Source organism: Providencia rettgeri (assembly GCF_013702265.1).
Classification (GTDB): domain Bacteria; phylum Pseudomonadota; class Gammaproteobacteria; order Enterobacterales; family Enterobacteriaceae; genus Providencia; species Providencia zhijiangensis.
Genome location: NZ_CP059348.1, coordinates 2,881,272 through 2,938,942 on the forward strand (window position 1 = coordinate 2,881,272; position 57,671 = coordinate 2,938,942).

The following is a 57,671-nucleotide window of genomic DNA, read 5'->3' on the forward strand; positions in this document are numbered from 1 at the left end:
CAAGGCCTTTTAGCCAAATGTAATTCAGGAAAAGAAGATATACCGAGCAATATAAAAGGAAAATATCTAAAACAGATTGATGCGAAAGCAGGCGTCATTACCTTTGTTGGTGACAAAACATTAACAGGTCTTACGGGTATTTTGACACCCACTAACTCAACAGCCACATCACCATTTTCATGGAGTATCAGTTGCCAAGCTGATACTAATGCAGATCTAAAAAAACTTTGTGAAAAAACACTGAACTTCTAATTAAGGGATTAACATGCGGACATCTAGGGAAAGCCATTATATTTTCAAAGAACTCAAAGTGCTTTGTGATAAAAACTATATCGTGATTATCGATTACAACGAAAAAAGGTTATCCATCGCCACGATAGAAAAACCCAATGACAATTTATTATCCACATTACGTTTTATTGCCAGCGTTCCTGTTTGTTATGAAATATGGCCTAAAGAAAAAATTGATCATTATTTCAATCGCCATGTTTTAGAAATCAATGAAGATGAAAATAATTATCAGGCTAACACTATTGAACCTATCAACGTGGCATCGCCTGCCGTTGATTTTGTCGATGATTTATTAAAGATGGCAGTAAGAAAGCGTGCATCTGATATTCACCTTGAACCAACCAAACATAACCTAAAAATTCGCCTTAGAGTGGATGGAAAACTCTACGTTATCCCTTCACCACCCCATGAAATAAACAGTGAGGTTATTGCCCGAATAAAAATATTATCAAAAATGAATATTGCGGAAAAAAGAATACCACAGGATGGACAAATGAATTGGAGCTTTGAGCGAAAGAACTTTAGCATCCGTCTTTCCAGCATGCCCACACTTCATGGCGAGAAATTAGTTCTGAGATTATTAAATACTCAGCTAAAATACTCTCTTGAACAAATTGGGATGTGCCCGACTTTATTACCCCTATTAAAAAACACATTACAAAAACCGCAAGGATTGATTCTCGTGACGGGCCCCACTGGTAGCGGGAAAACTGTCACACTATATAGTGCACTGGAATACCTTAATCAAACATCAAGAAATATATCCACCATTGAAGACCCTATTGAGATCCCCCTTGGGGGGATCAACCAAACACAAGTACACGAAAAATATTCACTTACTTTTGCGTTTATTCTTCGTGCACTACTTCGGCAAGATCCTGATGTTATTATGATTGGTGAAATTAGAGACGAAGAAACTGCTCAAATAGCAGCTCGAGCAGCACAAACAGGGCACCTTGTTCTATCAACACTTCATACTAATTGTACTGTCAGTGCTATTACACGCATGGAGCAACTAGGCGTTGACAGAAATCAACTTCAATCTTGTTTAAAAATGGTTATCGCTCAGCGCTTAGTGAGAAAACTTTGCACATACTGTAAACAAAAAACGGCACGCATTACTCCGATAAACCCAATGCTGAATATCAATGAATATCACTCTACAGGGTGCGAACACTGTTTTTCTGGATTTATGGGGCGCACTGCAATTTATGAATACCTAGACCAAGCACAGCTCGATTTAATATTAAAAGACAATGGTAAATTAGCTGATAATTTCAAAAATCTATTTCAAGCAAGTCTTGAGCGAGTCGAAGCTGGAGAAACAACATTACAAGAAATTTATTCTGTCATCGGACAAGGAGAGTAAATTAATGTTTATCTATAATTACACCTCACTTGAAAATAATTCGTATATAACTGATAGCTTAGTATCAAAAAATAAACAACAAGCTTTTTTAGATATAATTAAACGAGGACAAACGCCAATATCCATAAAGTTTAAATCTATATTTATATTGGACAAGGAAAATTTAAACTACAGAATTCATTTCTTCCATCAGCTAAATATACTATCTTCATCAGGAATCAGTTTATTAAAATGTTTTCAATTACTTCAACTTAATTGTCATTTACCCTTTTGGAAGAACCTCATTAATCAAGCAATCAATGATTTAGAAAAGGGTATTAGTTTTATTAAGAACTTAGAAAGTCACCCGCGTATTTTTAATAGTACAATAATTAGCTTAATCGCAATCGCCGAAAAAACGGGAAAATATGATGAAAGCTTTTTGATCATCAAGAATATGCTTGAACATAATCAAAAAACATCAATCTTAATAAAAAAAGCCTTGCGTTACCCAGTTACCCTCGTAGGGTTCTCTGGCCTATTACTTATCATTATGCTGGTTTTTGTCATTCCGCAGTTTATTGATATTTACGAAAGTTTTCAACAGGAATTACCATCCATAACTAAGGTAGTTATTATCATATCGGATACTCTGATTGAGAATTTTCAATGGCTACTATTAACACTGTCCACCACTATATTCTTATTTATTAAATATAGGTCATATGTATCCAGAAAACTGAGCCATTTAATGCAGTATCTTCCTTATATCAATAACATCATCAGAGCCAAAAATTTGAACATCTACTTTTTAACATTATCTTCCACATTAAAATCAGGATTACCCCTCATGGAATGCCTTGATTGCTCAACTAAAACGATAGTGCATCATAAATACAAGGAAGAATGTCATGAAATTTATCACTCCGTTCTTAGAGGAGCTTCATTATCCGATGCAATGAAAAATACTCAGCTCTTTCCAAAATTAGTAGTTCAGTTAATTTCCTTGGCGGAAGAATCTGGCAAGCTAGAATATTTTGCAGTATATTTATTTAAGTATTATTCAAGGCAATATAAGACTATTACGGAGCATCACCTTAAGAGCCTTGAACCTATATTACTCTTATTTATAGCTATCATTATCTGCCTAATAATGTTTGCTATGTATTTACCAATATTTAAATTAGGCTCAGTCATTTCTGGAATGTAGCTTATTACATAAAGAAAACAGTTCAATTTAGAGAGTAAAAATAGATTGAAATCACACATATATCCATAACATGATAACTTGACTCAATTGTATACAGACAAATTAAAACTTTCAGTGTAACCTGACTTATTTCCCGTAAACTAATGAATCATTTATGTCTTATATCGTTGCCCTCACTGGGGGGATAGGAAGTGGTAAAACAACCGTTGCCAACGAATTTGCTAAACTAGGGGTGCCACTTGTTGATGCTGATGTCATCGCCCGCCAAGTTGTTGAACCTAATACCCCTGCATTGATCAGCATTCAACAGCACTTTGGTCAAGATGTGTTAAACCATGATGGCACTTTAAATAGAGGTTTCTTACGGACAGTTGTTTTTTCCGAGCCTAAGGAAAAAGCGTGGCTAAATGCGCTGCTTCATCCTTTGATACAACAAGAAACGCAGACACAACTTCAGCAGGCTAACTATCCTTATGTTTTATGGGTAATCCCCCTGCTTATTGAAAATAAAATTTCGCATTTAGCAGATCGTGTTCTTGTCGTTGATGTAACAAGAGAAGAACAAATAGAAAGAACGATTAGACGCGATGACACCAGCCTAGAGCATGTTATTAATATATTAAATGCTCAAGCATCTCGAGAAGAAAGGTTGTCATATGCTGACGATATCATCACTAATCATACAGATGATACTGAGCTGCCAAATAGAGTTGCAGAACTACACAAGCAATACCTAGCACTTGCAGCACAAAAAGAATAGGAATGAGCATGAGCGAAAAAATCGAAACAACTTTGGTTACTTATGAATATCCAATGAATGAAAAAATTCGTTCTTGGCTGCGGCTTGAAACATTATTAATGCAAATCTATGAACAGAGCCATATAACATCCTACTCCTCTGGAATCGCCTTTTTCCGCTCTGTTTCTGAACTGATTGAAATATTGGATAGAGGTGAGGTTCGCTCAGACCTTATCAAAGAACTCGAAAGACAAAAAAGTAGGCTACTCAGTTGGGCTGATGCTCCAAATGTTGATAAAACATTAATCACCTCTCTTTTAAATGACCTAACACCGAAAATAAGCAGTTTAATGTCTGCGCCTCGATTTGGCCATCAACTACGCAATGATAAAATTATTAGCATGGTTCGCCAACGTCTCAGCATTCCCGGTGGATGCTGTAACTTTGATTTACCCACCCTTCAACTGTGGTTAAACATCCCTCAATCAGATAGGGATAATGAAATAAAAAGCTGGCTAAATAGTTTAGACCCTCTGCAAGATGCTTTAAAAACCGCGTTATTACTAATCCGCCAGAATGGCAGTTTTGAACCTGCCGAATCTCACAATGGTTTTTTCCAAGGTAATGTCGAAGGAAAAGAGCTTTTACGTATTAAATTATCACCAGAGCATTTGATATACCCTCAAATTTCAGGGCATAAAACGCGTTTTGCCTTACGTTTTCTTCATATCGATAGTGAGAATGGTATACTCCCAGACGTAATTCATTTTCAGTTAGCCTGTTGTTAGTTTGAGAGTCGATGTATGAATGAAATTATTGAAGTCAATTGTCCGACTTGCCAAAAAGTCGTGACTTGGAATGAATCCAGTCCTTTTCGTCCATTTTGCAGTAAGAGATGTCAATTGATTGATCTAGGCGAGTGGGCCGCCGAAGAAAAACGCATAGAAAGCCAAGGTGATATTTCCGATAGCGATAATTGGAGTGAAGCACCCGAGCATTAATTTCACTTTATCTGTGTTGATAATGAAAATAGCCAAATCTCTACATTAGGCTATTTTCATTCTTCATTACTGACGACTGGTTGTTACGCGTCCTTAATCAGCATATCAACAATCACGCGATTAGCAGGTGGAAACTCTTCAGCAATTAAGCTTTGCTGCTCAATCCAACGTGATTTTTGCCCTTCTTTTCCATAAGGGTCATTTTTCCAGCCTGAAACCATAAAGAAATAGAGCGTAATAAATCTATCGTCAAATTCATGATCAACTTGATGGAATAGATCACAGTCAGTCACCGCAATACCCACTTCTTCTTCCAATTCACGGATCAGTGCGTCCTTCGGGTCTTCCCCCTTTTCTAGCTTCCCACCAGGAAATTCCCAAAACCCAGCCATGTGAGTACCTTCTGGTCGCTGAGTAATAAAAATATGTTGCTGAGCATTACGAATGATCCCAGCGGCAATATGCAGATGTTTTTTTTCCATAATTTCTTCATTAAAAAGGCGGGTTTCCCCGCCTTTATTGATTATTTACTGAATTCTAAATTAATTTAAGCGGCCATGGCACTGCTTGTATTTTTTACCAGAACCGCAAGGGCATGGATCATTACGACCAATTTTATTACCTTGGGTTGCAATCTTCGCTTCTGCTTCTGTCATTAGCGATTCAGCTTCAGCCTCATGGCTTAAATGCTGTTTCTTCGCCAAACGTTCAGCTTCTTCACGACGTTGCTGCTCTAATGCTTCAACTTCTTCCGGTAAACGTACTTGTACTTTTGACAAGGTACTGATCACTTCATATTTCAATGCTTCCAACATATTGGCAAACATACTGAAGGACTCACGTTTGTATTCTTGTTTTGGATCTTTTTGCGCATAGCCACGTAAATGGATACCTTGACGTAAATAGTCCATGGAAGCTAAATGCTCTTTCCATAATGTATCCAGCGTTTGCAACATAACGCCTTTTTCGAAATTACGCATTGCTTCAGAGCTAACGATCTCTTCTTTACGCTGGTAAATTTCAATCGCTTTTTCCATGATACGTTCGCGTAAAGTTTCTTCGTGAAGTTCAGGCTCTTTGTCTAACCACTCTTGAATTGGTAAATCGAGGTCAAAATCGTTCACTAAACGTTTTTGCAGACCATCAATATCCCACATTTCTTCCAGTGATTGAGGCGGAATATATGCATCAATAATAGTGGTAAAGACATCTTCACGAATGCTGTCTACGGTTTCTTTAATATCGCCGCCATCCAGCAGTTCATTACGCTGAGTATAGATAGCACGACGTTGGTCACTTGCCACATCATCATATTCAAGTAATTGTTTACGAATATCAAAGTTACGGCTTTCAACTTTACGCTGTGCGTTAGCAATTGCTTTTGTTACCCAAGGGTGTTCAATAGCTTCGCCCGGTTTCATACCCAGTTTTTTCATCATGCCCGTAACACGGTCTGATGCGAAGATACGCATTAAAGCATCTTCCATAGACAGATAGAAACGTGATGAACCAGCATCACCTTGACGTCCCGCACGACCACGTAACTGGTTATCGATACGGCGAGATTCATGGCGCTCTGTACCAATGATATGTAAACCGCCAGCCGCTAACACTTCATCGTGACGAATTTTCCAGTTCGCTTTGATTTCATCAATTTGTTCTTGCGTTGGGTTCTCTAGCGCGGCCACTTCTGACTGCCAGCTTCCCCCTAACATGATATCGGTACCACGACCCGCCATGTTAGTTGCGATGGTTACGGCGCTTTTTTGCCCCGCATTAGCGATAATATCAGCTTCCATTGCGTGGAATTTCGCATTCAATACGTTATGAGCAATTTTTGCTTTAGTCAGCGCATGCGAAATTAATTCAGATTTTTCAATTGAAATGGTACCGACCAGAACTGGCTGACCTTTGGCGGTTTTATCACGGATATCTTCAATAATTGCTTCAAATTTGTCTGCTTCAGTCATATAGACTAAATCAGGCATATCCTTACGAACCATTGGACGGTTAGTTGGGATAACAATCGTATCCAGTTTATAGATTGAGCTAAATTCGAATGCTTCGGTGTCCGCAGTACCGGTCATACCCGCTAATTTTTCGTATAAGCGGAAATAGTTCTGGAAAGTAATCGATGCCAATGTTTGGTTTTCATTATGGATCTCAACACCTTCTTTTGCTTCAACAGCTTGGTGCAGACCATCAGACCAACGGCGCCCTTCCATTGTACGACCAGTATGTTCGTCGACAATAATAACTTGGTTATCTTTAACAATATAGTCAACATCACGAGTAAACAGTGCGTGTGCACGTAAACCTGCCATGACGTGGTGCATCAGCATAATGTTTGATGGTGAATAAAGCGACTCGCCTTCATCCATTAAACCAGCTTTTGCCAGTAATTCTTCAACCAGAACCAGACCGCGCTCTGTGATTGTTACCTGACGAGATTTTTCATCAACCGAGAAGTGACCTTCACCTTGGAAAGTGTCTGAGTCTTCTTTTTCTTGGCGAACGAGTTTCGGGATCAGTTTGTCCACTTTGATGTACAGATCCGAGCTATCTTCCGCTGGGCCTGAAATGATCAGTGGCGTACGCGCTTCATCGATAAGGATAGAGTCCACCTCATCCACTAATGCGTAATGCAGTTTACGTTGAACGCGATCTTCTGGGCTAAATGCCATGTTGTCACGTAAATAGTCGAAACCAAATTCGTTGTTAGTACCGTAAGTAATGTCTTCCGCATAAGCTTGACGCTTTGCAGGTGGAGCCATACCCGATAAGTTAATACCCACGGTTAAGCCTAAAAACTCGAATAATGGGCGGTTATTTTCCGCATCTCGTTTTGCTAGGTAGTCGTTCACGGTAACAACGTGAACCCCTTTGCCTGATAATGCGTTAATGTATGCTGGCAGCGTTGCAGTCAGTGTTTTACCTTCACCTGTACGCATTTCTGCGATGCAGCGCTCGTTCAGTACCATACCACCGATTAACTGAACGTCGAAGTGACGCATACCGAAGACACGTTTACTTGCTTCACGCACTGTCGCAAACGCTTCAGGGATCATATTTTCAATGCTTTCGCCTTGTTTTAAACGCTCACGAAATTCTACGGTTTTGGCCTTCAGCTCGTCATCCGATAATTTCTCAAACTCAGGCTCTAACTTGTTAATTTTTTCCACTTCTTTACGCAGACGGCGCAGAGTACGGTCATTACGGCTACCAAATACTTTGGTTAATAGTTTAGTTAACATATTTTTTCTCAGGTAAATCAATTAATTATTTGAATTAGTGTTTTTTGACACGACGAGAAGCGACCTAATGGCAGGCTTTACATCGTTAAATGGATTTAGGCGAAAAAGGGGCCAGCCCGAATGCCATGTACCTGAGCAACCCAAATCGCGGGCTGATAAACAGTAAAGAGAGGGTAGATATGTTCGCTAGCTTGAGTCGTTGCCACATCCCATTGTAAAGATCGCTGCGCCAACATCGCGTACAGCGTATCTAACATTAATTGAGGGGCAAATAGCGTCTCTTTTTGTAGCTTACTTTTGTCGGTATCTTCATCTTCAGTTGCTGAAAAGGCAAAAGTCAGTTGGCGGATAACATTACGTACCGCATGTTGCTGCCAGTAATTGACCAAGTAAGAAGACGAGGATGAAGAGCGTTGGGAGTTCTGCTGTGCAAATAAGTTATCGAAAGCATTTACAGCTTGGCTTTGTCGATTCGCTGGCGCAGAATTAACTTGAGTTTGCTGAGATTCTGATAAGGCATTTAAAATTGTAGGCAAGCCAACACCCGTAGCCACAACACCTAATAACAGGTGGGACCAAAAGTATCGTCTACCTAAATGTCGCCAAAAATTTAAAATGCCCATCAAACTCTTATATAATTTATAGATTAAAGTATGATTCCCAATTATGTTCTGACATCTTTAGCAATCGCGTAAAATGAGAGTTCACAATGAGAGATAGTCATCCACAAGCACTTTTCGATGTTCTCGAAGAGTCTCTGGCGAAAACATCAAACACTTTACAAACTATTCAGCGAAATGCAAAAGCTATTCTAAAATTGAATCGTGTTGTAAAAAGTTTGCTGCCAGCAGAAATTAAACCCATGTGTAGAGTGGCAAACTACCGTAATAACATTATGGTTATCGAAGTGGCTAATGCCAGTTGGATGACCCGCCTTAATTACGAGAAAATGAATCTTACTTCTGCATTAAGGTCATCTATTCTACCATCTTTATCTTCCATCGACATCAGAATCAACCCCGATCTTATACGAAAATCTAAGCAAAATAGCTCATTGAATAAGCAATCAGTGAATCAAAAAGAAAATCGTAATCAAAGACAGATTAGTACGCAGACCGCAGAGCAGTTATTAAGATTAGCGAAAAAGAGCCCGAAGGGATTAAAAGAGAAATTTGAGCGGCTGGCTGCATTAGCCGGAGAGAGTACTAATGCAACCAACAGAAAAGGCTAACCCTGGCTGGCAGAGATAGCCGCATAATAGAAACTATTATGCGAATACAGTCGAAGGCGCTTTGAATGCCAGAGGTAATTCAGCTTCGTCTTCAAAGGTCACTAGATCCCAAGCAGATTCTTTAGCCAGAACCGCTTGCAACAATTTGTTATTCAGTGCGTGACCAGATTTGAATGCAGTGAATGCACCAATAATGTTATGTCCACACATGAATAAGTCACCAATTGCATCGAGCATTTTGTGACGAACGAATTCATCTTCAAAGCGTAAACCATCTTCGTTGAGCACTTTATAGTCATCAACGACGATAGCACAGTCAAAACTACCGCCTAAGCATAGGCCTTTCGATTGTAGATATTCAATGTCACGCATGAAACCGAAAGTACGCGCGCGGCTAATTTGGTTTACAAAAGATTCTGCAGAGAAATCCATTGCATAGCGTTGCGTGCTGCTATCAATCGCAGGGTGTTGGAAATCGATAGTGAAATCTAGGCTAAAACCATTGTATGGGGACATTTCTGCCCACTTATCACCATCTTCAACACGTACAGTTTCTTTAATGCGTAAGAATTTCTTCGCACAATTTAATTCTTCAATACCGCCATCTAGCAGTAAGAAAACAAACGGTGCAGCACTGCCATCCATAATCGGGATTTCAGGCGCATTGACTTCAATAACAATGTTATCGATGCCTAATCCTGCTAAAGCAGCATTCAAATGTTCAACCGTCGAAATACGCACGTTATCTTCGTTGACTAAGCAAGTACATAACATAGTATCGCGAACTGATTTCGCATCTGCCGGAAAATCTACCGGTGGATTAAGGTCAGTACGACGGTAGATGACCCCGGTATTGGCCGGTGCCGGACGTAAAGTAAGCGTAACTTTCTTGCCGGTATGTAAACCAACACCAGTCGCTTTAATAATACGTTTAAGTGTCCGTTGTTTGATCATCGTATTTTCTCGCAATGTTATAAGTCCTACTGGCTATCTTAATTGATAACCAGTAGAAAATTTTAGCACAAAAAGCGGAAAAACCAATCTAATTAAAAATTAATCGGCCTGTTTACGCAAGAAAGCTGGGATATCTAAGTAATCCGGCTCTTTATTTACTTGTGTATTTTGGTCGTTAACGGCTTTTGCAGCTGGTTTTTCATCATTTAATGAAGACATGCTATTTTGCATTTGCTGATAGCGTTGCTCCATAGAAGCTTGCTGAGACATTTTATTGCTAACTAAAGTAATTTCTGGACGTTTGTCCATACCAATACCTGTAGCAACAACAGTCACGCGCAATTCTTCATGCATTTCTGGGTCTAAAGAGGTACCGATTACGACAGTCGCATTATCTGATGCGAATGCACGAATGGTATTACCCACTGTTTCAAACTCATCCAAGCGCAGGTCAAAACCAGCAGTGATGTTGACCAGAACACCACGCGCGCCAGACAGGTCGATATCTTCCAGAAGTGGGCTAGAAATTGCCATTTCAGCAGCTTCTTCCGCTCTATCTTCGCCACGAGCCACACCAGAACCCATCATCGCGTAGCCCATTTCTGACATCACGGTACGTACGTCAGCAAAGTCCACGTTCATTAAACCTGGGCGAGTGATTAGCTCAGCGATACCTTGAACTGCACCTTTTAATACGTCGTTAGCCGCACCAAAAGCATCCAGTAAAGAGATACCACGACCAAGTACTTTCAGTAACTTGTCGTTAGGGATAGTGATCAGCGAGTCAACGTGCTTGGATAGCTCAGTGATACCCGCTTCCGCGAATGCCATACGTTTTTTGCCTTCGAAATTGAATGGCTTAGTCACGACAGCAACGGTTAGGATACCTAATTCTTTAGCAACTTCAGCAACGACTGGCGCAGCACCAGTACCCGTACCACCGCCCATACCTGCAGCGATGAACACCATATCTGCGCCATCAAGAGCATTGCGCAGTGCTTCACGGTCTTCTTCCGCCGCGTTACGGCCAACTTCTGGGTTTGCACCCGCACCCAGACCTTTAGTAATACCTGTACCGATCTGAATGGTTTGTCCGACTGCGGTTTTACGCAGGGCTTGTGCGTCGGTGTTGACTGCAAAGAACTCAACACCTTCAATGCGCTCGCGTACCATGTGTTCAACGGCATTTCCGCCGCCGCCGCCAACGCCGATGACTTTAATCACCGCATCGTTGGTTAGCTCCATTGGTTCAAACATAATGTCTCTCCGTTTTGTGCTTACTATTGAAGCTAATAATATGCTTCTAAATAAAAATTAAAATTCTTTTCTCAGCCAGCTAGTGAGCTTACTAAACCACCCGCTAACTGAAGCACGTTTTTCCGTCTCGGTATCATCGCCAAGGTGGCTTTCTTTACCGTAATGCAGAAGCCCTACCGCTGTGGAGTAGTACGGCTCCTGAGCATAATCCGTTAATCCTGTTATATTAAGTGGGGTACCGATTCTGACCTGTGTATGGAACACTTTTTGAGCGCATTCAACTAACCCGTCAATTTGTGCTGCCCCACCGGTCAAAACTATCCCTGCCGCTAAGTGGTGTTTGACACCTTGCTGGCGTAACTGTTCCTGTAAATTTAAAATTTCTTCATTTACTAAATTTAACAGCTCAGTATACCGTGGCTCAATCACTTCCGCTAAGGTTTGACGCTGTAAACTTCTCGGTGGACGACCGCCAACACTCGGTACTTCCACCGTTTCATCTTTACTCACAATCGAACCGACTGCACAACCGTGACGCACTTTAATCGCTTCTGCGTCTGTTGGCGGCGTACCAAATGCGTAAGCAATATCACTTGTTACCACATTACCTGCGTATGGGATCACTTTGGTATGACGCAAAGCACCACCCGTATAAACTGCCATGTCCATTGTGCCGCCACCGACATCAACAACACAGACACCTAATTCGCGCTCATCTTCAGTCAACACACTGTAGCTTGCAGCAAGACCGGCAAAAATAAGCTGGTCAACTTTTAACCCGCAACGCTCAACGGCTTTCACAATGTTCTTTGCCATATCGTTATGGCAAGTGATCAGATGAACTTTAGCTTGCATACGAACACCAGAAAGACCGACTGGATTTTTAATGCCTTCTTGGTAGTCAATCGCGAATTCTTGCGGGATAACATGCAAAATTCGGTGTTCGTCTTTAACTCGGACAGATTTCGCCGTATGAACGACGCTGTCCACGTCTTCTTGTGTCACTTCTTCTTCTGAGATTGGCACCATACCAATTTCATTTTGGCAGCTCACATGTTTACCCGATAAAGCAAGGTAAACAGAAGAAATTTGGCAATCTGCCATTAATTCAGCTTGGTCAATCGCTCTTTGGACGCATTTAACAACCGACTCAAGATCGTTAACGCCACCTTTGTCCATTCCGCGAGATGGACAGCTTCCCACCCCAATAATATTAACCATACCATCGGGCAGAATTTCTCCTACAAGGGCTGACACCTTGGAAGTTCCAATTTCAAGGCCTACCACTAATTTTCTGTCCGTCGCTTTAATCATTTGCTTCTGCCTATCTGCCTAATTTGAGTTATTAGCAATTTGTCTTATTGGAAGCCTTGCGGTGCGTCAACTAATAGAGGAGCCCACCCCACCGCTGCCCCACTGGTATAACGCAAATCAACATAGTCGACGCGTTTATCAGTCGTTTGCTGTAAAAGCGGATAAAGCTCGAGAAAACGGTTTAACCGCTCTAACACATCTTTTTTCCCAAGTTCGACTCTTACATCATTATCTAAAATAATCTGCCATGCATGGCGCGCTGTCATAGAAACGGATTTTAGTTTCAAGTTATTTTTCGCCAAAATACCACTTAGCACAGCAAATTCTTTCAAAACCTCTGTTTGGCTTCCTTGCGGACCATACAGCAACACATAATCGCCTTTACCATTTTGACTTGGTGGAAGGGTAAATACGCGCCCTTCTTGGTCGACCATGTTTTGGTCATTCCATCTTGCGTAGGGTTTGTACTCCGCAATATGGATTTTTAATTCATCCGGCCACTGTTTACGCACTGTAACTTGGCGTATCCATGGCATCATACTGATTTGGTTTTGAATCGCATTCACATCCACCGTCATAAAGGTTCCCGGCTGACCTAATGACAAAATTGCCTTTCGTACATCGTCATTGGTGGTGTAGTTGCGCTCTCCCGTTAATATCAGTTTGGACATTGGCAGCCTATCGGCATCCTTCATCCAGTTCATCACAGTCCAGCCGCTCCACACAATGGTGCCGACGACCATCAGGAAGAAAATCAATCCGCCCAGAAAAGCCCCATTACTTGGTCTTGAGCGCGGATCTTCATCTTGACCGCTATTCTGATTATGATGCCTTACGTTTAACGCTGCCTGTGACATATCAACTAGCCAATTTCAAAATACGTACCACTAACTGCGAAAAATCCAAACCGGCTTGACGCGCAGCCATTGGAACTAAACTGTGACTGGTCATTCCCGGCGAAGTATTCACTTCGAGCAAATAGAATTCCCCATCACTATCTTGCATCACATCAACCCGTCCCCAGCCACGACAGCCTACCGCTTGATAAGCTTGCATTGCGATATCTGCCAGTTTCGCTTCGAGATCGCTTGTTAAACCACTTGGGCAGAAATATTGAGTCTCATCGGACAAATACTTCGCTTCATAGTCATAAAAAATACCCGGTGGCTGAATGCGAATCGAAGGTAGAACCTCGTCACCCAATACCGCTACCGTATACTCAGGACCACTTAACCACTTTTCAATCAATAACGTATCGTCAAACTGGAAAGCAAGCTCAATGGCTTCTGGCAGTGCATCCAGAGAGTCAACTTTGCTCATTCCAACACTGGAACCTTCCAAACTCGGTTTAACGATAAGTGGCAGTCCTAAGTGCTTAACTTGCTGAGCTAACTGCTCTTTTTTAATATTAGTATATTTCTGCTTGTTAAGTGAAATATATGGAGAAACACTTAGTCCAGCACCTTGCCAAAGTTGTTTGGTGCGTAGTTTATCCATACTCAGTGCAGATGCCATTACGCCACTGCCTGTGTATGGAAGCCCCAGAAACTCAAGCATACCTTGGATCGTGCCGTCTTCCCCGCCACGACCATGTAAGGCGATAAACGCTTTATCAAAACCAGCTTCTTTCAATGTCACAACAGGGAAATCTTGAGTATCAATTGGATGCGCATCAACGCCCGCTTGGCGTAATCCCGCCAATACAGCATTGCCAGACTGAAGTGACACTTCACGTTCAGCAGATGTGCCGCCAAATAGAACCGCGATTTTTTCTGTCATGCTTATTCCTCAACCATCGGTGGCTGTAATTTCGTTTCTGCTAGGTTTTTGGCTATTTTACCAATATTTCCTGCGCCTTGAACTAAAATTAAGTCGTTATCATCAAGAACTTGTGCCAGCATATGTGAAACTTGTTCAGGTTCTGCCACAAAAATAGGATCAACCTGCCCACGACTGCGGATTGTACGGCATAATGATCGGCTATCAGCCCCCGGAACCGGCTTCTCTCCCGCAGAATAAACTTCTAGCATTAGCAAGACATCTACCTGCCCCAGCACGTTTGCAAAATCATCGTATAAGTCACGAGTACGTGTATAACGATGAGGCTGGAAAACCATCACGATACGTTTATCTGGCCAGCCTGCGCGAGCAGCTTTAATGGTGGCATCCACTTCTGTTGGATGGTGACCATAGTCATCCACCAGCATCACTTCGCCTTCTTTGCCATTCACATTACGCAGCGCGTAGTTACCTAGGAAATCGAAACGACGACCTGTCCCTTGGAATTCCACGAGTGCAGACAGAATGTGTAAATCGTCTATACCTTCTTCGGTTGCCACCGCAACAGCTGCCGTGGCATTGAGCGCATTGTGGCGACCAGGTGCATTCAGCACGACAGTCAACTCTGGCATGCCTTCACGAGCAATCGTGAAAAAGCCTTGGTTCCCTTTTTGCTCGTACTTAGTGATACGAACATCCGCATCGTCACTAAAGCCGTAAGTGGTAATGTAACGACCGATTTTTGGTAATAATGAACGGATCACCGGGTCATCGATACACATCACTGCACGGCCATAGAATGGCAAGTTATGCAGGAAGTTGATGAAGGTATCTGTCAGGTTTTCAAAATTACCCTGATAGGTATCCATGTGGTCCGCTTCAATGTTCGTCACAACCGCAACCAGTGGCTGTAAATGCAAGAATGACGCATCGCTTTCATCCGCTTCAGCGATCAAGTAACGGCTGCTACCTAATCGTGCATGAGTTCCCGCTGATTTCACTAATCCGCCATTCACAAATGTTGGGTCTAATCCCGCTTGCGCGTAGATCCCAGAAATCATTGCCGTTGTCGTTGTTTTACCGTGAGTTCCCGCCACTGCGATACCATGACGATAGCGCATTAATTCAGCCAGCATTTCGGCACGGCGAATAACAGGGATACGCAGCTCTTTCGCAGCTTGAATTTCAGGGTTCTCTGCAGAAATAGCCGTAGAAACTACCACCACACTCGCATTTTCAACGTTTTCAGGGCGATGATTAAAATAGATAGTGGCGCCCAACTCAGTTAGCTGCTGAGTCACCGCATTAGGTGCTAAATCTGAACCACTAATTTCATAACCTTCGTTAGCCAACACTTCAGCGATACCACCCATGCCAGCACCACCGATGCCGACAAAATGAATGTGCCGTACTCTACGCATTTCTGGCACCGATGTTCTTAATTTCGCTAACTGTTGTGTATTCACTGTATTTCCGCTTCTCTATAAATTCTGTCTACATTCTATTTTGTATGGCCAAGCTATTTGCGAGACTTACGCTATTTCGCAACATCGCAAATAACCGCCGCAACACGTTCGGTTGCATCCGTGATGGCACAGCTATAGGCTTTTTCTGCCATCGACAATAATTCGGCTCTATCCCACTTGTTGAGCAACTCAACAACGGCTTCAGGTGTAAACTGCGGTTGCTCAATAATCTTCGCAGCCCCTGCTTGTTCTAAAGGCAGTGCATTCCAATACTGTTGGCGGTCTTTATGCTGGAAAGGAACAAAAATCGCGGGTAAACCTGCCGCGGCTATCTCACTGACAGTTAATGCACCTGAACGACAAACCACAATATCAGCCCATGCGTAAGCTTGCGCCATATCATCAATAAATTCAGTCACTTTAAACTCAGAATTGCCTGAATTTTGCAAACAATCATTATACAGTGCTTCTGTCGATTCCTTACTGCCTTTTCCAGCCTGATGCCAGATATTTAACTGTTTGCTCACATTTCCAGCAACTGCAGGCATAACTTGATTTAAAATTCGCGCCCCTTGGCTACCACCTACAACTAATACGCGTATTGCACCTTCACGCCCAGCTAAGCGCTCTTGCGGTGCTGGCAATGCCAATACATCTTCACGCACTGGGTTACCTACAACTGGTGCATTAGGGAATGCGCCGGGAAAAGCTTGTAAAACACGTTTTGCAATTTTTGATAACCATTTATTGGTTAATCCCGCGATCCCATTTTGTTCATGGAGAACAACAGGAACGCCACATTGCCAAGCTGCTATCCCGCCGGGACCAGACACATAACCGCCCATACCAAGCACAGCATCGGGTTGATAGCGCTGAATAATAGTTTTCGCTTGGCGAATGGCTTTATAGATACGCCAAGGCGCACCAATTAATGCACCAATACCTTTACCTCTTAAACCCGAGATCTGAATAAACTCAATATCAATACCGTGTTTCGGTACTAAAGTAGCTTCCATGCGATCTGCGGTGCCTAACCAGCGAATTTCCCAACCTTGAGCCTGCAAATAATGCGCCACAGCTAAGCCGGGAAAAACGTGTCCCCCAGTTCCGCCAGCCATAACGAGTAATTTTTTTGCCTGACTCATTTGGAACTCCTTACAAACGCCTGAGCTTTCTCAAGTCGTGTTTCATAATCAATTCTAAGTAACACAGCGATCGCCGCTGACATCACTAATAAACTCGATCCCCCGTAACTGATTAACGGGAGTGTTAAACCTTTGGTTGGCAACATACCTGCCGCAGCGCCTACGTTAACCAATGCTTGGAAGGTAAACCAAATACCGATGGCACATGCAAGATACCCACCAAATAATTGGTTGGTCAGTAGTGCTCTACGCCCTACCATCATCGCTCTAAACGCCAGCATGAATACCATCAGCAGCACCAGAACCACACCCACGTAACCCAGCTCTTCAGCTAGTACAGAGAAAATAAAGTCAGTATGCGCTTCCGGTAAATATTCTAATTTCTGTACCGAGTTACCCAGACCTTGTCCGAGAAGCTCTCCTCGACCAAATGCCATCAAAGATTGCGTTAACTGATAACCGCTACCAAACGGGTCATCCCACGGATTTAAGAAGGATGTCACGCGGCGCAAACGATAAGGTTCAAAGATAATCAAAGCCAGTACGCCTACACCACAAACCGCGATACCGATAATAAACGGTGCTAAGCGCGCACCAGCTAAAAACAGCAACCCTAACGTAGTTACAACCAGTACAACTACCGTTCCCAAGTCTGGCTGCAACAGCAGCAATAACGCCATCATAATCAAAATACACATCGGTTTTACGAAGCCGAAAAACTTGGTGCGTACTTCATCTGACTTACGAACTAAATAGCTGGAAACGTAACAAAACAGCGCGAACTTCGAAATTTCTGCGGGCTGAATTTTTACAATACCGATATCAATCCAGCGCGATGCCCCATTGACGGAACTTCCGGCAACCAACACAACCGCCAGCATACCCAATGCGCCCATCAGCAAAATAAAACTGTATTTTTCCCATGTGGCCATCGAGACGCGCATGACACCTAAAACCAGTAGAAATGCAACGACCAAATAGACCACGTCACGTTTAGCAAAATAGAATGGGTCATCCGTTAATCGCTGTCCGACTGGCATCGATGCGGAGGTCACCATAATGAAACCGATTGCCGCCAGACCGAATGCTAACCAAACCAATGTACGGTCGTAGAGCGTCGTGCCTGAAATCACGCCATTCTTTTCACCGATGATCCAGTTTTTTAAACGCAAGGCACCCGGTATGGTCATTAACCTAACTCCTTAGCGAGTTGAGCAAAAACATCACCCCGCTGCTCAAAACTTTTGAACTGATCTAAGCTGGCACATGCTGGAGATAACAGCACCATGTCGCCAGATTTTAACAACGGCGCAATTTGGCGCATACTCTGTTCCATCGTATCTGTCAGTACGGATTTTTCTGGTGCGAGTTCCGCTAATTGCTGACCATCACGACCAAAGCAGTACAAACGGTAGTTATCCGCCGAAATATATTCTTTGAGCGGAGAAAAATCAGCTGACTTGCCGTCACCACCCAGCAATAAGTAAATATAGCCATCCACATGCAAACCATTAAGTGCAGCTTCTGTACTGCCCACATTGGTTGCTTTTGAGTCATTGATCCAACGCACACCGCGATTGAAAAAGACCAACTGGAAGCGATGTACTAAACCGGCATACTCTTTTAAGACTTTAAGGCTAGCTTCACGAGGGATTGCCACAGTATCAGCTAAGGCTAGTGCAGCCAGTGCATTCATATAGTTATGCTGCCCAGTCAGATGCATTTGTGCCACATCCAACACCACTTCACCTTGAGCAACTAAGACACGTTTTTGCGTATCAAAGTAGTAATCACCGTTATTTAAACCAAAACTAGTGTATTGGCTAACGCTCTGGTCATGTGGAAGTGTTAGCGGATCTTGCGCGTTCACAATGCAGTGTTGTGCATTATCATAAATACGTAATTTTGCTGCGCGATATTGCTCAAGCCCCAATGGGTAGCGATCCATATGATCTTCAGTCACATTCAACACGGTTGCAGCCGCTGCACGTAGGCTAGACGTGGTTTCTAATTGGAAACTAGACAGTTCCAGCACAAACAGGCTATGCCCTTGATTGAGCAAAGAAAGTGCAGGAATACCGATATTCCCGCCCACACCAACGGAAATGCCCGCTGCTTTCGCCATTTCCCCCACGAGGGACGTTACCGTACTTTTACCATTAGAACCTGTGATTGCGACGATTGGCGCATCCGCCTCACGGCAGAACAGCTCAATATCACCCACAATCTCAATACCGTTACTTGCTGCTTCCTGTAACTGCGGTGTTGCCAACGCAACGCCTGGGCTGGCAACAATCAGATCGGCTTGTTGCAGCCATTCATTATTTAAGCTGCCACTATGGCAAGCAACATTCTCTGGCAGTTTATCAACACCAGGTGGCACAGCGCGGGTATCCATCACGCGAGGAACAACCCCACGAGCAAGGAAAAAGTCAACGCAGGAAAGCCCAGTTAAACCTAAGCCGATAATCACTACGTTTTTACCCTGATACTGCTGAGCCTGTGAACCAATCATCTTAACGCACCTTCAATGTTGCTAGTCCAATCAGAACTAACATGAGAGAGATAATCCAGAAACGCACGATAACGCGTGGTTCTGGCCAACCTTTCAATTCATAGTGATGGTGAATTGGTGCCATACGGAAAATTCGTTGGCCACGTAATTTGAAGGAGCCAACTTGTAAAATTACCGACAGTGTTTCAACCACAAACACACCGCCCATGATGACTAATAAGAATTCTTGACGCAGTAAAACAGCGATAGTTCCTAATGCTCCACCTAATGCTAAAGAGCCTACATCACCCATAAACACTTGTGCTGGGTAAGTGTTGAACCATAAGAAGCCTAAACCGGCCCCAACAATCGCCGTACACACAATCACTAACTCCCCCGCGTGAGGTAAGAACGGAATGTGTAAATAGTTAGCAAAGTTAACGTTACCCGTTGCCCATGCTACTAACGCAAAACCTGCGGCAACAAATACAGTTGGCATAATCGCTAAGCCATCTAAGCCGTCCGTTAAGTTAACAGCGTTACTGGTTCCAACGATAACGAAGTAAGCCAGTAAAATGTACAGCACGCCTAATTGCGGCATCACATCTTTAAAGAAGGGAACAACCAGCTGAGTCGCTGGTGTGTCTTTACCAATAGCGTACATAGAAAATGCAACGATCAGCGCCAGTGCGGACTGCCAAAAATATTTCCAACGTGCGATAAGGCCACGGGAGTCTTTTCGAACGACTTTGAGGTAATCATCCGCAAAGCCCACAAGACCGTAGCCGACTAAAACGAGAAGCACACACCACACATAGGGGTTATCCAAACGCGCCCACAATAAAACGGATACGCTAATAGAGAACAGGATTAAAATTCCACCCATTGTTGGGGTGCCACGTTTACTAAAGTGTGATTCAGGGCCTGCATCACGGACAACTTGGCCAATTTGCATTTTTTGCAGGTAAGCAATCAGACGTGGTCCCATCCACAAAGCAATACCCAATGCTGTCAGCAAACCGACAATGGCTCTGAACGTCAAATAGGAGAAGACGTTAAAAGCAGAAAATTTATGAACCAATAATTCGGCTAACCAGACTAACATTCGAAGCACTCCTTCAATGCATTCACGACATCTTCCATCGCGGAGCTGCGTGAACCTTTAACTAAAATAGAAACAACATCATTCTGCTGTGCTAGCGGAATTAGTCGGGTTAATAAATCTTGTTTCGCTGTAAAATGCTCGCCACGTTCGCTAGATTGGCTAATAATTTCGCTTAACTGTCCAACACTGAGAACTTTATCTAACCCCGCTTGTTTCGCGGCTAAACCAACTCGCTCATGACACTCGTGGGCATAATCACCAAGCTCACCCATGTCACCGACAACGAAAATGCGATAGCCCGGCATTTTCGCCAGCACATTAATCGCCGCAATCATCGAACCATCATTGGCATTATAGGTATCGTCCAGTACGACTTTCGTCTCACTTAAACTCACTGGAAATAAACGCCCAGGTACTGCTTTCGTGGTGGCAATACCTTGTTTGATATCGTCTAAGGTTGCCCCCACAGAGATGGCTAATGCACTTGCCGCTAAAACGTTGGCAATGTTATGCACACCCGGTAATGGCAATGTGATTTCAACCTGCCCTACCGGCGTATGTAGTGTGAAATCCGTTGTCAGCTGTTTGATTTGAATATCTGAAGGATAGAAATCCGCTTTTTCAGTCAGTGAGTAATACCAAACGGTTTGACGAGGGTTAAATTTCCACTTATCAGAGTAGCTATCTAAATTCACAATCGCCGTGCCTTCTTCTGGCAGACCTTGGTAAATTTCACCTTTGGCTTTAGCCACACCTTCAGGGGAACCAAAACCAGCAAGATGCGCACCAAATAAGTTATTCACGAGTGCAGTTTCTGGCTTAACGATGTTGGTCGTGTATTCAATTTCATGTGGGTGATTAGCCCCCATTTCGATCACAGCAAATTGGTATTCATCCGTTAAACGGAACAGTGTCAGTGGAACACCAATATCATTATTCAAGTTACCTGCGGTATATAACGTTTTACCGCGTTGCGCCAGAATCGAGGCTGTCATCTCTTTCACGGATGTTTTGCCGGAAGAGCCGGTCAACCCGACCACTCTCGCTTTAGATTGTTGGCGAACCCAAGCTGCGATTCGCCCCATCGCAATACGCGTATCTTCGACAATCACCTGAGGGCAGTTCACATCCAATTGATGGTCAACTAACAGTGCTGCTGCGCCAGCATCAACGACTTGATCGGCAAAGTCATGGGCATCAAAACGCTCGCCTTTTAAGGCAATAAACAGACAGCTAGCGTCTATTTTACGGCTATCCGTACTCACGCTTAATAACGCTAATTCGTTATTGCTCGCTTTTTCAATGCGACCGTGAGTGATTTTCGCCAGTTGGGTTAAGGTCATCGGGATCATGCCATCACCCCCAACAATCTTGCGACGGTCAAGCGGTCTGAATAATCTAAACGGCGAGAACCAATGATTTGATAATCTTCATGACCTTTACCTGCCACTAAAATCACATCATCAGGTTGTGCTTGTAAGATAGTGTTGGTAACAGCTTCTGGACGTCCTGGGATCGCGAATACACGGCTAGAATCCAAAATACCCGCCATGATGTCGTTGATAATATCCAGCGGATCTTCGCTGCGAGGGTTATCATCGGTGATCACCACTTTATCAGCGTATTGTTCAGCAGAAGCTCCCATCAGTGGGCGCTTGCCTTTGTCTCTATCACCACCACAACCAAAGACACACCACAGCTTGCCTTTACAATGTAAACGCGCTGCCGCTAACGCTTTTTCTAATGCGTCAGGGGTATGAGCATAATCCACAACCACAGTTGGCTTGCCTGCAACGCTAAACACTTCCATACGGCCACAGACTGGCATTAATGCGCCTGTTGTCGCTAAAAGCTGCTCTAATGGGTAATCCATCATTAATAGCGTCGCCATCGCCAGCAATAAGTTGCTTACGTTAAACGCCCCCATTAATGGGCTTTCAAATGAACCTTCACCCCAGCTTGACGTGAAATGAATGGTTGCGCCTTTATCGTGATAGTCCACATCAGTGGCTTTTAACCATGGGCCTTGCCAGTTAGCCGGAATACGATTTTCCATTGTCACGGCACAAGCTTGCGGCAAGCGCTGCAACCACTTCAGCCCGACCTCATCATCAGCATTAATAATTTGAGTTTTGGTTTGATGAGTAGAGAACAGTAACCATTTTGCAGCTTCGTAATTTGCCATATCACCATGGTAATCAAGGTGGTCACGGCTTAAGTTAGTGAATACTGCCGCGTCAAATTGTAGCGCAGCAACACGACCTTGCACCAAGCCATGGGAAGAAACTTCCATCGCCGTCAACGTCGCTTTTTTATTCAGTAATTGAGTCAGTTCTAATTGGATATCAACAGCGGAGCCCGTGGTGTTCTCACTTGGAGAAACTTGCCCCAGTAGCCCATTACCTACCGTACCCATCACTGCTGATGTTTCGCCTAATCCTTTTGCCCATTGGGCAATTAATTGCGTGGTGGTGGTCTTACCGTTGGTCCCCGTCACACCCACTAACTTCATTTGGGATGAAGGTTGATGGTAGAACTCACCCGCTAATGCAGATAAACGGTTGTTTAGGTCGTTAAGATAAATGACAGGCACACCATGAATAAAGCGGATTTCGCCTTCTTCTGCTTCGCCTTGTGCTTCTGCGATAACTGCAGAAACCCCTTGCGCGATAGCTTGAGGAATATAGTGTCTACCATCTGACTGATGGCCTTTTACAGCAATAAACAGATCGCCCGCGGCAGCCTTTCGACTGTCTAGCGTCATCTCTCGTAAAGAGACATTTGTTGTACTCACACCAAATGGGGCGAGGAGTTCACAAAGATTACGATCTGCCACTTTTAACCTCTTTTTGACTGTTCACGATTTCACTTTTATCGTCTGTTTGCAATGCATCTGGCTCAACGTTCATGAGACGTAAAACCCCGCCCATGATAGAACCAAAGATAGGTGCAGATACTGCACCTCCGTAGTACTTACCGGCTTTTGGATCGTTGATTAACACAACGAGGGCATAGCGCGGGTTGCTTGCGGGAGCAACCCCTGCGGTATAAGCGATATATTCGTTGATATAGCGCCCTTCAGGCCCGACTTTTTTCGCGGTACCTGTTTTAATTGCAATACGATAGCCTTTAATTGCGGCACGTGTTCCCCCGCCACCTGGCAGAGCAACACTTTCCATCATGTGCACAACGGTGCGCATTATTGGCTCAGGAAACACTCGCGTCCCCGGAACAGGCGGGTCCACTTTAGTAATCGATAACGGGCGATATACCCCGAAACTACCGATCGTTGCATAGGCACGCGCAAGTTGTAATGGAGTCACCATCTGCCCGTACCCGAAAGAAAAGGTGGCCCTTTCTAAATCAGACCACCGTGTTTTTTTACTTGGAAAGATGCCACTACTTTCCCCGACTAACCCCAGATTAGTCGGCTTGCCAAACCCAAAGCGGCTATACACGTCCACCAGCTCTGTAGCAGGCATCGCTAACGCTAATTTTGAAACACCAACGTTACTCGACTTCTGTAAAATACCGGTAATTGATAACTCTGCGTAACGCGCAACGTCTTTGATTTCATGACCATTAACACGGTACGGATAGGTATTTAATACGGTATTTTCTTTTATAATTTTATTTTGTAGCGCACTCATTACGACAAGTGGCTTCACGGTTGAACCCGGTTCAAAAATATCCGTGATAGCGCGGTTGCGCATGAAATCCATCGGCGTACCCGCGAGATTATTTGGGTTATAGGATGGACTGTTTGCCATCGCTAAGATTTCCCCAGTATTCACATCCACAAGGATTGCCACACCGGACTCAGCTTTGTTCTCTTGAACACCTTTCGTTAGCTCGCGATACACAATAGATTGAATACGCTCATCGATACTGAGCATCAAGTTATGGGCTGCTTGGCTATCGACGGAAGAGACGGTCTCAATCACACGACCATTACGGTCTTTACGTACCGTACGTTCACCCGGAGAACCTTTTAACCAACGGTTAAAGCTTTTTTCCACCCCTTCAATACCTTCACCATCGATATTTGTCACGCCTAGTAAGTGAGCAGTCACTGGACCTGATGGGTAATATCGGCGAGATTCTTTACGTAAATAGATCCCTGGAACTTTTAGTTTGCGGACATATTCACCGATGGAGGGGTTAACTTGACGAGCGAGGTAAACAAAGCGCCCTTTCGGGTTAGCAGAAATTTTGGTGGTGATTTGTTCAAGAGGAATATCTAATGCATCGGCGAGCGCTTTCCAGTGTTCATCGTTACTTACGCCGCCTTTTTCAAAGACTTCTTTAGGATCAGCCCAGATAGCGTTAACCGGGACACTGACTGCTAATTGGCGACCTTCACGGTCACTGATCATTCCTCGAGCCGTTGATACTTCTTGAACGCGAAGGGAGCGCATGTCTCCCTCTTTTACCAGTTTTTCCGGGGCAATAATTTGTAGGTACGCAACGCGAGTCAACAACCCTGCTAATGCCAACCCAATACATCCACACAACAAAACAAAACGCCAGCGAACAAAGCTGGTGACTTCTTCTGTTTTCTTGTTCTTAGCGGGTTTGGTTGCTTTCATTCTTAACCTTCGTTATTGCTTGGAAACAATAATATTTTCTTGGGATGGCTCAACATGAACCATTTGCAATTTTTCAACAGATAAACGCTCAACACGGCTGTGACTGGCTAACGCATTCTCTTCAAGGATCAAGTTTCGCCATTCGATATCGAGAAAATCTTTCTCTTCGTACAGCTTATCTTTGGCGGCAGTCAGCAGTCGTGTTTCATGAGCGGTGGTCACCACAAACACAGCGCTAATCACTATTGCGGCTAGCAAAATCATCGGAATAATTCCGTAACGAAATAAATCGCGACCGATGACTCTGGCTAAACTGTGTCTTTCTGGTGTCATTACTCTACCGCTCTCTCTGCAAAACGTAACACCGAGCTACGTGCTCGTGGGTTTTCGTCAATTTCACTCTCGGAAGGCTTCATTTTGCCTAGTGCACGTAATTTAGCGGCACCTAGCTCTTTGATTTGCGCTTCTGTCAGTGGAATCCCCGCAGGAACAGAAGGTCCGGTACTGTTTTGACGAATAAAGCGTTTTACTAATCTGTCTTCCAATGAATGGAAACTGATCACCGATAAACGCCCTTCAGGTGCTAAAACAGACATCGCACCATTTAATGCTTTCTCAATCTCTTCCAGCTCGCTATTGATATAAATACGAATCGCTTGGAAGCTGCGGGTTGCTGGGTGCTTGTGTCGGTCTTTAATCGGACTGACTTTGGCAATCAGCTCCGCCAAGTGGCGTGTACGCGTTAACGGTTCTTCTTCGGGATTATGGTTACGCTCAACAATGGCTCTTGCGATGCGCTTTGCAAAACGCTCTTCACCAAATGTTTTGAGCACCCATGCGATATCGTCTGCTTCCGCGTTCATCAGCCATTGCTGCGCGGATTGACCACGCGTTGGATCCATACGCATATCCAGTGGCCCATCACGCATAAATGAGAACCCACGCTCTGGATCATCTAACTGCGGCGAAGAGACGCCGAGATCCAGCAACACACCATCAATCTTGCCTACTAAGCCTTCTTCTTCCACATAATCTGCAATTGCTGAAAATGGGCCATGCTTAATCATAAAACGTGGGTCATCAATCCCTTGAGCGGCTTTAATCGCCTCTGGGTCACGGTCAATGGCAATCAAGCGACCTTGATCTCCTAGTTGGCTTAAAATCAAGCGAGAGTGCCCGCCACGACCAAATGTGCCATCAATATAGATACCATTTGGTTTAAGATTTAAGCCGTTCACTGCTTCATCGAGCAGTACTGTTACGTGTTTAAATTGCTGCTGTGTCATTGTTATAGTGACAAATCCTGTAGACGGGCGGACAGCGGTTCGTCGGCTAGACGCTCAGCAGCGATGTCAGTTTCCACCTGCTGGTACCACATCTGTTCATCCCAAATTTCAAATTTATTTATTTGGCCCACCAACATGACCTCTTTTGTTAGCCCTGCGTGTTGACGCAGCGTGCTAGCTAGCAAAAGACGTCCTGCATTGTCTATCTGACATTCACTGGCATGACCAAGTAAAAGGCGCTGTACTCGACGTTCTGCGGGATTCATGGTGGATAACTTAGACAGTTTTTCCTCAATGATTTCCCATTCGGGTAAGGTATAAAGCAACAGGCATGGCTGGTGAAGGTCAATGGTACACACCATTTGCCCTTTCGATTCCTCGCTCAGCATTCCTCGATAACGAGTAGGCACGGTTAGTCGCCCTTTGCTGTCGAGATTAACCAGTGTAGCCCCACGAAACATACCTGATTTTTCCCCTTTATTTCCAACTGCCCCACTTTACCCCACAATTCTCCACTTATAAAGTTTACGAATGGTATGAAAACGTTGTCAAGCCAGCCGCACGTAGCTTTAGCTTTATTTACAGAACGTTTTAGAAAAGAAAAAGTTGGAAAAAATCTTACTTGGAAAGAAAAAGAGAAATAACGAGTTGATATAATTCACTTATTTATAAAACGCAGGTAAAACATATTTAAATCTATTTCATTGCTGCAAAATCATACAAATTTGAGTAAATGATATATACGTCTCATTTTTAATCAGTTTATTTCGTGTCTATTCTTTACCTTTTGATCATCATTTATTGATGATTATTTAAACAAAACTACCAAATAATACGTATTATTATATAAAATCATTATATTTCAATACATTAAACAACTGTTTTAATTCACAGTGTTATTTTACTGACAATAATTTGCTCATTGTATTTATCGGTTTTTTTATGGGTTAAAAAAATTTAATTCGTCAAAAAACCAATCGATGCAAAATAATCAAAAAAAGTATTAGGAAAATTCCTAAAGTGAAATATTTACAGGATAACGCAATAAAAAAATCGCAATCACCCATAAATTTCACCAAAAAAAAGCCCCTAATAGATAGGGGCGGATATATTACTAAGAATCTTGGTTAACATCACTAACTATTAAACCGGTTTTTTCACCAGTGGATAAGGTTTATCCACTACTGTTTGCGACCTAAACTACCACGGCGACATAAGTCCCTGCGAATTCGACGAATTCCAGTTTCTGGCTTCTGTTTCTCGTCTAGGCTGGCTAATACCAATTCTAAAATACGCTCTGCAATATCACGGTGGCGCTGAGCGAGAGAGAGCACAGGACAACCGAGGAAATCCAGTAATTCGTTATCACCAAAGGTGCTGATAACCATGTTTTCAGGTAAGCGGCCATTGCGTTTCAATGCCACATCCAACACGCCTTGCAGCAAAGAAAATGACGTTGTGAATAATGCATCCGGCATCGCGTTACCGCTATCTAGCCATTGGGAGAAAACGTCGGCCGCGGCATCACGCTCATAACTATTGGCGTATAAATAATTGACTTCGCGAGTGTCCCCCTCCCATGCTTTGCGGAAACCTTGCTCACGTAGATAGCTAACAGAAAGTTCAGGTAATGCCCCGAGATATAAGACCGATTCAGCTGAGAATTTACGTAATTCTTTAGAGATCATCAGAGCATCTTCTTGGTCGTCACCGACCACGCTAATGAAATGCTCTTTTTCTAATGCTCTATCCAGCGCGATGATAGGCAGTGAACGGTTCGCCCAGCGCTGATAAAACGGATGTTCAGGAGGTAATGCGGTAGACACAATAATCGCGTCAACTTGGCGCTGCAGTAAATGTTCCACGCAACGAATTTCGTTGTCAGGTTGGTCTTCTGAACACGCAATTAAAAGCTGATATCCGCGCTGACGAGCTTGTCTCTCAAGATAATTGGCGATACGGGTATAGCTAGTATTTTCAAGATCAGGGATCACCAACCCGATTGAGCGAGTGCGACCAGCGCGTAACCCTGCAGCGACTGCGTTTGGATGGTAATTGTGCTCTCTGACGACTGCCATCACTTTTTCTACAGTTTTATCGCTGACTCGATACTGCTTGGCCTTGCCGTTGATCACATAACTAGCCGTTGTGCGGGAAACACCCGCTAGACGGGCTATCTCATCCAGTTTCACGTTAACCTCTTTGCAATTTGGGAAACAGCCCCGAGTCATTCGAGGCCTTAATCCGCTCTATTCTACCTGCGGCGGATAAATTTTTCATCGCATAATTTTATCGCCACGAGAAACACCAACAATCCCTGAGCGTGCAACTTCAACAATTTCAGCAACACCACGCACAGCTTCAAGGAATGCATCCAGTTTATCGCTTGTTCCTGCGAGCTGAACGGTGTACAGCGTTGGTGTCACATCCACGATTTGCCCACGGAAAATATCGGCACTTCGCTTAATTTCATCGCGCCCATAACCGGAAGCTTGTAGTTTCACTAACATGATTTCACGCTCGACATGAGCTGATGCGGTCAGTTCACTCACACGCAACACATCCACCAGTTTATGCAACTGTTTTTCAATCTGCTCGAGCACCTTGGCATCCCCCTTTGTCTGGATGGTCATCCGTGACAATGTCGGATCGTCGGTCGGTGCTACGGTCAAGCTTTCGATGTTATAACCGCGCTGTGAAAACAACCCAATCACGCGAGATAATGCCCCTGATTCATTCTCTAGTAACACTGATAAGATACGACGCATGATCAAGTCCTCTCCGTTTTACTTAACCACATTTCATCCATTGCTCCACCACGGATCTGCATTGGGTAAACATGCTCAGTTTCATCAATATTAATATCTACAAAGACCAGACGCTGGTTTTCATTCACTTCGACTAGCGCTTGTTTCAGCTTATCTTCAAGTTCATCTGGGGAGGCAATTGAAATCCCCACATGCCCATAAGCCTCGGCTAATTTTGTGAAATTTGGCAATGACTGCATATAGGACTGTGAGTGACGACCTTGATAAATCATGTCCTGCCACTGTTTTACCATGCCCAAGAAACCATTATTCAGATTCAGGATCAGTACCGGTAATCCATATTGCAGCGCAGTTGAAAGCTCTTGAATGTTCATCTGAATACTGCCGTCGCCAGTCACGCATACAACCGTGGATTTAGGGTGCGCTAATTTAACCCCTAAAGCAGCTGGCAAACCAAAGCCCATGGTGCCTAAGCCCCCTGAGTTGATCCAGTGCCGTGGTTTATCAAACGGATAATAAAGTGCAGCAAACATTTGGTGCTGCCCCACATCAGAGGTCACATAAGCTTCACCGTTGGTTAAGCGGTAAATAGCCTCAATGGCTTGTTGCGGCTTCACTTTACTTGGGTTTAATGCATATTTTAGGCACTGTTTTTCGCGCCAAATACCGATCTCCTTCCACCACGTTTGCAGTGCAGCGGTATCTTGCTCGGCAGCCGCATGATCCAGTTGAGCAATCATCTGTTCTAACGTGAGTTTTGCATCGCCAACAATGGGAATATCCGCTTTGACTGTTTTCGAAATTGAGGTTGGGTCCACATCAATTTGGATCACAGTTGCATTCGGGCAATATTTTTCTAAGTTATTGGTTGTACGGTCGTCAAAGCGAACACCTACCGCAAAAATCACATCAGAATGATGCATCACTTTGTTAGCTTCGTAGGTGCCATGCATTCCGAGCATACCCACAGATTGTTGGTGAGTTTCGGGAAATGCGCCTAGCCCCATCAACGTTGATACCACTGGCAACTGAAGCTTTTCAGCTAGTGTCATTAGCTCCGCGGAGCAATTGGCATTGATCGCACCGCCACCGATATACATCACTGGCTTCTTCGCCGCGACTAATTTGGTCAACGCTTTCTTAATTTGGCCTTTGTGCCCTTGTAAGGTCGGATTATATGAGCGCAATGAGACGGATTCAGGGTAGCGATAAGGGAATTTAGCGGCCGGATTCACCGTATCTTTTGGAAAGTCGATCACCACAGGCCCTGGGCGTCCACTCGCCGCAATATAGAACGCTTTTTTGATGGTTTCAGGGATCTCTTTCGCGTGTTTGATGAGAAAACTATGCTTCACGATTGGGCGCGAAATACCCACCATATCGCACTCTTGGAACGCATCGTTCCCAATTAATGAACTGGCGACCTGCCCCGATAAAACCACCATGGGTACAGAGTCCATATACGCAGTCGCAATACCGGTTATCGCATTGGTTGCGCCGGGTCCTGACGTTACTAACACTACGCCCACATCCCCTGTTGAGCGCGCATAGCCATCGGCCATATGCACCGCAGCTTGCTCGTGACGAACTAAAATATGCTCTACACCACCCACGGTATGCAGTGCATCATAAATATCAAGAACTGCGCCTCCCGGATAGCCAAATACGTGTTTCACTCCTTGGTCAATCAATGACTTGACGACCATTTCTGCTCCCGACAACATCTCCATGAGTTTGCCCTCAGACTATTTGCAAGTTAACAGAGAGCCGAACGGCCCTCTTTAATTTTTATTAATTAAGTTAGTCATAAATTCAGCTCTTAACATATCCCTACCATTTGTGGGACGCAAATTTGATTTCGCAGAGAAATTAAGGAAGATTTCATTTTGTCTTGAACATGAAAATTCGGCAGATTCATTGACTAGTTTTCAATCAAAATAGAGCGAAAATAACTAAAAGGTAAGCAAAAATAGTGGCAACGCGATTTTACATAAATAGCAGGTAAAACAAAGCCCTTCAGGGATAACCACTGAAGGGCTTTGAAAATATGATTAAATATCGAATTACTCTTGATACATAGATTCAATTTCTAATCGGTAGCGCTCTGAAATAATTTTACGGCGTAATTTCAGCGTAGGCGTTAATTCACCTTTCTCCATTGAGAAATTGCTTGGTAACAGTGTAAAACGCTTCACTTGATGGAAGTTTTCCAGATTCTTTTGTAGCTCTTTGAGACGACCTTCAAACAGCGCGACAATTTTAGAGTCTTTTAACAGCTCCAAACGATCACGGTATTTTAAGTTAATTGAATTTGCATACTCTTCAAGGCTGTCATAGCAAGGCACAATCAGCGCAGAGACAAATTTACGAGCATCAGCAATAACAGCAATATGCTCAATAAAACGGTCTTGACCTAAAACACCTTCGATAACCTGTGGCGCAATATATTTCCCGTTAGACGTTTTCATTAAATCTTTCAGCCTATCCGTAATATATAAGTTACCTTGCTCATCGATTTTTCCGGCATCCCCTGTACGCAACCAACCATCAGCCGTGAATGTATCTATCGTTTCTTGCGGGCGATTATAGTAGCCTTTCATGACGACGGGGCCTTTGACTTGGATTTCGTCGTTTACGCCAATGCGTACAGAAATGGCAGAAAGCGGTGTACCAATTGAACCTAATGGGTATTTGTTAGCTTCCCAGCACGAGACTGTCGCGCAAGTTTCGCTCATCCCATAGCCATATTTGATATCCACACCTGCAGACAAGAAAAACGCAATCACATCATCATCGAGACGCGCGCCCGCCGCTGGCATAAAACGAATGTGACCACCGAGCCCTTGGCGAATCTTGCTTAGAACCAGTTTATCTGCCAATGCATATAAGCGATTGTTGATAAATGAAAGTGATTTACCTTTCGCCATCGCTTTCACTTTTTGTTTCCCTATCGCAATCGCCCATTTGAAAATCGCACGACGCATGAAAGGCGCTTGGGATACTTTACTTTGTACTGCGCTATAAACTTTCTCATAGAAACGTGGTACGGCACACATCACCGTTGGCTTAACATCAGCAAGCGCTTCTTTTACTAAATTAGTATTGGTTAAATAGACATTACGCGCGCCGCTGTGCATGACATAAAAACTCCATGCGCGTTCAAAAACGTGGGAAAGTGGTAGAAAACATAATGAAACATCGTCTTCGGACAGTTCTAAACGGTTGTCATGAAGATAAAGCTGAGCTGCCATATTGTAGTAATCCAGCATTACCCCTTTCGGTTCACCCGTGGTGCCCGAGGTATAAATAATGGTGAATAAATCACTTAAATTTTGAGCAGCAATTCGCGTATCTAACTCAGCTTGATATTGAGGCTGAGCGAGGGACATAAATGTCGATAAGTGCATGCTGTTAGCCACTTGGCCATCTAATTCAACATTATCATCTAATGCAATGATAGCGGTGAGTTGCGGGCAATGGGCAAGTAATTGGCAAGCAACTTGGTATTGTTCTTGAGCACCCACAAAGAGGATCTTAATGTTGGCGTCATTAATGATATAGGCGGCTTGGTCGATACTGCTGGTAGCATAGAGAGGCACCGTCACGGCTTTAATTTGTAATACAGCCAGATCAACCAAAGACCAATTCATACTGTTTTGAGCAAAAAGCCCAATATTCTCTTGCGGTGCAACATTCATCGCTAAGAGCTGATGTGCAATCGCGGTGGTTTTGGTACCCACTTCTGCCCAAGTCAGTTCTGATTGATGTCCGTTGTCCCATTGACTGAAAGCTATCCGATCCGCTGACTCGCTCGCGTCCATTCTGGAACGTATGCGGTTAACAATATGATATGGATATAGATTTTCAGTAATCAAAGTGTATTCCCTATAGGTCATTAGAATTTTAAGTCATTCGGCAAACTCACAAATAACCTAATCTTAATACTTTTTATTATTTCAGCTTACATCTGTTAGCTGAATATTTTGAGTGTATAGCGGAAAGATAAACGAGGAAAGGAATAAAGTGTAAATTTTTTGCAAATGCTACGGACACAACAAAACTCGCCACTATTTTCATCATGGCGAGTTAGTATTTAGAGGAATATGCTAGTGTTATCTTGGAATGAATTGAATCAATCTAGCTTACAACTGTTCTATCATTTGGCAAAACTGCGTTTTCATCCATTGATGGCCTTTATCTCGCGCCGTCGATTCATGCCACGTTAAATAACATGGGCGGGAATTATCTTCCCAAGGCAATGATAAAGTACGTAGTTGCAGTTGACTTGCATGGTGTTCCACTAACCATTTAGGTGCAATCGCCACTAAATCTGTTTGTGCCACAATGTTCAATACACTGTTTAAGTCAGTTCCTTGATAACTAACAGTGTGTGAAAGTTCCGTATTATGGTAATACAGTTTGCTAAATGACCCGATATTATCCATTGCCATAATAGCGTGTCTTTCATTCACTAACATTTCTTGATTAATGGTACTTTCGATTCTTGGATGGTGATTCGCTACGACTAAAACTAATTCATCATTAAATAAAATCTGATGTTGATATTCGGGTTTTTCGAATTGATTATAGCCCAAGAAGAAATCTATCTCTTGATACTTTAATTGATGCGCTATGTTATTCCCTAAAAAAGAATGAATGAAAACTTGAATATTTGGCGATGCAATTTTAAATTTATCAACAATTATTACCGCTAAGCGAATATCCAATGGAGAGCAAATAGATAAGTTAAATGCTCTTTCGCTTTGCTTAGGATCAAATCCTGCGCCTGGTAATTCATTATGCACCAATTGAAGCGCTTGTCTTACTGGCCCAAATAATTGTTTAGCACGCGAAGTTGGTTGAATACCACGCCCATAACGAACAAATAATTCGTCATTGAACATAGATTTTAAACGGGATACGGCGTTACTTACTGCAGGCTGAGACATACCGAGAACTTGTGCTGCACGAGTGACATTTTGCATTTGCATCACAACATCAAAAACAGTTAATAAGTTCAAATCAACATTACGCAGATGAATATCGCTACTTTCTTTTTTTGCTGTTGAGATCGTATCAAAATCAGTCATTTTTAACTCCACTAAATATATTTATCATTTTTAATTAATGAACATAATTCATCAAAGCAATATTGACGAAAAATATAAAATCATTAAATATTATTTTTAAAACAACTTATACATGATAAGTTATTTCGCTTTCCCTGCATTTATTAAAACGACGCTTCTATTCTTTTTGCCCATAAATTAGAATCGAGGTATAGATATCATCATAAAATGCAAATATTCATCAGTGTAATGGGTGCGTGTAACTTATTAAAGTCAGCATCATTTCGATAAAAATAATAAAACAAATTCAAGAATAAATCATAATAAATCTCTTCTATAAACGCGCTTGAATCTCATTATCAGATTAATTTTTAATTATTTATTTATTAGATAATTAACCTTATTTGAAGCATAGCCATCATCAATACCAACAAAGACTTTTATCTAACTTCTGCATACTTTCATTACATAAACATAATAAAAATCATTACGTTATAAAAACATCATCATGTCATTAATTTTTAGACGAAATTTTAGCCTACTTTTAACTGCCTGATATAGACAAAAACATCATAAAAATTATAAATATCAGACGCAAACTCCAATAATCGATAACAACTCAATTTCGAGCATTTCGCGCTCAAAAAATTAAGTTTGACATCATTATTGAAATCACGTATCAATAAATGCAGATTATTTGAAATTCATAGAGAGACAGTTACCCATGACATTTTCTATCCGCCTACTAAGCCTACTACTACTCGCAGCCAATTTGCGCGGTATGCTTATGGATGGAAAGTAAAACAAATACTGTCCACAAACATAAAGAAGCCCGCGCAACCAGCGGGTTTTTTTATGCCTGCGGCTAGATGGGAATCCAACAAACAGAATTAAAAACAACAAAATTTAGTCTATGAGGAACGCATTATGAGCAACCAAGTTATCATCTTCGATACGACCTTACGTGATGGCGAGCAAGCCTTGCAGGCCAGCTTATCCGTTAAAGAAAAATTACAAATTGCTTTCGCGTTAGAGCGCTTAGGTGTCGATGTTATTGAAGCTGGGTTTCCTGTCTCATCCCCGGGTGATTTTGAGTCTGTTCAAACTATCGCCCGAGAAATCAAAAACAGCCGCATCTGCGCATTAGCACGCTGTGTTGAAAATGATATTGATGTAGCGGCTGAATCCTTGAAAGTGGCTGAAGCATTCCGTATTCATGTGTTCTTAGCGACATCCAATTTGCATATGCAGAAAAAGTTAAACAAAACGTTTGATGGCGTGATGGATATGGCGATCAACTCCATTAAACGCGCACGTCGTTATACCGATGATGTGGAATTTTCGTGTGAAGATGCAGGTCGTACCGATATTGATAACTTATGCCGTATTGTCGAAGCCGCCATTGGTGCTGGCGCGACTACTATTAATATCCCAGATACCGTCGGCTACACGACCCCATATCAATTCGGTGGCATTATCTCTTCTTTATATGAGCGCGTACCTAACATTGATAAAGCCATCATCTCCGTTCATTGCCATGATGACTTAGGCATGTCAGTCGCCAACTCCATCAGCGCCGTTCAAGCCGGAGCTCGCCAAGTGGAAGGAACGATCAACGGATTAGGCGAACGCGCAGGAAATACCGCGTTAGAAGAAGTGATCATGGCGATTAAATTGCGTGAACAGATGTTAGGTGTGCACACCAATATCAATCACAAAGAAATTTACCGCACCAGCCAGTTAGTCAGCCAGTTATGCAATACCCCAATTCCTGCCAATAAAGCGGTTGTGGGTAGCAACGCATTCGCGCATTCATCAGGGATCCACCAAGATGGCGTGTTAAAGAATCGCGAAACATACGAAATCATGACCCCTGAATCCATCGGCTTGAAAGAGCAACAATTGAATTTAACCTCTCGTTCAGGTCGTGCAGCGGTTAAACACCGCATGGAAGAGATGGGTTATAGCGAAGGTAAAGATTTTAATTTAGACGAGTTGTATACCGCATTCTTGAACTTAGCGGATAAAAAAGGACAAGTATTCGATTATGACTTAGAAGCTTTAGCCTTTTTCGCGAAACAACAAGATGAAACTGACCATTTTGTCATGGATTACTTTAGTACACAGTCGGGTTCAAGCATTGTGGCCACTGCAACCGTCAAAATGCAGTGTGGTGAAACAGAAAAATCAGAAGCGGCAACCGGAAATGGCCCTGTTGATGCCATCTACCAAGCGATTAGTAAAATCACCAACTACCCAATGAAATTGGTTTCTTACCAATTGTCTGCAAAAGGTCAGGGGGAAAATGCCTTAGGACAAGTGGACATCGTCGCTGAATGTTTTGGCCGTCGTTTCCACGGTATGGGATTGGCGACGGATATCGTTGAGTCATCAGCAAAAGCGATGGTGCACGTGTTGAATAGCATTTGGCGTGCAGAACAAGTCAAAAAAGAAAAACAAAAAATCTCTGACCAAGAGTCACAAATTAATACAAAGGAAGCGGTGTAAACATGTCTACGAATTTTAATATTGCGGTATTAGCGGGCGATGGAATCGGCCCTGAAGTGATGGCTCAAGCTCATAAAGTATTGAACGCGATTAGTAAGCGATTTGCTATCACCATTTCAACTAAAGAATATGATGTGGGCGGCGCTGCCATTGATAATCACGGAGAGCCATTACCGCAAGCGACAGTCAAAGGTTGTGAAGAGGCTGATGCCGTATTATTCGGCTCAGTGGGTGGCCCAAAATGGGAACATTTACCGCCAGATAGCCAGCCAGAACGCGGTGCATTATTGCCATTACGCAAACATTTTAAATTATTCAGCAATTTACGCCCGGCTCGTTTATACCAAGCATTAGAAGCATTTTGCCCATTACGCGCAGACATTGCTGCTCAAGGGTTTGATATTTTATGCGTCCGTGAATTAACGGGTGGGATTTACTTTGGTCAGCCAAAAGGCCGTAAAGGCGAAGGCGCTGAAGAATATGCGTTCGATACCGAGGTTTATCACCGCTATGAAATTGAACGCATTGCCCGCATTGCCTTTGAATCTGCTCGTAAACGTAGCCATAAAGTGACTTCAATTGATAAAGCTAACGTTTTACAAAGCTCCGTATTATGGCGCGAAGTGGTTAACCAAATTGCCAAAGAGTACCCAGATGTTGAAGTGAACCATATGTATATCGATAACGCCGCGATGCAGATGATCAAAGCCCCTTCTCAGTTTGATGTGGTGCTGTGCTCGAACTTATTCGGTGACATTATTTCCGATGAGTGCGCGATGATCACAGGCTCGATGGGTATGTTGCCTTCAGCTAGCTTAAACGCCGATGGCTTTGGCTTGTACGAGCCCGCAGGCGGTTCAGCGCCAGATATCGCAGGCAAAAATATTGCCAACCCAATTGCACAAATTTTGTCGGCATCCATGTTATTGCGTTTTAGTTTGAATCAAACGGAAGCGGCTGATGCCATCGAAAGCGCGGTGAATAAAGCATTAGAAAATGGCTATCGCACTGCGGATTTAGCGGGCAATGGTCAATCAATCAGTACCAGTGAAATGGGTGACATTATCGCTCGTTATATTGAAGAAGGGGTTTAACATGTCGAAGACTTTATACCAAAAATTATATGACGCTCACGTTATCCGTGAGGTTGAAAACGAAATCCCTTTAATTTATATCGATCGCCATCTGGTACATGAAGTGACTTCACCGCAAGCGTTTGATGGTTTAAGAACCAAAAATCGCCCGTTGCATCAACCAAGCAAAACATTTGCAACCATGGATCATAACGTGTCAACGCAGACTAAAGATATCAATGCCTGCGGTGATATGGCGCGAATTCAGATGCAAGAGTTGATGAAAAACTGCGAAGAATTCGGCGTGACTTTATATGATTTAAATCACCCATATCAAGGTATTGTCCATGTGATGGGGCCAGAGCAAGGCATCACTTTACCGGGGACAACCATCGTTTGTGGTGATTCTCATACTGCCACTCACGGTGCATTCGGCGCATTAGCTTTTGGGATTGGGACATCCGAAGTTGAACACGTCATGGCGACCCAAACCTTGAAACAAGCGCGTGCCAAAACCATGAAAATTGAAGTGATTGGTAAAGCACCTGCAGGGATTACCGCAAAAGATATCGTTTTAGCCATTATCGGTACCACGGGTAGCGCAGGTGGAACGGGCTACATTGTCGAATTCTGCGGTGATGCAATTGAAGATTTGAGCATGGAAGGTCGCATGACCGTCTGTAACATGGCGATTGAGTTAGGCGCTAAAGCTGGCATTATCGCTCCTGATGAAACTACTTTTAATTATATGAAAGGTCGCCAATTTGCACCGAAAGGCCAAGATTGGGATGATGCTGTCGCGTATTGGAAAACGTTAAAAACCGATGATGATGCGAAGTTCGACAAAGTGATCACCATCCAAGCTGAGACTATTGCACCGCAAGTGACTTGGGGTACTAACCCGGGGCAAGTGATCGCGATTAACCAACCGATCCCAGCACCTGAATCTTTTACTGACCCCGTCGAGCGAGCTTCTGCAGAAAAAGCCTTGGCGTACATGGGATTGGAATCAGGTATTAAGTTATCTGACGTGAAGATTGATAAAGTCTTTATTGGCTCTTGCACTAACTCACGCATCGAAGATTTACGCGCCGCTGCGGCCATTGCCAAAGGGAAAAAAGTCGCGTCTGGCGTACAAGCCATTGTGGTACCAGGTTCCGGCCCAGTTAAAGCCCAAGCTGAACAGGAAGGTTTGGATAAAATCTTTATGGATGCTGGCTTCGAATGGCGCTTACCGGGCTGTTCAATGTGCTTAGCGATGAACAACGACCGTTTGAATCCGGGTGAACGCTGCGCATCCACCAGCAACCGTAACTTTGAAGGTCGCCAAGGTCGTGCAGGTCGCACCCATTTAGTTAGCCCTGCAATGGCTGCTGCCGCAGCGATTAACGGTCATTTTGCTGATGTTCGTGACATTCAAATCTAAAGGAGAAAACCATGGATAAGTTTATTAAGCATGTTGGGATTGTTGCTCCTTTAGATGCCGCAAACGTCGACACCGATGCGATTATTCCAAAACAATTTTTGCAGAAAGTGACTCGCACAGGCTTTGGTCAGCACTTATTTAATGACTGGCGTTTTTTAGATGATAAAGGCCAGCAACCTAATCCTGATTTTGTCTTGAACAAACCAGTATTTAAAGGCGCTAGCATTCTGTTAGCCCGTGAAAACTTTGGTTGCGGTTCATCTCGTGAACACGCACCTTGGGCACTGACCGATTTCGGTATCCAAGTGGTGATTGCGCCAAGTTTCGCTGATATTTTCTACGGTAACTCGTTTAATAACCAACTGTTGCCAATTAAATTAAGCGAGCAGCAAGTGGATGAGATGTTCAATTATGTGAACCAGCATGAAGGTTGCCAGTTCACTGTCGATTTAGAAGCGCAAACCGTCACCGCTGGTGATAAAGTTTATGCTTTCGAAATTGACAGCTTCCGCCGTCATTGCATGATGAATGGCTTAGACAGCATTGGTTTGACGTTACAGCACGTTGACCAAATCAAGGATTACGAGCAAAAGCTCCCCGCCTTTATGAATTAATCCCCAGCCCACTTCGGTGGGCTTTTTCTTGCCTATTTGTATTCATAAAAGTAGAACTCAACTCCAACAAACCACGCCTACCAATAAATCCTTCCCCATTAATTCCTAATATGCAATTATTCAATTAATTGCCTCTTTATATTTTTCAAAATAGTTCGCGTTGTGGCAAGGCGGCAAAATGAGGATATCTCTGGGAGCATACTTTAGTATGTGACCTGAGTAGCCGATTGAAGCCAACGCAGTCACAGCGTGAAATATGAAGAAAAATAGGAGTATACATTAGTATGTGACTTGATTAGCCGAGTGAGGCCAACACAGCCACAGCATGAAATATGAAGAAAAAAAGCCAGTATGCATTCACATACCGGCTGGTAAATATATACCATTACTCAATAAAAGGGGGAGTAAACCTGCAACAGACAGGTCAATAGAGCTACTTACTGCCCCCTATTATCTACGGAATATAGGATATTAAAATTGATGCAATTTATTCTGGAGTTCCTCTTTTATGTCTAATTCTCGATTACAAACGCAATTTGTACGCTTGTGGCAGCACTTTCAGGGAAAAAACAGTGAAACCACATTGCAAGATATTGCCGATATTTTGTTTTGCTCTCGCCGTCATGTTCGTACCCTGCTCAATAATATGCAGTCCCATGGTTGGCTCAGTTGGCAAGCAGAATCGGGACGAGGAAAACGCTCCGCATTAATTTTTCATATCAATGGCTTAGAACTACAACAGGCGCAGGCTGAACAGCTGTTAAAAGAAGAAAGTATTGAAAAACTTGTGGCTCTCGTGGGCGATAAAGAGACTATCCGCCAAATGGTCTTATCGGAGCTTGAGCGCAGTTATCGACAAGGTAAAAACTTACTGCGCATCATTTATTACCGTGATTTTCCTAATTTACTTCCCGGCACCCCAATGCGCCGCTCTGAAATCCACTTAATGAGTCAGATATTTAATGGATTAACTCACTTAAATGAGGAAAAAGGGGAAGTAGAAGATGGTATTGCTCACCACTGGCAAGCCATTAACGAGCAACATTGGCGCTTTTATTTACGTCCGGCTATCTATTTTCATCATGGACGTGAAATGCAAGTGGAGGATATTATCCACTCTTTATTACGATTAAAGCAGTGCTGGCCGCTGTTCTCACATATTCACTCGGTCACCTCCTCGCAACCTTACGTGATTGATGTCCATCTGAGCCATCCTGATACGCAATTTCCTTGGTTACTGGGCAGCCCACATGCCGCCATTCTCCCGAAAGAGTGGGAAACCATCAGCGGCTTTAGTCAGCGCCCTATTGGTACGGGTCCTTATGAAGTCGAAACCAACATCCCGCAAAAACTCACCATCAGCGCTTTTGACCGCTATTTTGGCTATCGTGCCTTGTTGGATGAGGTGACTATTTGGGTGGTTCCCGAGCTTTCTGAGCAGATGGTGTGTACCACCTTAAAGATGGATGGTGATAAACGCCACAATGACTCTCTCGAAAGCCGCATGGAGGAAGGTTGCTATTTTTTGTTATTCGACCAACGCTCCGACATTTCTCAACGGGAAGATGTGCGTAAATGGCTGTGTAGCTTTTTAACCCCCGTCAACCTACTAGCGCACTGTGAATCCTTCTATCAACGCCACTGGGCGCCTGCTTATGGATTACTGCTTCATTGGCATCACAGTAAAATGCTCTCCCAGCGAACCAAACCTGAAGACTTAACCGAACTAACGGTCACCTTTTATCGCCATCATCATGAATTTTATGCCATCAGCCAAATCATGAAGCGAGTGTTAGAAACCCAAGGAGTAGAGCTTAAAATTAACATCGTTGATTATGATGATTGGTTTAACGGGGATGCAAAGAGCGATATTTGGCTCTCCACTGCCAACTTTTATAAACCTCTTGAATTTTCTATCTTCGCCACGTTGTACGAAATGCCGCTATTGCGTCAGTGTTTAGGAAAAACCCTCGATGAAGAGTTACAGTTGTGGCGCCAGCAAAAATTGGATGTGGAATCTTGGTGCGAGAGCTTGATTGATTCTCAAGTCTTCCACCCCATTTTTCATCACTGGTTAGAGTTACAAGGTCAAAGAACGATGCGAGGTGTTCGTATGAATACCTTTGGCTGGTTTGACTTTAAATCAGCTTGGTTTAAGCCAACTGAGGATAATACACAGAATTGATGATAGTTATAAACAGTTAGAGTGAGTAAAATGGATTTTATTCACTTTTTCTGTGGATATCCATGTGAACAACCAGATAGTAATCAGGGTATATCCCAACTATTCATTTCTAACAAAAAACCACACTAAAAAATAAAACATTATAAATCATAGCAATAAGTGAATTTCACATGAGATATCCACTGTAAGTTTCCCCCTCTTTTTTTGTTAGGAGTTCAACTGAGCAAAGATCAATCAATGCATGTTTTATCCACAAGGAATGTACTTAACTTACCCGCTTTTTGTGACGAGCTTCAATAAATGACATTAGTCAAGGCTGTAAATTCACACAGTAATCGCAGTTTTTCACAGTTATCCAGAAATCCTGTGGATAACCTAGTGCATGAGCCTGTGATTATCTTGGGATGAAGTTGAATAACCCTAAATATTCATAATCCCGTCTGTGATTATTATCTAATATCCATATATATATCATGAAGTTAAATACGGTGACTAAAAAGTGTTATACTCACCCTATCTTGCGACCATTTCCTTGGTTATTTTTTAAACACAATCAAATTCTGTCGACTATGTCCTTTATACCGCCTTCACCACCAGAAAATGAAACCGTCTTATTAGCGCGAGCCCAAGCCCTTGCAGGCTATACGCTTGGTGAGTTAGCAACTATTGCAGGCATCCCAATCCCCCCCGATCTTAAACGAGATAAAGGCTGGGTCGGGACACTGTTAGAGTATTTTTTAGGTGCGACCGCAGGCAGTAAAGCCGAACAAGATTTTGCAGATATTGGCGTCGAGCTTAAAACAATTCCAATCGATCGCCATGGCGTACCATTAGAGACGACGTTTGTTTCTGTCGCGCCACTTACGGGCAATAGCGGCCTGACATGGGAAAATAGCCATGTGCGCCGAAAATTATCTCGCATTCTGTGGTTTCCGATTGAAGGTGAACGCCAAATTCCACTTGCCCAGCGCCGTATTGCAAACCCGCTGATTTGGAGCCCTTCTGCGCTTGAAGAACAACTTTTACGCCAAGATTGGGAAGAGTTAATGGATTTAATTGTGCTGGGAAAAGTCGAAACCATCACCGCTCGTCACGGACAAGTTCTACAAATTCGTCCCAAAGCGGCGAATAATAGAGCGCTAACCGAAGGTATTGGTGAATTTGGGCAGCCAATAATGACATTACCGAGAGGTTTCTATTTAAAAAAAGATTTTACAGGTCCATTATTAGCGCGGCACTTTAACCTCGGTTAATCAGTCAAGGTATCGCCTGTGCCAAACAGACGATTTTTTATTCCATTTTTAAGGCAACAAGATGTTTGAGTGGTTCTTAGATCCCCATGCTTGGATGGCATTGGCAACATTAACAATTTTGGAAGTCGTACTGGGTATCGACAATATTATTTTCTTAAGTATTGTCGTCAGCAAATTACCCGCTCATCAACAAAATAGTGCCAGACGTATTGGGTTAATCGCAGCGATGGGCATGCGCTTAGCACTGCTAGCGTCCATTGCTTGGCTCGCACGCCTCACCACGCCACTTTTCACATTAGCTGAACATACCGTTTCCGCCCGCGACTTAATTTTGTGTGCCGGTGGCTTATTCCTCATTTGGAAATCCAGTCAGGAGATTTTCGATACCATTGAAGGGGAAGACGATGATGGAATAGCCCAGAAAAAAGTGACTTCATTCTGGGGAGCCATTATGCAAATCGCAATTTTAGATATTATCTTCAGTTTAGATTCGGTGATCACCGCCGTGGGGCTATCTGACCATCTGTTTATTATGATGGCAGCTGTGATTATGGCGGTCATGATCATGATGTTCGCCGCGAAACCTATTGGTGATTTTGTGGAGCGTTACCCTTCCGTCAAAATCCTCGCACTCTCTTTCTTGATCCTTGTGGGCTTCACTCTGTTACTTGAAAGTGTTCAGGTACATGTATCAAAAGGCTATATCTATTTTGCTATGTTCTTCTCCATGTCAGTGCAAATGCTTAATATTCTGCGCAGCAAAAAGTGGAAAATAAAAAACAAGCATTAGATAAAAAATACACAGTCATAGCCAACTTAACGTAAGGCGTCCTTTGCTGCAGCAATAGCGCCTTCCACCGCTTTTTTAGCTTGAGGGCTATTTTTCCAACAACTTGATCCCGTTAGTGCCGCGCCCGAAATTAAAATTTCATCGTAAGAAGCTTCACTTAACTGCGCTAAAGATGAAAACCCCATTTGTTCTAATCGGCTAATCACTGTTGGTCCAACTCCCTTCACCGCTAAGAGAATTTGCTTTTCTGAGTCTGAAAATGGCATAAATTATCCTTTTGGCTGTAAAATAGCCGTAATTGAGCGTATATTTTGCAATTAACCTATTTCTTAATTTAAAATTCTGAGCTGTCTATAACAGGTTGAGTTACCTGCCCTACAAATCTGTTTTAGCAAATAGGAAATAACAACGGTAAAGTCATTGACGACTCGCGATAGAAACTAACATGTCGCACTAAAAATTCTATCTTGTAGGTATTTATTATGTATAGCAACAAAATATCCAATACTCGCCATATGTCGATGACATTATCTGATGGGCGACTTTTGTGTTGGTATGAATCTGGCCCTGAACAGGGGTTCCCCGTGATTTTTTGTACTGGCGCAGGGATGAGCGGTACACTGGGCTTTGGCATTGACCGTCTTGAAGAGCTAAATATACGCTTGATAACCCCTGAGCGTGCCGGACTCGGTCAATCCACCTTTGATGAGCATAAATCCCTACAACGCTTTGCTCAAGATATTCAAGAACTTCTGAATGCTCAAAAACTGCCGTCATTTTCCGTTGTCGGTTTTTCTCAAGGTGCCGTTTTCGCCATGGCACTCGCCAGCTACGCCTCCCCTGTTTCTTTATCGCTTGTGTCAGGACAAGACCAATTTGAGTTTCCTGCAACCCGTGCGCAATTAAAACAAGATGTGGTTAATATGCAGGAGCAAGCCATTCATACCCCTGATGCTTTATCGGAATGGTTGATGCGCAATGTGACCTCACAATGGTTACTGGCATTTATTCTTAACTGTAGTGCAGAGATAGACCAGCAGGTTTATAGCGAAGAGAGCTTCTTAACCGCCTACAGTGACTGTATGGAACGTGCATTTATGCAAGGTAACCAAGGCTATGTTCAAGATCTCTTAATCGCCCTGCAGCATTGGCAGTTCAATCCTGAAGATATCCACTGCCCTGTCGCACTGTGGTATGGCGAGCAAGATGTGAGTACCGTGCATTCACCTGATTTTGGTAAAACACTGGCTCAGCGTTTTCCTGATAGCGAACACTTTTTGTTCTCTCATGAAGGCGGCTCAGTTCTGTGGACACAAGCCTATTCCATTCTTGCCCAATTGAAAGAACACAGCCTTTAGGCATAAAAAAAGGTGCCCAATGAAACATTAGGCACCTTAAATAGCGGATTAAAACTTACTTTTTAGACGCTTGGATATATAACAGTTCCAATGCAATCGTCGCTGCGGCTAATGCCGTAATTTCTGATTGGTCATAGGCTGGAGCCACTTCCACCACATCCATCCCAACAATATTCAGTGACTTAATTCCACGCAGCAGTTTTAACGCTTTATCAGATGTTAAACCACCAATCACTGGCGTACCGGTTCCTGGTGCAAATGCAGGATCCAGACAGTCAATATCAAATGTCAGATAAACAGGCATATCACCCACGATCTGTTTGATCTGAGCAACCATGTCATCCACACCACGATCATTCGCTTGAGCCGCATCCAATACCGTGAAACCGTTGTCAGAATCATGCTCAGTACGAATACCAATCTGCACAGAATGATTTGGGTCGATCAAACCTTCTTTTGGCGCATGATAGAACATGGTGCCGTGGTCATACAGGCTGCCATTGCCGTATGTGTCAGTGTGCGCATCAAAATGCACTAACGCCATTTTACCGAAGTGTTTCGCATGGGCGCGCAGTAATGGCAATGTCACAAAGTGGTCGCCACCAAACGTTAAACAGCGTTTACCGGATTCCAACAGCTTTTCAGTGTGAGCTTGCAGCTTGTCGCACATATCTTGCGCATCACCGAAGGCAAACACTACATCGCCGCAGTCAACCACGTTGAGTTTATTCTTTAATTTGAAATCCCATGGCCAACGGTGACTTTCCCACGCTAAGTTTGTTGAAACTTGTCGAATGGCCGCAGGCCCATGACGGCTACCTGCACGCCCGGAAGTTGCCATATCAAATGGAACGCCCGTGATCACCCAATCAGCATCAGAGCTATAGGGTTGAAAATTTAATGGAAAACGTAAAAAACCAAATGCGTTTGAAACCAGTGAATTATCAACCTGATTTCCTAATGTACTATTAATCATCACTGTTCCTTAATCATTCATCTTCTAAGTAAGTGTAACCGTACAACCCACTTTCAAACTCGTTCACAAAATCTTTTTGCAGTTCGTCGCTTAGCCCAGTGCCTTTCACTTGCTCAATAAAGCTTTCTAACAGTACTTCAGGAACCAGCTTCACATATTGCAGCATATCGGCGACTGAATCGCCCTCTTCACTTTGCAGGTAACGAATGCTGCCTTGGCTATCAACCCACACATCGATGGCGGCAGTATCGCCGAATAAGTTGTGCATGTTACCTAAAATTTCTTGGTATGCCCCGATCATAAAGAAGCCAATCATCGGCGGATTTTCTGGATCATACGCTGGCATTGGCATGGTGGTTTCCACCCCATCACCATCAACATAATGATCAATAATACCATCTGAGTCACAAGTGATATCCAGCAATACCGCACGTCTGTCTAACGGCTTATCTAAGCCTTCAATTGGCAAGACTGGGAACACTTGGTCAATTCCCCAAGCGTCTGGCAGTGATTGGAACAGCGAGAAATTCACATAGAATTTATCCGCCATACGCTCTTGCAGCTCATCAATAATTGGGCGATGAGCGCGGTTGCTAGGGTCTAAATCTTGCTGAATACGGCGACAGATATTTAAGTATAGCTCTTCTGCCCATGCGCGTTGTGTTAAGTCCAATACACCATGCGCATACTGAGTATGTGCTTCTTGCAAGTCAAACTGGCTATCGTGCAGCCATTCACGCAGCGAGCGGCTATTACCTTGATGCTGCATGGATTCCCACGTTTCCCATAACGAAACCAGTGAACGTGGCGCATCTTCACTCGGCGGTGTGGTTTTGGTGAATTCGTTACGCTCAACCCCAATCACGTTAGAGACTAACACGGTATGGTGAGCGGTCAATGCACGCCCAGACTCGGTGATCACCGTTGGGTGTGGCAAGTTAAACTCTTCACACGCATCGCCAATCGCCCAAATCACGTTGTTCGCGTATTCGTTCAAGCCATAGTTAACCGAACAATCTGACTGAGAACGCGTACCTTCATAATCAACGCCTAAGCCACCGCCCACGTCAAAGCACTGAATGTTGACACCTAATTGATGCAACTCGACGTAGAAACGGGCAGACTCACGAACCCCTGTCGCGATATCACGAATATTCGCCATTTGAGAACCTAAATGGAAGTGCAATAATTGCAGGCTATCCAAGCGGTTCGCATTGCGTAAAATTTCGACTAATTGCAGAACTTGTGTTGCCGCCAATCCAAATTTAGATTTTTCACCGCCACTCGCCTGCCATTTACCGGAACCTTGGGATGCTAAACGGGCACGAACACCTAAACGAGGCGTCACTTCCAGTTTTTGTGCTTCTTCCAGCACCATCTCGATTTCAGACATTTTTTCGATAACTAGGTACACTTTGTGACCCAGTTTTTCGCCGATTAATGCCAGACGAATATATTCGCGATCTTTATAGCCGTTACACACAATTACAGTGCGAGTGCGACCTGCGTTGGCTAATACTGCCATTAATTCCGCTTTTGAACCCGCTTCTAACCCTAAAGGTTCCCCAGAATTGACCAGCGACTCAATCACACGACGTTGTTGGTTAACTTTAATTGGGTAGACTAAAAAATAGTCCCCTTTATAACCGTAAGATTCGCGCGCACGTTTAAACGCCGCGTTAATTGAACGCAAACGGTGTTGCAAAATTTGAGGGAAACAGAACAGCGCAGGTAAACGTAAATGTTCCTGCTCCTCTTTAACTTGGTAGACTAAATCAGCTAAATCAACAAAGGTGTCAGGGTTTTCAGGATTCGGGCAAACACAGACATTTCCGCGCTCATTCACCTGATAGTAACCACCGCCCCAATACGCAATATTGTAAGTTTGGCGCATCTTGCGAGCGATATTATCATTCATAATAAACTCCTAGTATGGAGGGGTGAGTGATGCGTTCTCCTTCCAGACAAGCAGCGACCAAGCGCATGATGCAACTAGGCAGTAATGTCAGGGAAACAGCGATACTCAGATTGTAATTAAAGTGCTTAGAACTTCTAAACGGTGACAATATATATCCACAGACTTAGCAGACGACTACATTATAGATTACTGGCTAAGTATTATGGATCTATGATAGGTATGACGGTAACTTCGCGATGAAGTCAACATAGACAGGAAAGTAAAAGCCAATGTCACACGGCGATCCGCGTAAGACGGTTGGATACTGTTATTCAGCAGATTATGGATCATCGCCCATTAACCCCCAATATAACTGTTTTCCCCTTAAAAACTTCAATGATTATTATTGAAATTCAACCGGTTATAAACATTCCTGATAGAAAGCAGACTCATGGCTGACCTGCTGGTATATAGCGGGAAATGACAACCATCCGCTACGGTCGCAGTTTATACCTCGAATAGCCCCAAAATGCAAAAGCAAATTATCTAAAATTTCACATTCACGATAAAACTAACTGGATTAGCCATTTATGCGCTTATCATTTTAGGCTGAAAAACAGGTAGAAATTATTCATTGAAAAGTCTAGAATAGCCGTCTAGATGTTAAAACATCCAACTATAATGTTCTTTGAATTCTTAAGGTATTAATCTCATGTCTACACACCTCTTTACTTCTGAGTCCGTATCAGAAGGGCATCCTGATAAAATTGCAGACCAAATTTCTGATGCGGTCCTTGATGCTATTCTTGAACAAGACCCAAAAGCGCGCGTAGCTTGCGAAACCTATGTCAAAACCGGCATGGTCATGGTTGGTGGTGAAATCACTACCAGTGCATGGGTCGATATTGAAGAAATTACGCGTAAAACCGTTCGTGAAATCGGTTATACCAGTTCAGACATGGGCTTTGATGCCAACTCTTGCGCAGTATTAAGCGCAATTGGTAAACAATCACCAGATATCAACCAAGGTGTTGACCGTGCAGATCCTTTAGAACAAGGTGCTGGCGACCAAGGTCTAATGTTTGGTTATGCAACTAACGAAACTGACGTATTAATGCCTGCACCGGTGACTTATGCACACCGTTTAGTGCAGCGCCAAGCTGAAGTTCGTAAAAATGGCACACTGCCATGGTTACGCCCAGATGCGAAAAGCCAAGTCACCTTCCAATACGATGACAACAAAATTGTCGGTATTGACGCGGTAGTTCTGTCCACACAGCACTCAGAAGATATTGACCAAAAAGCTTTACACGAAGCGGTTATGGAAGAGATCATCAAGCCGGTTCTGCCAGCTGAATGGTTATCTCCAGCGACTAAATACTTCATCAACCCAACAGGTCGTTTCGTTATCGGCGGACCAATGGGTGACTGTGGTTTAACTGGTCGTAAAATTATCGTTGATACCTACGGCGGTATGGCACGTCACGGTGGTGGGGCATTCTCTGGTAAGGATCCATCAAAAGTTGACCGTTCTGCTGCTTATGCTGCGCGTTATGTTGCAAAAAACATCGTTGCTGCAGGTTTAGCCGACCGTTGTGAAATCCAAGTTTCTTACGCTATCGGTGTCGCAGAGCCTACCTCTATCATGGTAGAAACGTTCGGTACGGGTAAAGTTGACGAAGCATTGCTTGTGAAATTAGTCCGCGAATTCTTTGACTTACGTCCTTACGGTCTAATTCAAATGCTGGATTTATTACACCCAATGTACCAGCAAACTGCGTCTTACGGTCACTTTGGTCGCCCACAATTCCCATGGGAAAAAACCGACAAAGCGGCACAACTGCGCGAAGCTGCTGGCCTGTAATTTTCGCTGGCGTCATTGACGCTAGGCGCAAAAATCAGCTTAATAAAAGCTCATCTTAATGATGGGCTTTTTTATATCTAAAATTGCTCACTAAAGTGATGAGTCAAATAACCCTTATATTCGCCTCATTTTTTGGGTAGAATAAGCTCAGTATTCACCTCATCGGAGCGCAACATGTGGATTTGGGAACAACCTAATTGGCCTACCTTTACCTATGATCAAACGCAGTTACAACCATTACTGCGTGATGTTGTTTTTCTTCAAGGCAAACTGAATGGTCGATGCGATACCTTTGATATCCGCCAACACGTATTGGATAACATCCTCGCCAATATCATTTATTCCAGTGATATTGAAGGCGAAAAGCTCGATGCACGTTCCGTACGTTCTTCCCTTGCTAACCATTTGGGTATTTCCGATGATGCCCCTTTCCCGATAGATCAAAAAACACAAGGCTTAGTTGAATCCGCCTTAGATGCGATTAACAATCTTGAAGAGCCTTTAACTGCTGAACGGCTGTGCCAATGGCATGCATTGATGTTTCCATCGAATGAAAGTCTGTTTAATAAAATTGCCGTTGGGTGTTTTAGGACTAATTCAATACAAGTCATCTCTGGGCGATTAGACAAGCCCACTATTCATTTTGAAGCGCCGCCAGCAGAGCAAGTTCCTCACGAAATTGAGCAATTTCTGTCGTGGTTTAACCGCAGCCACCATGATTCGACATTAGACCCCATTCTTCGCGCTGGCATTGCCCATTTATGGTTTCTTACTATTCACCCTTTCGATGATGGAAATGGTCGTATTGGGCGTTTAATCATGGATTTAGCCTTAGCTCAAGCCGAAAAAACTACGGTTAGGCTGTATGCAATGTCTCAATGTATCAATGAACAAAAAAAGCAATATTATCAAATACTCGAACAATCCCAACGTGGAAATGTTGACCTCACCCAATGGCTGATTTGGTTTATTAGCACACTGCGTAGCGCCATCAATGAAACCTTACAACAGATCCAATTAACTATTGAAAAAACAAAATATTGGAGTCGTTTTGACCAACGTATTTTGCGCCCAGAGCAGTTAAAAGTGCTAAATAGGATGCTGGATGGTGACTTTGCTGAGGGGATCAATAACCGCCAATATATGGCTGTGGGAAAAGTGAGTCGCTCAAGTGCCACACGCCATTTATCAGAGCTTGTCGAGCACGGCTTCCTTGAGGAAGGCGCTAGCGGTGGACGCAGTACACGATATCGCTTAAGCCAAGAACCGCTATTTACGGGGTCATGGTGTTAAATTGATAGGGTTAAATTGATGAGTCAATTAACGGTTATATTCGCCTCATTTTCTGGGTCGAATAATCCCATTAATTGACTCATTAGTCTTGATGACTTTCTGATGCGTGAAACTTACTTTTCAGTACGTTGAAACAGCTGGAAAATGGCCATTCCCGCTATCATCGCCAGCGTAAACAAAATACCTTGAGTCAGTCCCATACCAGTTAATAAAATGGCAGGCCCCGGGCAAATTCCCCCAAGCCCCCAACCTAAACCGAACAACACGCTGCCTATCACTAATTTTTTATCAATAATTTTACTGCTTGGGATCTGTAATGGGCAATTCAGTATACTGGTTTTGCGCTTTTTCACTAACTGGAATGCGATACCGCTTATCACCATTGCCACTGCCATGGTAACCAACAAAGAGGGATCCCAATTTCCCGTGATATCCAGAAATGCCAAAATTTTTGCGGGATTACCCATACCGGCTAACAGCAAGCCCAGCCCAAATAAAATACCGGAAACTAACGCGATAATGATTGGCATCACTTTATCCTCTTAACCCAAAGTGGTTAATCACAGCGACCGTGATAAAGGCCACCAGCATAAAAATAGCCACCGCAACCATGGAACGACGGGAAAATCTCGCCATGCCACAAATGCCATGTCCACTGGTGCAACCGCTACCTAATCGTGTCCCAAAGCCCACTAACAACCCCGCAGTAATCAGTAATGGCGTACTCGTTGCTATAGTGACTTCTGGCGTATACACAAAGGTAATAAACAGTAATGGTGCAACCAAGATCCCGACAATAAACGCCAGTTTCCACGCCGTATCCCCTTTAGTGGGTTTAAGGACTCCCGCTAAAATCCCGCTGATCCCTGCAATTCGCCCATTAAGAATCAATAATATTGCCACTGCTAAACCAATCAAAACTCCGCCAACTGCCGCAGAGCCTGGCGTAAAATGCACCCAATCAATCGTCATTTTAATTCCCCTTCACTGGACAATAGAGTTGATACAACGTATTGAGTAAGGTAAATAATTTCTCATCTGCAATAGAATAATAGATACGCTTACCTTCCCGACGCGTTGCGACTAATCCTTCATTTCTTAGTACGGTTAACTGCTGCGATAACGTCGGCTGCACAATACCTAGCGAAGCTTCTAAATCGCTCACGCACGCTTCGCCCTGCGTTAATTGGCACAGCAATAATAGTCTGTCTGGGTTCCCTAGTGTTTTTAATAATGACGCAGTTTGCGTTGCTGCTTGGGTCATTGCTAAAAGCAGCTGCTCTGAATTTGGTTGTTCACTCTTTGGCATCATTGGATCCCTTGTTACTTATGTATATTATTATACCTAAAAATAATATATATTTTGATATATTGATTGTCAATTATCACTTGTTAGAACTCTATGACTTCACGTATTCTTGAGGACATGAAAACAATCCGAGTACCCATCCTGCTCCAACAGCGAGTGATGAAAACCCTGCGTGAAAAGCTCGCGTTAGCTGAAGAAAAACTGGAACAGAAATTTCCAGAGCCTTCCATCAACTATAAACAGCGTGGAACCACCGCGGGCAGCGCCTATTTAAAAGATTGGGAAATTCGCGTTAATCCGACGTTGTTAATTGAAAATCCAGATAATTTTGTGGACGAAGTGATCCCCCATGAACTCGCTCATTTACTGGTTTATCGTGTATTTGGACGTAAAGGGGTCGCCCCTCATGGCAATGAGTGGAAATGGATGATGCAGACTGTTTTAGGGGTAACGGCGAAACGGACTCACAACTTTGCAGTGACCAGCGTCAAAAGCCAAACTTTTCGTTATCTTTGTGGTTGCGACACAATTCATGAACTGACCATCAGAAGGCATAACAAAGTTGAACGTGGTGAAAACCAATATTTATGTCGAAAATGCGGGGAAATTCTCAAGCGAGAAATTGAGTCAGCGGCAGAGTGTTAATTCCCTGCCGCATCAAGAGGTAGGACTGAACTTAAGCGAACTCCGTCATCACTAATTTCGCGATTTCAAAGTAAATAATCAAGCCAGTACCATCAATAAATGTCGCGATGAATGGCGCAGAAACTACCGCTGGGTCAACCTTCAGCTTCTTCAGAACCATTGGGATAATAGAAGAAACAATCGCGCTCCACACGGTAATAGCCACAATCGTTAAGCTCACCACGATAGTCACTTCATGACCCACACCTAGGATCCAAGCACGAATTAATGCCGCGCCGCCAATGGTGACAGCCACTAAGAACGAGGTTGAAACTTCTTTTTTCAATACCGCACCGAGGTTACGTAAACTTACTTCCCCCAACGCCATCGCTCTCACGAGTGTCGATGTGATCTGAGTTCCGCTGTTTCCGCCGGTACCAATCAACAATGGAATAAAGAACGCCAGTGATATGGCGGCTTCAAGCTGCTCTTCGAACGCTTTCAGCACGGTTCCAGTATAGGCTTCGGCCACAAACAGCATTAATAACCACACAACACGCTTACGCCATAAAGTGACTGGACTGGTGGTTAAATACGGCTCTTCGAGTGGCGTAGTCGCCCCCTGCAATTGTGCATCGAGGGTATTTTCGTCTTCAATAAGCTCGGCTATATCTTGAGGACGTAATACACCCATTAACTTACCGAACTGAACAACGGGGATCATATCCAAACCGCTATGATTAATTAAATCATAAACATCATGGCGTGATTGTTCAGGGGAAACAGAGAAATAATTGTGGCGCATAATATCCGACACTAATAAATCCTCTGCTGAGGCAAGTAATGATTTAACGGACAGAATTCCATTTAAATAGTTTTCACTATCTACGACAAATAAATACGTTGGAATTTGTTCGCCTTCGAGATGTTCAATAAGACTTTTCTTCACACATGCCACAGAGTCGGCAACCGATACTGGCAAATATGATTGGCTCATATAAGCGTGAACAGTTGAATCATCAATTTTAGTTGGTTGTGATTGATTAGACTTTTGACGAGCGTCTTTCATCGCGGATTGTGCAATAGCTACTGCACCCGCTTTATTCTGGGTAGAAAATGACATTTTTTTAGTCCCTATTACTGTTGTTTACTCAAACAGTACTCACATAGGGGCGAAACCAGATGAGAGAATGCGATTGCTATCTCTTCGTCTCGGTTTTAGCACTATACAACGTATCCTGAATCAATCAGGAAGTTACATGGGGATATACCTTCGGTCGATATATCCTGTCCTAATCTTGGGCGTCTCTCGACGTCGTCAGATCAGTAACCTATGTTTGTATAGGAGCCTCGCCTAACGAGATACTGCACTTTGGATGCGGCGCGAATTATACCCACTGAGTGTTCAATTACCACCCTTTTACCCCGCTCTTTTTTTAATAGCCCACCCTCGTTTAAGTTTTGTTTAAGTTAATGTATATCAAAAATTCAGCGTGTAACCATTTGTAACTTTAATAGAAACTTATATTATTCATAATACATAAAGTCATAATCACGCTATAAATTACTTTATTATTTTTTAATTATCTTTTGCTGCTCAAGTAAATCGATTAATAAACAAAAAAGCCACCTTATTTATATTCATAATAAGATGGCAATTAATGAGGCATTTAAATTTTATATTATCGAAAATCGATTAAGCGATTTCTGTGTCACCTTGTAATTGGCAACTGCACGCTAAAACATAGCCGTTAGCAATTTCGTCTGCGGTTAATGTCATGGTACTGCTGGTTGTATAATTTCCCGAGAGCACTTTGGTTTTACAGCTACCACACACACCCGCGCGACACGCCGCAATTACCGGTTGTTTATTCTGTTCTAACGCAGACAGCAGCGATGTTCCCACGGGTACAGTGAAATTCACTAAACGGTGACGAATTTTTAAGTTCAATACCTCTTCACTCACGGCCTCATCGCCGCCAGTGGTAAAGCGCTCCATAAAGAAGTGCTCTGCTGGCACGCCTAGTGCCTTAGAAAATTCCTGCACATTTTTCATATACGGAACAGGCCCGCAAGTCATTACCACTCGCCCGTGAATATCCGGTACTAACTCCAGCAATTTTTCTTGGCTTAAGCGACCTTGTGCAACACCGCCGTTATCGGGAGTTTCCGGCATGATGCACAACTGCAAACGTTGCGGATATTGCTGAACCAATCTTTGCCACTCACTAGCAAAAATGACCTGCTTTTCATCTCGCACATTAAACAGTACTTTGACATCCGTTTCTGGGCGATTCGCCATCAGCCAGCGAGTCATCGACATGATCGGCGTGACACCGCAGCCTGCCGCTAACATTAAGTATTGGTGGCTTTGAACATTGGCACAAGTAAACTCCCCTTGCGCCTCAGACAGCCAAAGATAATCCCCTGGTTTGACCGCTCCAGTTAGCCAACAAGAGCCTGCTCCCTCGTCTAATCGTCTCACCGTAATGGAGATAAAACGGCTTTGCCCCGGCGATGAAGACAAAGTATAAGCACGCATCACGTCATCACTGTTTTTGATACTCACCAGCGCATACTGTCCCGGTTCATATTGGTAAAAATCATGATTAATCAGGTTAATTGTCCAAACATCTGAGGTTTCCTGCACAATCGAGTGAATTTGCATTCTGTTCGGACATAGGCTTGTTGGCATGGTCATGGGTTACTCCTTGCAAGGGGGAAAGCCGCTTCCCCCTTGGTTTCCATCAAATTACGCAGGCAGGATTTCCGCCAAATCTTGTTCAACCGTGGTAATGCTGCGCATACCGAATTTTTCATTCAGAATATTCAGCAGATTTTCGGTTAAGAAGCCCGGAGCCGTTGGACCGGTGTAAATGTTTTTCACACCCAGAGCAAGCAGGGTTAACAAGATCACAATGGCTTTTTGCTCGAACCAAGAGAGGATCAGGCTCAGCGGTAAGTCATTCACGCCACAACCTAATTTCTCTGCTAAGTTCACCGCTAACATAATGGCAGAATAGGCATCGTTACATTGACCCACATCCAGTAAACGCGGTAAGCCTTCTAAGGTGCCGAAGTCCAGTTTGTTGAAACGGTATTTACCGCAAGCCAACGTTAAAATCAGGCAGTCTTTCGGTACGCTACGAGCGAAATCCGTGTAGTAACTACGTTCACCACGGCTACCATCACAACCACCGACTAAGAATACGTGGCGTAATTTTTTCTGAGCAACGAGATCAATCACCGCATCCGCAGCACCCAGCAGGGTTTGACGACCAAAACCGACAGTAATTTTGTGTTCGATTTCAGTGTATGGGAAGCCTGCCATTTCCTGCGCTTGCGCTATCATTTCAGCAAAACTGTCGCCCGTAATGTGTTTCACGCCCGGCCAGCCCACAATGCTGCGAGTCCAGATACGCGCTTTATATTCACCTACATCAGGGTCGATAATGCAGTTAGAGGTCATTAAAACAGGGCCTGGGAACTTAGCAAATTCCACTTGCTGATTCTGCCAACCACTACCGTAGTTACCCACTAAATGGGCGTATTTTTTCAGTTCAGGGTAACCATGAGCAGGCAGCATTTCACCATGGGTGTAAATATTAATGCCTGTGCCCTCAGTCTGTTCTAACAACATTTTTAAATCTTTCAGGTCGTGACCTGAAATCAAAATACATTTACCAGCAACCGGGCGCACGTTAACTTCCGTTGGAACAGGATGACCAAATTCCCCCGTTTCGCCGGCATCCAGAATTTCCATGATTTTGAAGTTCATCATGCCGATAGCCATTGCATTGTTGAGCAGCTCATTCATATCCGCTGGCAATGTCCCTAACCACGCCATAATTTCATGGTATTGAGCATAAATCTGGTTATCAAATTGACCTAAAACGTGAGCGTGCTCCATATACGCCGCCGCACCTTTCAAGCCATACAGGCACAGCATACGTAAGCCATGAATATCCTCGCCAATTTGCGCTTTATCGATATCTAACGCAAATTGTGCCGCTTGCTGTTGCAGGGTCGCAATATCCTGCCCTGCTAATTGCAGGTTGATCAATGGATGGTTAAATGCCACTGCACTATTCACTGACAGGCAATGTTTGATTAATTTATCACGCAGATAAATGGCTTCACGGGCATAACCGATAATACGTTCAGAATCGAAGTTAACGTTGGTCAATGTAGAGAAGAAAGC

The 57,671-nt window shown here is 43.4% G+C and carries 51 protein-coding genes and 1 riboswitch (2 of these 52 cut by a window edge); of the genes, 18 read left to right on the plus strand and 33 right to left on the minus strand.

The annotated features are described in order from the left end of the window. The 6 genes from ppdD to yacG all read left to right on the plus strand — a co-directional run. Positions 1-252 carry the 3' portion of a prepilin peptidase-dependent pilin gene (ppdD, locus tag H0913_RS13275; protein WP_181477405.1) on the plus strand. The gene continues 174 nt to the left of window position 1, outside the view, so only the last 252 of its 426 coding nucleotides appear in the window; its start codon lies off the left edge, out of view; its stop codon occupies positions 250-252. A 13-nt stretch (positions 253-265) separates the two neighbouring features. After that, a complete protein-coding gene (locus tag H0913_RS13280; RefSeq protein WP_181477406.1) occupies positions 266-1,660 on the plus strand; it encodes an ATPase, T2SS/T4P/T4SS family in 1,395 nt (464 codons plus the stop codon). 4 nt (positions 1,661-1,664) lie between these two features. Next, complete coding sequence (locus H0913_RS13285) at positions 1,665-2,849, plus strand: type II secretion system F family protein (protein WP_181477407.1); 1,185 nt, start codon at positions 1,665-1,667, stop codon at positions 2,847-2,849. 154 nt (positions 2,850-3,003) lie between these two features. Beyond that, on the plus strand, positions 3,004-3,609 hold the full coding sequence (coaE, locus tag H0913_RS13290) for a dephospho-CoA kinase (RefSeq protein WP_154638121.1): 606 nt from the start codon (positions 3,004-3,006) through the stop codon (positions 3,607-3,609). An 8-nt stretch (positions 3,610-3,617) separates the two neighbouring features. Next, a complete protein-coding gene (gene zapD / locus H0913_RS13295) occupies positions 3,618-4,376 on the plus strand; it encodes a cell division protein ZapD (protein ID WP_154602539.1) in 759 nt (252 codons plus the stop codon). 15 nt (positions 4,377-4,391) lie between these two features. Beyond that, a complete protein-coding gene (yacG, locus tag H0913_RS13300; protein ID WP_132495795.1) occupies positions 4,392-4,589 on the plus strand; it encodes a DNA gyrase inhibitor YacG in 198 nt (65 codons plus the stop codon). 83 nt (positions 4,590-4,672) lie between these two features. Here yacG and mutT read toward each other — a convergent pair whose 3' ends face one another. The 3 genes from mutT to secM form a co-directional block, all read right to left on the minus strand. Next, a complete protein-coding gene (gene mutT / locus H0913_RS13305) occupies positions 4,673-5,071 on the minus strand; it encodes an 8-oxo-dGTP diphosphatase MutT (protein WP_154602538.1) in 399 nt (132 codons plus the stop codon). A 60-nt stretch (positions 5,072-5,131) separates the two neighbouring features. After that, a complete protein-coding gene (gene secA, locus H0913_RS13310) occupies positions 5,132-7,843 on the minus strand; it encodes a preprotein translocase subunit SecA (RefSeq protein WP_036951189.1) in 2,712 nt (903 codons plus the stop codon). Between the two features lie 95 nt (positions 7,844-7,938). Beyond that, positions 7,939-8,466 (minus strand): secA translation cis-regulator SecM, encoded by a 528-nt coding sequence (secM, locus tag H0913_RS13315; RefSeq protein ID WP_181477408.1) that lies wholly within the window; start codon positions 8,464-8,466, stop codon positions 7,939-7,941. Positions 8,467-8,552: 86 nt separating this feature from the next. Between secM and H0913_RS13320 the strand changes: the two genes are divergently transcribed. Then, the gene (locus tag H0913_RS13320; RefSeq protein ID WP_154602536.1) at positions 8,553-9,074 is read left to right on the plus strand and encodes a DUF721 domain-containing protein; all 522 of its coding nucleotides are present in this window, start codon (positions 8,553-8,555) and stop codon (positions 9,072-9,074) included. Positions 9,075-9,110: 36 nt separating this feature from the next. On the opposite strand, the gene lpxC is transcribed toward H0913_RS13320, so the two are convergent. From lpxC to leuO, 21 genes are all read right to left on the minus strand, one after another. Next, positions 9,111-10,028 carry a UDP-3-O-acyl-N-acetylglucosamine deacetylase gene (gene lpxC / locus H0913_RS13325; protein ID WP_006660764.1) on the minus strand — a complete coding sequence of 306 codons (918 nt, stop codon included), beginning with the start codon at positions 10,026-10,028 and terminating at the stop codon, positions 9,111-9,113. Positions 10,029-10,127: 99 nt separating this feature from the next. Continuing rightward, on the minus strand, positions 10,128-11,285 hold the full coding sequence (ftsZ, locus tag H0913_RS13330; RefSeq protein WP_036951193.1) for a cell division protein FtsZ: 1,158 nt from the start codon (positions 11,283-11,285) through the stop codon (positions 10,128-10,130). 57 nt (positions 11,286-11,342) lie between these two features. Beyond that, positions 11,343-12,599, minus strand: a complete 1,257-nt coding sequence (gene ftsA, locus H0913_RS13335) for a cell division protein FtsA (RefSeq protein WP_036951194.1) — start codon at positions 12,597-12,599, stop codon at positions 11,343-11,345. Between the two features lie 44 nt (positions 12,600-12,643). Continuing rightward, positions 12,644-13,456 (minus strand): cell division protein FtsQ, encoded by an 813-nt coding sequence (ftsQ, locus tag H0913_RS13340; protein ID WP_154602535.1) that lies wholly within the window; start codon positions 13,454-13,456, stop codon positions 12,644-12,646. Position 13,457: 1 nt separating this feature from the next. Further along, a complete protein-coding gene (locus tag H0913_RS13345; RefSeq protein ID WP_181477409.1) occupies positions 13,458-14,378 on the minus strand; it encodes a D-alanine--D-alanine ligase in 921 nt (306 codons plus the stop codon). A 2-nt stretch (positions 14,379-14,380) separates the two neighbouring features. Further along, positions 14,381-15,799: a UDP-N-acetylmuramate--L-alanine ligase gene (gene murC / locus H0913_RS13350; RefSeq protein ID WP_154602698.1), complete on the minus strand. Its 1,419-nt coding sequence runs from the start codon at positions 15,797-15,799 to the stop codon at positions 14,381-14,383. A 116-nt stretch (positions 15,800-15,915) separates the two neighbouring features. Beyond that, positions 15,916-16,989 carry an undecaprenyldiphospho-muramoylpentapeptide beta-N-acetylglucosaminyltransferase gene (gene murG, locus H0913_RS13355; protein WP_181477410.1) on the minus strand — a complete coding sequence of 358 codons (1,074 nt, stop codon included), beginning with the start codon at positions 16,987-16,989 and terminating at the stop codon, positions 15,916-15,918. After that, positions 16,986-18,179, minus strand: coding sequence for a cell division protein FtsW (gene ftsW, locus H0913_RS13360; protein WP_154602532.1), 1,194 nt, complete (start codon positions 18,177-18,179; stop codon positions 16,986-16,988). The genes murG and ftsW overlap by 4 nt, the downstream gene beginning before the upstream one ends. Then, positions 18,179-19,504: a UDP-N-acetylmuramoyl-L-alanine--D-glutamate ligase gene (murD, locus tag H0913_RS13365; protein WP_181477411.1), complete on the minus strand. Its 1,326-nt coding sequence runs from the start codon at positions 19,502-19,504 to the stop codon at positions 18,179-18,181. Before murD ends, ftsW begins: the two co-directional genes overlap by 1 nt. 1 nt (position 19,505) lies before the next feature. Further along, on the minus strand, positions 19,506-20,588 hold the full coding sequence (mraY, locus tag H0913_RS13370; RefSeq protein WP_154602530.1) for a phospho-N-acetylmuramoyl-pentapeptide-transferase: 1,083 nt from the start codon (positions 20,586-20,588) through the stop codon (positions 19,506-19,508). Further along, entirely contained in the window at positions 20,582-21,940 is a 1,359-nt protein-coding gene (gene murF / locus H0913_RS13375; protein ID WP_181477412.1) for a UDP-N-acetylmuramoyl-tripeptide--D-alanyl-D-alanine ligase, read from the minus strand. The genes mraY and murF overlap by 7 nt, the downstream gene beginning before the upstream one ends. Beyond that, a complete protein-coding gene (murE, locus tag H0913_RS13380; protein ID WP_181477413.1) occupies positions 21,937-23,424 on the minus strand; it encodes a UDP-N-acetylmuramoyl-L-alanyl-D-glutamate--2,6-diaminopimelate ligase in 1,488 nt (495 codons plus the stop codon). Before murE ends, murF begins: the two co-directional genes overlap by 4 nt. After that, positions 23,411-25,177 (minus strand): peptidoglycan glycosyltransferase FtsI, encoded by a 1,767-nt coding sequence (ftsI, locus tag H0913_RS13385; protein WP_181477414.1) that lies wholly within the window; start codon positions 25,175-25,177, stop codon positions 23,411-23,413. Before ftsI ends, murE begins: the two co-directional genes overlap by 14 nt. A 12-nt stretch (positions 25,178-25,189) precedes the next feature. Continuing rightward, on the minus strand, positions 25,190-25,510 hold the full coding sequence (gene ftsL, locus H0913_RS13390) for a cell division protein FtsL (protein WP_036951205.1): 321 nt from the start codon (positions 25,508-25,510) through the stop codon (positions 25,190-25,192). Beyond that, positions 25,510-26,463: a 16S rRNA (cytosine(1402)-N(4))-methyltransferase RsmH gene (rsmH, locus tag H0913_RS13395; protein ID WP_154602527.1), complete on the minus strand. Its 954-nt coding sequence runs from the start codon at positions 26,461-26,463 to the stop codon at positions 25,510-25,512. Before rsmH ends, ftsL begins: the two co-directional genes overlap by 1 nt. Positions 26,464-26,465: 2 nt before the next feature. After that, positions 26,466-26,924, minus strand: a complete 459-nt coding sequence (gene mraZ / locus H0913_RS13400; protein WP_154602526.1) for a division/cell wall cluster transcriptional repressor MraZ — start codon at positions 26,922-26,924, stop codon at positions 26,466-26,468. 720 nt (positions 26,925-27,644) lie between these two features. Continuing rightward, entirely contained in the window at positions 27,645-28,655 is a 1,011-nt protein-coding gene (gene cra / locus H0913_RS13405) for a catabolite repressor/activator (RefSeq protein WP_181477415.1), read from the minus strand. An 84-nt stretch (positions 28,656-28,739) separates the two neighbouring features. After that, positions 28,740-29,231, minus strand: coding sequence for an acetolactate synthase small subunit (gene ilvN, locus H0913_RS13410; protein ID WP_154602524.1), 492 nt, complete (start codon positions 29,229-29,231; stop codon positions 28,740-28,742). A 2-nt stretch (positions 29,232-29,233) separates the two neighbouring features. Next, complete coding sequence (ilvI, locus tag H0913_RS13415) at positions 29,234-30,961, minus strand: acetolactate synthase 3 large subunit (protein ID WP_181477416.1); 1,728 nt, start codon at positions 30,959-30,961, stop codon at positions 29,234-29,236. Between the two features lie 333 nt (positions 30,962-31,294). Then, positions 31,295-33,052, minus strand: coding sequence for an AMP-dependent synthetase/ligase (locus H0913_RS13420; RefSeq protein WP_181477417.1), 1,758 nt, complete (start codon positions 33,050-33,052; stop codon positions 31,295-31,297). 321 nt (positions 33,053-33,373) lie between these two features. Beyond that, positions 33,374-34,321, minus strand: a complete 948-nt coding sequence (gene leuO, locus H0913_RS13425) for a transcriptional regulator LeuO (protein ID WP_181477418.1) — start codon at positions 34,319-34,321, stop codon at positions 33,374-33,376. A gap of 906 nt (positions 34,322-35,227) precedes the next feature. Here leuO and leuA point away from each other — a divergent pair. The 7 genes from leuA (at position 35,228) to H0913_RS13465 (ending at position 44,149) form a co-directional block, all read left to right on the plus strand. Next, the gene (leuA, locus tag H0913_RS13435; protein ID WP_154638114.1) at positions 35,228-36,808 is read left to right on the plus strand and encodes a 2-isopropylmalate synthase; all 1,581 of its coding nucleotides are present in this window, start codon (positions 35,228-35,230) and stop codon (positions 36,806-36,808) included. A 2-nt stretch (positions 36,809-36,810) separates the two neighbouring features. Next, positions 36,811-37,902, plus strand: coding sequence for a 3-isopropylmalate dehydrogenase (gene leuB / locus H0913_RS13440; protein ID WP_181477419.1), 1,092 nt, complete (start codon positions 36,811-36,813; stop codon positions 37,900-37,902). A 1-nt stretch (position 37,903) separates the two neighbouring features. Further along, the gene (gene leuC, locus H0913_RS13445) at positions 37,904-39,307 is read left to right on the plus strand and encodes a 3-isopropylmalate dehydratase large subunit (protein ID WP_181477420.1); all 1,404 of its coding nucleotides are present in this window, start codon (positions 37,904-37,906) and stop codon (positions 39,305-39,307) included. An 11-nt stretch (positions 39,308-39,318) separates the two neighbouring features. Then, complete coding sequence (leuD, locus tag H0913_RS13450; protein WP_181477421.1) at positions 39,319-39,921, plus strand: 3-isopropylmalate dehydratase small subunit; 603 nt, start codon at positions 39,319-39,321, stop codon at positions 39,919-39,921. Positions 39,922-40,429: 508 nt separating this feature from the next. Beyond that, positions 40,430-42,106, plus strand: a complete 1,677-nt coding sequence (gene sgrR / locus H0913_RS13455; RefSeq protein ID WP_154602515.1) for an HTH-type transcriptional regulator SgrR — start codon at positions 40,430-40,432, stop codon at positions 42,104-42,106. A 569-nt stretch (positions 42,107-42,675) separates the two neighbouring features. Next, on the plus strand, positions 42,676-43,359 hold the full coding sequence (gene mutH, locus H0913_RS13460) for a DNA mismatch repair endonuclease MutH (protein ID WP_418055353.1): 684 nt from the start codon (positions 42,676-42,678) through the stop codon (positions 43,357-43,359). Between the two features lie 61 nt (positions 43,360-43,420). Beyond that, complete coding sequence (locus H0913_RS13465) at positions 43,421-44,149, plus strand: TerC family protein (RefSeq protein WP_181477422.1); 729 nt, start codon at positions 43,421-43,423, stop codon at positions 44,147-44,149. A gap of 26 nt (positions 44,150-44,175) precedes the next feature. On the opposite strand, the gene H0913_RS13470 is transcribed toward H0913_RS13465, so the two are convergent. After that, positions 44,176-44,415: a helix-hairpin-helix domain-containing protein gene (locus tag H0913_RS13470; protein ID WP_154602513.1), complete on the minus strand. Its 240-nt coding sequence runs from the start codon at positions 44,413-44,415 to the stop codon at positions 44,176-44,178. A 216-nt stretch (positions 44,416-44,631) separates the two neighbouring features. Between H0913_RS13470 and H0913_RS13475 the strand changes: the two genes are divergently transcribed. Continuing rightward, a complete protein-coding gene (locus H0913_RS13475) occupies positions 44,632-45,507 on the plus strand; it encodes an alpha/beta fold hydrolase (protein ID WP_154602512.1) in 876 nt (291 codons plus the stop codon). A 55-nt stretch (positions 45,508-45,562) separates the two neighbouring features. Here the strand turns inward: H0913_RS13475 and speB are convergent, their stop codons facing one another. Together speB and speA are read right to left on the minus strand one after the other, a co-directional pair. Continuing rightward, positions 45,563-46,483 (minus strand): agmatinase, encoded by a 921-nt coding sequence (gene speB / locus H0913_RS13480; RefSeq protein ID WP_154602511.1) that lies wholly within the window; start codon positions 46,481-46,483, stop codon positions 45,563-45,565. 13 nt (positions 46,484-46,496) lie between these two features. Then, positions 46,497-48,401: a biosynthetic arginine decarboxylase gene (gene speA, locus H0913_RS13485; protein ID WP_154602510.1), complete on the minus strand. Its 1,905-nt coding sequence runs from the start codon at positions 48,399-48,401 to the stop codon at positions 46,497-46,499. Positions 48,402-49,092: 691 nt separating this feature from the next. Here speA and metK point away from each other — a divergent pair. Both metK and H0913_RS13495 read left to right on the plus strand, forming a co-directional pair. Beyond that, the gene (metK, locus tag H0913_RS13490) at positions 49,093-50,244 is read left to right on the plus strand and encodes a methionine adenosyltransferase (protein WP_006661136.1); all 1,152 of its coding nucleotides are present in this window, start codon (positions 49,093-49,095) and stop codon (positions 50,242-50,244) included. Positions 50,245-50,418: 174 nt separating this feature from the next. Next, positions 50,419-51,537 (plus strand): Fic family protein, encoded by a 1,119-nt coding sequence (locus H0913_RS13495; RefSeq protein ID WP_181477423.1) that lies wholly within the window; start codon positions 50,419-50,421, stop codon positions 51,535-51,537. A gap of 113 nt (positions 51,538-51,650) precedes the next feature. Here the strand turns inward: H0913_RS13495 and H0913_RS13500 are convergent, their stop codons facing one another. Genes H0913_RS13500 through H0913_RS13510 form a run of 3 tightly spaced genes read right to left on the minus strand, consistent with a single transcriptional unit; the run spans position 51,651 to position 52,846 of the window. Beyond that, complete coding sequence (locus tag H0913_RS13500) at positions 51,651-52,067, minus strand: DUF6691 family protein (RefSeq protein ID WP_154602508.1); 417 nt, start codon at positions 52,065-52,067, stop codon at positions 51,651-51,653. Between the two features lie 4 nt (positions 52,068-52,071). After that, positions 52,072-52,509, minus strand: coding sequence for a YeeE/YedE family protein (locus H0913_RS13505; RefSeq protein ID WP_181477424.1), 438 nt, complete (start codon positions 52,507-52,509; stop codon positions 52,072-52,074). Between the two features lies 1 nt (position 52,510). Then, positions 52,511-52,846 carry an ArsR/SmtB family transcription factor gene (locus tag H0913_RS13510; protein ID WP_154602506.1) on the minus strand — a complete coding sequence of 112 codons (336 nt, stop codon included), beginning with the start codon at positions 52,844-52,846 and terminating at the stop codon, positions 52,511-52,513. A gap of 117 nt (positions 52,847-52,963) precedes the next feature. Here H0913_RS13510 and H0913_RS13515 point away from each other — a divergent pair, with 117 nt between their 5' ends. Next, a complete protein-coding gene (locus tag H0913_RS13515; RefSeq protein ID WP_154602505.1) occupies positions 52,964-53,491 on the plus strand; it encodes a SprT family zinc-dependent metalloprotease in 528 nt (175 codons plus the stop codon). Between the two features lie 31 nt (positions 53,492-53,522). On the opposite strand, the gene H0913_RS13520 is transcribed toward H0913_RS13515, so the two are convergent. The 3 genes from H0913_RS13520 to hcp all read right to left on the minus strand — a co-directional run. Beyond that, on the minus strand, positions 53,523-54,593 hold the full coding sequence (locus tag H0913_RS13520; protein WP_036951226.1) for a magnesium transporter: 1,071 nt from the start codon (positions 54,591-54,593) through the stop codon (positions 53,523-53,525). Between the two features lie 73 nt (positions 54,594-54,666). Beyond that, positions 54,667-54,839: riboswitch (M-box (ykoK) riboswitch) on the minus strand. Between the two features lie 327 nt (positions 54,840-55,166). Then, positions 55,167-56,171, minus strand: coding sequence for an NADH oxidoreductase (gene hcr, locus H0913_RS13525; protein WP_154602504.1), 1,005 nt, complete (start codon positions 56,169-56,171; stop codon positions 55,167-55,169). Positions 56,172-56,222: 51 nt separating this feature from the next. Further along, on the minus strand, positions 56,223-57,671 hold the 3' portion of the coding sequence (gene hcp / locus H0913_RS13530; protein ID WP_154602503.1) for a hydroxylamine reductase. It continues 204 nt past the right edge of the window; 1,449 of the gene's 1,653 nt are visible here — the last part of the coding sequence; its start codon lies beyond the right edge, outside the window — the gene reads right to left on this strand; it ends in the stop codon at positions 56,223-56,225.

Excerpts from the sequence above, each read along its gene's own strand:
- H0913_RS13500 (WP_154602508.1), bottom strand. The coding sequence starts at position 52,067 with ATGCCAATCATTATCGCGTTAGTTTCCGGTATTTTATTTGGGCTGGGC.
- speA (WP_154602510.1), bottom strand. The coding sequence starts at position 48,401 with ATGAATGATAATATCGCTCGCAAGATGCGCCAAACTTACAATATTGCG.
- H0913_RS13420 (WP_181477417.1), bottom strand. The coding sequence starts at position 33,052 with ATGGACGCGAGCGAGTCAGCGGATCGGATAGCTTTCAGTCAATGGGAC.
- murD (WP_181477411.1), bottom strand. The coding sequence starts at position 19,504 with ATGATTGGTTCACAGGCTCAGCAGTATCAGGGTAAAAACGTAGTGATT.
- H0913_RS13285 (WP_181477407.1), top strand. The coding sequence starts at position 1,665 with ATGTTTATCTATAATTACACCTCACTTGAAAATAATTCGTATATAACT.
- mutT (WP_154602538.1), bottom strand. The coding sequence starts at position 5,071 with ATGGAAAAAAAACATCTGCATATTGCCGCTGGGATCATTCGTAATGCT.
- mraZ (WP_154602526.1), bottom strand. The coding sequence starts at position 26,924 with ATGTTTCGTGGGGCTACACTGGTTAATCTCGACAGCAAAGGGCGACTA.
- hcr (WP_154602504.1), bottom strand. The coding sequence starts at position 56,171 with ATGACCATGCCAACAAGCCTATGTCCGAACAGAATGCAAATTCACTCG.
- mutH (WP_418055353.1), top strand. The coding sequence starts at position 42,676 with ATGTCCTTTATACCGCCTTCACCACCAGAAAATGAAACCGTCTTATTA.
- leuO (WP_181477418.1), bottom strand. The coding sequence starts at position 34,321 with ATGACTGATTTTGATACGATCTCAACAGCAAAAAAAGAAAGTAGCGAT.
- zapD (WP_154602539.1), top strand. The coding sequence starts at position 3,618 with ATGAGCGAAAAAATCGAAACAACTTTGGTTACTTATGAATATCCAATG.
- leuD (WP_181477421.1), top strand. The coding sequence starts at position 39,319 with ATGGATAAGTTTATTAAGCATGTTGGGATTGTTGCTCCTTTAGATGCC.
- murC (WP_154602698.1), bottom strand. The coding sequence starts at position 15,799 with ATGCGTAGAGTACGGCACATTCATTTTGTCGGCATCGGTGGTGCTGGC.
- coaE (WP_154638121.1), top strand. The coding sequence starts at position 3,004 with ATGTCTTATATCGTTGCCCTCACTGGGGGGATAGGAAGTGGTAAAACA.
- leuA (WP_154638114.1), top strand. The coding sequence starts at position 35,228 with ATGAGCAACCAAGTTATCATCTTCGATACGACCTTACGTGATGGCGAG.
- mraY (WP_154602530.1), bottom strand. The coding sequence starts at position 20,588 with ATGTTAGTCTGGTTAGCCGAATTATTGGTTCATAAATTTTCTGCTTTT.
- ftsW (WP_154602532.1), bottom strand. The coding sequence starts at position 18,179 with ATGACCATACCGGGTGCCTTGCGTTTAAAAAACTGGATCATCGGTGAA.
- ftsQ (WP_154602535.1), bottom strand. The coding sequence starts at position 13,456 with ATGTCACAGGCAGCGTTAAACGTAAGGCATCATAATCAGAATAGCGGT.
- lpxC (WP_006660764.1), bottom strand. The coding sequence starts at position 10,028 with ATGATCAAACAACGGACACTTAAACGTATTATTAAAGCGACTGGTGTT.
- ftsL (WP_036951205.1), bottom strand. The coding sequence starts at position 25,510 with ATGACACCAGAAAGACACAGTTTAGCCAGAGTCATCGGTCGCGATTTA.
- secA (WP_036951189.1), bottom strand. The coding sequence starts at position 7,843 with ATGTTAACTAAACTATTAACCAAAGTATTTGGTAGCCGTAATGACCGT.
- H0913_RS13470 (WP_154602513.1), bottom strand. The coding sequence starts at position 44,415 with ATGCCATTTTCAGACTCAGAAAAGCAAATTCTCTTAGCGGTGAAGGGA.
- H0913_RS13475 (WP_154602512.1), top strand. The coding sequence starts at position 44,632 with ATGTATAGCAACAAAATATCCAATACTCGCCATATGTCGATGACATTA.
- H0913_RS13520 (WP_036951226.1), bottom strand. The coding sequence starts at position 54,593 with ATGTCATTTTCTACCCAGAATAAAGCGGGTGCAGTAGCTATTGCACAA.
- H0913_RS13510 (WP_154602506.1), bottom strand. The coding sequence starts at position 52,846 with ATGCCAAAGAGTGAACAACCAAATTCAGAGCAGCTGCTTTTAGCAATG.
- ftsI (WP_181477414.1), bottom strand. The coding sequence starts at position 25,177 with ATGAAAGCAACCAAACCCGCTAAGAACAAGAAAACAGAAGAAGTCACC.
- H0913_RS13515 (WP_154602505.1), top strand. The coding sequence starts at position 52,964 with ATGAAAACAATCCGAGTACCCATCCTGCTCCAACAGCGAGTGATGAAA.
- ftsZ (WP_036951193.1), bottom strand. The coding sequence starts at position 11,285 with ATGTTTGAACCAATGGAGCTAACCAACGATGCGGTGATTAAAGTCATC.
- ilvI (WP_181477416.1), bottom strand. The coding sequence starts at position 30,961 with ATGGAGATGTTGTCGGGAGCAGAAATGGTCGTCAAGTCATTGATTGAC.
- speB (WP_154602511.1), bottom strand. The coding sequence starts at position 46,483 with ATGATTAATAGTACATTAGGAAATCAGGTTGATAATTCACTGGTTTCA.
- H0913_RS13345 (WP_181477409.1), bottom strand. The coding sequence starts at position 14,378 with ATGACAGAAAAAATCGCGGTTCTATTTGGCGGCACATCTGCTGAACGT.
- H0913_RS13465 (WP_181477422.1), top strand. The coding sequence starts at position 43,421 with ATGTTTGAGTGGTTCTTAGATCCCCATGCTTGGATGGCATTGGCAACA.
- H0913_RS13505 (WP_181477424.1), bottom strand. The coding sequence starts at position 52,509 with ATGACGATTGATTGGGTGCATTTTACGCCAGGCTCTGCGGCAGTTGGC.
- sgrR (WP_154602515.1), top strand. The coding sequence starts at position 40,430 with ATGTCTAATTCTCGATTACAAACGCAATTTGTACGCTTGTGGCAGCAC.
- secM (WP_181477408.1), bottom strand. The coding sequence starts at position 8,466 with ATGGGCATTTTAAATTTTTGGCGACATTTAGGTAGACGATACTTTTGG.
- ilvN (WP_154602524.1), bottom strand. The coding sequence starts at position 29,231 with ATGCGTCGTATCTTATCAGTGTTACTAGAGAATGAATCAGGGGCATTA.
- murG (WP_181477410.1), bottom strand. The coding sequence starts at position 16,989 with ATGAGTCAGGCAAAAAAATTACTCGTTATGGCTGGCGGAACTGGGGGA.
- leuB (WP_181477419.1), top strand. The coding sequence starts at position 36,811 with ATGTCTACGAATTTTAATATTGCGGTATTAGCGGGCGATGGAATCGGC.
- H0913_RS13495 (WP_181477423.1), top strand. The coding sequence starts at position 50,419 with ATGTGGATTTGGGAACAACCTAATTGGCCTACCTTTACCTATGATCAA.
- H0913_RS13280 (WP_181477406.1), top strand. The coding sequence starts at position 266 with ATGCGGACATCTAGGGAAAGCCATTATATTTTCAAAGAACTCAAAGTG.
- yacG (WP_132495795.1), top strand. The coding sequence starts at position 4,392 with ATGAATGAAATTATTGAAGTCAATTGTCCGACTTGCCAAAAAGTCGTG.
- H0913_RS13320 (WP_154602536.1), top strand. The coding sequence starts at position 8,553 with ATGAGAGATAGTCATCCACAAGCACTTTTCGATGTTCTCGAAGAGTCT.
- murF (WP_181477412.1), bottom strand. The coding sequence starts at position 21,940 with ATGATCCCGATGACCTTAACCCAACTGGCGAAAATCACTCACGGTCGC.
- ftsA (WP_036951194.1), bottom strand. The coding sequence starts at position 12,599 with ATGATTAAAGCGACGGACAGAAAATTAGTGGTAGGCCTTGAAATTGGA.
- rsmH (WP_154602527.1), bottom strand. The coding sequence starts at position 26,463 with ATGACACAGCAGCAATTTAAACACGTAACAGTACTGCTCGATGAAGCA.
- leuC (WP_181477420.1), top strand. The coding sequence starts at position 37,904 with ATGTCGAAGACTTTATACCAAAAATTATATGACGCTCACGTTATCCGT.
- metK (WP_006661136.1), top strand. The coding sequence starts at position 49,093 with ATGTCTACACACCTCTTTACTTCTGAGTCCGTATCAGAAGGGCATCCT.